Source organism: Nonlabens agnitus (assembly GCF_002994045.1).
In the GTDB taxonomy this organism is placed as follows: Bacteria; Bacteroidota; Bacteroidia; order Flavobacteriales; family Flavobacteriaceae; genus Nonlabens; species Nonlabens agnitus.
The window spans coordinates 3,125,390-3,183,060 of sequence record NZ_MQUC01000003.1 but is presented as its reverse complement, the minus strand read 5'-3'; the positions used below and the strand labels follow the sequence as shown (position 1 = coordinate 3,183,060).

The window sequence follows — 57,671 nt, the reverse complement described above, 5'->3', positions numbered from 1 at the left end:
TAAGAAGGTCCGTATCCGTTGGATCATTCTCCAGGTTGCTGTTGTCATCCGATAGGTCGCTGACATCATCTCCGTCAGGTGTCGTTCCCGTAGCCGTAGCCTGGTTCGATACGCTCTGAGCATCGATGTCCGACTGCTGGATCGTGTAGCTTCCACTAAAGGTCGCCGTGTCTACCGCTCCTGGTGCAAGGCTTCGCGATAGGACCGCCGGTAAGGCTGCCGCTTGGCGCCACCAATAGTGGATCCGTTACCGTCACATTCGTTAGGGTCGTAGCTCCACTGTTCGTTACCTCAAAGCTGTAGCTGATCGTCTCGCCCAACTGAGCAAAGCCGTCACCGTTCTCATCGTTGAACACAGAGTCTTGATGATCGATATCTCGCTGTCCTCAGGAAGATTCGTATCCGTTGGATCATCCTCCAGGTTGCTGTTGTCATCCGATAGGTCGCTCACATCATCTCCGTCAGGTGTCGTTCCCGTAGCCGTAGCCTGATTCGATACGCTCTGAGCATCGATGTCCGACTGCTGGATCGTGTAGCTTCCGCTAAAGGTCGTCGTGTCTATCGCTCCTGGTGCCAGTGTAGCGATCGGGCCGCCGGTAAGGCTGCCGCTTGGCGCCACCAATAGTGGATCCGTTACCGTTACATTCGTTAGGGTCGTAGCTCCACTGTTCGTTACCTCGAAGCTGTAGCTGATCGTCTCGCCCAACTGAGCAAAGCCGTCACCATTCTCATCGTTGAACACAGAGGTCTTGATGATCGATATCTCGCTGTCCTCAGGAAGATTCGTATCCGTTGGATCATCCTCCAGGTTGCTGTTGTCATCCGATAGGTCGCTCACATCATCTCCGTCAGGTGTCGTTCCCGGTAGCCGTAGCCTGGTTCGATACGCTCTGCGCATCGATGTCGGACTGCTGGATCGTGTAGCTTCCGCTAAAGGTCGTGTCCGTTGCTCCTGGTGCCAGTGTAGCGATGGGACCGCCAGTCAACGTACCGTTGGCACCATCAAGTAGTGGATCCGTTACCGTTACATTCGTTAGGGTCGTAGCTCCACTGTTCGTCACCTCAAAGCTGTAGCTGATCGTCTCGCCCAACTGAGCAAAGCCATCGCCGTTCTCATCGTTGAACACAGAGGTCTTGATGATCGATATCTCGCTGTCCTCAGGAAGATTCGTATCCGTTGGATCATTCTCTAGGTTGCTGTTGTCATCCGAAAGGTCGCTGACATCATCTCCATCAGGTGTCGTTCCCGTAGCCGTAGCCTGGTTCGATACGCTCTGAGCATCTATGTCCGACTGCTGGATCGTGTAGCTTCCGCTAAAGGTCGCCGTGTCTACCGCTCCTGGTGCCAGTGTAGCGATGGGACCGCCAGTCAACGTACCGTTGGCACCATCAAGTAGTGGATCCGTTACCGTCACATTCGTAAGGGTCGTAGCTCCACTGTTCGTCACCTCAAAGCTGTAGCTGATCGTCTCGCCCAACTGAGCAAAGCCATCGCCGTTCTCATCGTTGAACACCGACGTCTTGATGATCGATATCTCGCTGTCCTCGGGAAGGTCCGTACCCGTTGGATCATTCTCCAGGTTGCTGTTGTCATCCGATAGGTCGCTGACATCATCTCCGTCAGGTGTCGTTCCCGTAGCCGTAGCCTGGTTCGATACGCTCTGAGCATCGATGTCGGACTGCTGGATCGTGTAGCTTCCGCTAAAGGTCGCCGTGTCTACCGCTCCTGGTGCAAGGCTCGCGATCGGTCCGCCGGTAAGGCTGCCGCTTGGCGCCACCAATAATGGATCCGTTACCGTCACATTCGTTAGGGTCGTAGCTCCACTGTTCGTTACCTCGAAGCTGTAGCTGATCGTCTCGCCCAACTGAGCAAAACCATCGCCATTCTCATCGTTGAACACAGAGGTCTTGATGATCGATATCTCGCTGTCCTCAGGAAGATTCGTATCCGTTGGATCATTCTCCAGGTTGCTGTTGTCATCCGAAAGGTCGCTCACATCATCTCCGTCAGGTGTCGTTCCCGTAGCCGTAGCCTGGTTCGATACGCTCTGCGCATCGATGTCGGACTGCTGGATCGTGTAGCTTCCGCTAAAGGTCGTCGTGTCCGTTGCTCCTGGTGCCAGTGTAGCGATGGGACCGCCAGTCAACGTACCGTTGGCACCATCAAGTAGTGGATCCGTTACCGTTACATTCGTTAGGGTCGTAGCACCACTGTTCGTCACCTCAAAGCTGTAGCTGATCGTCTCGCCCAACTGAGCAAAGCCATCGCCGTTCTCATCGTTGAACACAGAGGTCTTGATGATCGATATCTCGCTATCCTCAGGAAGATTCGTATCCGTTGGATCATTCTCCAGATTGCTGTTGTCATCCGATAGGTCGCTCACATCATCTCCGTCAGGTGTCGTTCCCGTAGCCGTAGCCTGGTTCGATACGCTCTGCGCATCGATGTCCGACTGCTGGATCGTGTAGCTTCCACTAAAGGTCGCCGTGTCCACCGATCCAGGTGCCAGTGTAGCGATCGGGCCGCCGGTAAGGCTGCCGCTTGGCGCCACCAATAGTGGATCCGTTACGTCACATTCGTAAGGGTCGTAGCTCCACTGTTCGTTACCTCAAAGCTGTAGCTGATCGTCTCGCCAATTGAGCAAAGCCATCACCATTCTCATCGTTGAACACAGAGGTCTTGATGATAGATATCTCGCTGTCCTCAGGAAGATTCGTATCCGTTGGATCATTCTCTAGGTTGCTGTTGTCATCCGATAGGTCGCTGACATCATCTCCGTCAGGTGTCGTTCCCGTAGCCGTAGCCTGGTTCGATACGCTCTGAGCATCGATGTCCGACTGCTGGATCGTGTAGCTTCCGCTAAAGGTCGTCGTGTCCGTTGCTCCTGGTGCCAGTGTAGCGATGGGGCCGCCGGTAAGGCTGCCGCTTGGCGCCACCAATAGTGGATCCGTTACCGTCACATTCGTTAGGGTCGTAGCTCCACTGTTCGTTACCTCAAAGCTGTAGCTGATCGTCTCGCCCAACTGAGCAAAGCCGTCACCGTTCTCATCGTTGAACACAGAGGTCTTGATGATCGATATCTCGCTGTCCTCAGGAAGATTCGTATCCGTTGGATCATCCTCCAGGTTGCTGTTGTCATCCGAAAGGTCGCTGACATCATCTCCGTCAGGTGTCGTTCCCGTAGCCGTAGCCTGGTTCGATACACTCTGCGCATCGATGTCCGACTGCTGGATCGTGTAGCTTCCACTAAAGGTCGCCGTGTCCACCGCTCCAGGTGCAAGTGTAGCGATCGGGCCGCCGGTAAGGCTGCCGCTTGGCGCCACCAATAGTGGATCCGTTACCGTCACATTCGTTAGGGTCGTAGCTCCACTGTTCGTTACCTCAAAGCTGTAGCTGATCGTCTCGCCCAACTGAGCAAAGCCGTCACCGTTCTCATCGTTGAACACAGAGGTCTTGATGATCGATATCTCGCTGTCCTCAGGAAGATTCGTATCCGTTGGATCATCCTCCAGGTTGCTGTTGTCATCCGAAAGGTCGCTGACATCATCTCCGTCAGGTGTCGTTCCCGTAGCCGTAGCCTGGTTCGATACACTCTGCGCATCGATGTCCGACTGCTGGATCGTGTAGCTTCCACTAAAGGTCGTCGTGTCTATCGCTCCTGGTGCAAGGCTCGCAATAGGACCGCCTGTCAATGTACCGTTGGCACCATCAAGTAGTGGGTCCGTTACCGTTACATTGGTAAGGGTCTGGTTACCCGTATTAGTTACAGTGAAGCTGTAGGTGATCACCTCGCCTACCTGCGCTCTACCGTCATTGTTATTCGCTGCCGTTCCGCTGCCACTATCAGTGAAAGTTCCCGTCTTGATGATCGCAATGGAAGGAGCAGAAGGAACCGTAGTTATCGTTGGATCGTTCTGTAGGTTGCTGTTGTCATCTGAAAGGTCCGTGACTTGTGTGTTCTGTGGGGTCGTCCCTGTAGCCGTAGCCTGATTGCTGAATCGACCAGAGTTAATGTCTGCCTGGGTAACTCTATAGCTTCCCGTAAAAGTCGTAGCGTTGGTTGCTCCTGGCGCAAGGCTCGCAATAGGACCACCCGTAATCGAACCGTTTGGCGCCACCAATAATGGATCCGTAACCCTAACATTGGTAAGGGTCTGGTTACCCGTATTCGTTACAGTGAAGCTGTAAGTGATCACCTCGCCTACCTGTGCTCTACCGTCATTGTTATTCGCTGCCGTTCCGCTGCCACTATCAGTGAAAGTTCCCGCCTTGATGATCGCAATGGAAGGAGCAGAAGGAACCGTAGTTACCGTTGGATCGTTCTGTAGATTGCTGTTGTCATCCGATAGATCCGTGACCTGTGTGTTCTGTGGCGTCGTCCCTGTAGCCGTAGCCTGATTGCTGAATCGACCAGAGTTAATGTCTGCCTGGGTAACTCTATAGCTTCCCGTAAAAGTCGTAGCGTTGGTTGCTCCTGGCGCAAGGCTCGCAATAGGACCACCCGTAATCGAACCGTTTGGCGCCACCAATAATGGATCCGTAACCCTAACATTGGTAAGGGTCTGGTTACCCGTATTCGTTACAGTGAAGCTGTAAGTGATCACCTCGCCTACCTGTGCTCTACCGTCATTGTTATTCGCTGCCGTTCCGCTGCCACTGTCGGTGAAAGTTCCCGTCTTGATGATCGCAATGGAAGGAGCAGAAGGAACCGTAGTTATCGTTGGATCGTTCTGTAGGTTACTGTTGTCATCCGATAGATCCGTGACCTGTGTGTTCTGTGGCGTCGTCCCTGTAGCCGTAGCCTGATTGCTGAATCGACCAGAGTTAATGTCTGCCTGGGTAACTCTATAGCTTCCCGTAAAAGTCGTAGCGTTGGTTGCTCCTGGCGCAAGGCTCGCAATAGGACCACCCGTAATCGAACCGTTTGGCGCCACCAATAATGGATCCGTAACCCTAACATTGGTAAGGGTCTGGTTACCCGTATTCGTTACAGTGAAGCTGTAAGTGATCACCTCGCCTACCTGCGCTCTACCGTCATTGTTATTCGCTGCCGTTCCGCTGCCACTATCAGTGAAAGTTCCCGTCTTGATGATCGCAATAGCACCGTTTGTTGTCAAAGGAGTGATCGTAATGTCATCGGGATTACCATTACCATTGGTATCAACGTTTGTGTTGTTTCCAGGGTCATCAGACAAATCGGTGATTGTATCACCAGTTGGATTTGTTGAAGTTCCTGAAATTTGATTCAAAACTCTTCCCGCGTCAAGTTCTGGCTGAGTAATAGAGTGTGTACTAGTTAAATTTACAGATGCTCCAGCAGCAAGAGACGCTATCTGAGTCTGACTAAGAGTACCATTGTTATCTGTAAGAGAAATATTGGATAAGGTGGAGTTACCTGTGTTAGTAACAACTACATCGTAAGTGATCGTTTGATCTACTGAATTATAAGTACCAGGCCTATCTGCTTTTGTAATCGCGAGAGAAGACCCTACGATAAGTAAAGCTGAATTACTATTAACATTTGAACATTTATATGACGAGCTAGTTACTACAACTCTGTAAAGATTTCCATTAAATGAAGCAGGTGCATTTGTTACTGTAAGCGTATTCGTATTTACACCACTGTAATTAGCATTATTAGAAATATTAGTAAACGCTCCTCCTGTACTTACCTGCCATCTATAAACAGGGTTACTTCCGGTTACCGCAACACTAAATTGGTTGGTATTATTACCTGCTATAATAGCCGTATCGTTTTGAGGCTGCGAAGTAATTGCAATTGGGGTACCAGCTTCTCTCGCATCTGAAGTCCCATTGTTATTTCCGTCTGCTGGTCGTACGTTATAATTAGTTCCAGCTGCATTCACTGTTTGACCGCCGCCACTTGTCACCAAACCATTAGCGTTAACCGTAACTGGCTGTCCACCTACTTGACCATCACCGTCAGGATCTTGAAAGCCACCTTCAATAACGTCAGTACATCCATCGTTGTCTGCATCTCTATCTATTCTATTTGGGAAGGCGTCATTATCATTATTAGCAGTGTTACCACCTTCGTCAACATCAGTTATCCCATCATTATCATCATCTAGATCCACAGAATCTGCAACACCATCACGGTCAAAGTCAGGACCATCAACGAAATCACGGTTAACAATAGAAGCTTCAAAAAGCCTCACATTAATTCTATTATCGTTCGCACCATCCACGTCAGATACTGAAGCCAATGCAAAGCCAGTTGGAACATCAGTAGCAGGATCTACCTCTCTTACTACAAAATCTTCAAAACCTAAAGAAGCATTACGAGTTACTTGAAACTGATAACTTCCATTCGCACCTGTGGTGGTGGTGGCAATTAAAGTCCCGTCGGGTCGCTCCAACCTCACGGTAACTCCTGAAATAGGCGTACCGTCATCCCTACGAACAGCACCACATATCAAAGGCTGGGTCACAAAAACCGTAACTGGCTGTTGAAATTGAGCTCGCTCTAATACTAATGCAAAAAATCTATTTGATTGCGTACCTGAACCTACCTTTCCAATTCGGTATGTAAATGAGTTCCTATTCTCATAATAATTACTAAAAGTATAACGAGGGTCTTCATCAATAGGCTCAATAGGAGCTGATTGATTATCTACGTTTCGTCCGCGAATAATATTAGCATTACGTGTAATATCTATTTGAGTAACTGCAGATCTTGTAAAGGCATCGGTTAGAGATAATTCAGCAAACTCCTGAATTCCGGGACTTCCATCAATATCGAACGGTGTTGCAAAAAAGCAGACATCATTCGCAGCCCTATTGGTACCAGACTCAACAAGCCTAATTCTAAACAAAGCGCTAATTTCTCCAGAACTTGTCGCTGAAATTCTTGGCTGAAATGCTCTAGGCAATCCATCTGAAGATACATCGATATCCAAAAGTGAAGTATTATTCAGTTCAAGTATCTCCACTAAAACATCTATTGCAGGATTTTGGTTGATTGATCCCGCAGCATTGGCAAATCGATAACGAGTACCGACTGCAAGTGGAGCCCCACCATTATCAATTGTAGGTGTAGATGAAAAGGAAACGACATCAAAACAGTTCTCCCTTAAACAGGAACGTGATTGACCTATCGCAGTAAGCGAAGACAATCCAATAATAAATAATAGTAAAAAATGTAGTGAAGATTTTTTTACAAAAGTAGAGTTGCTCATTGACTATTTGATTAAATGATTCAATAGCACTAAATAAGGGAACTCACCCAATTGCAAAAACAAAATATGTGCAGCTGATACTAATCCCCTAACTTTAGTAACATTGCTTCAAGGCATATCGCCTCTAAGACCAACAAAATTACTCTAATTACTGACGCTCACAAATACTTTCGCTTTGCTTGGGAATTAAACGATAAAAGTATAGAATACCTAAAAAAATATAACTTAAGTTAAAGAATATCAATGATAGGTGTTGCATTCGACTGAAAAAGATCAAAACATCCAAAATATTCAACCGTTAAACACCAGATTTTAAAGAATCACGCTTTCGCGAAAGCGTACTCAGTTTTACTTGCAACTAGCTAATAATCAATAGATTCATTAGGTTTTTTCCTACAATTTAACAAGATGAAGGAATCCAAGGAAAGTCTAATAAAGTTTGATGCTGTGCTAAATTCTAGAAAAATAGCACAATAAAAAACCCTTCAGTTTCCTGAAGGGTTTGTAGTAGCGGGAACTGGACTCGAACCAGTGACCTTCGGGTTATGAGCCCGACGAGCTACCTACTGCTCTATCCCGCGATGTAAATGTTATTTTTCAACTTGGCGAGAAGCCTGTAAGTAATAAGCTTACCTGAAAAACGTCCCTTTCTTTCGATTGGGATGGCAAATATACAACCATTCCGTTATTCCTGCAAGCTAATTTTGTGTTTGATGGATCGGCATAGTTAAACTATTCTCAAATGACAATAGCTTAGGATATTAGCAATTGAAGAATGAATAACTTCAAAATAAAAACCATGGATACCCAAGTAAATACTGAAAAATACCTGCAAAGCATTCTAGAGAAAACATATGATGCGCAACGAGGTTATGCCAACGCCGCCGAGGTTACTGAAAATGTACAACTCAAACGTTGGTTTGCCCAACAAGGTGCCAGACGCACTCAATATGCCGCGAGCATCGCTGGCGAAATGAAAGGAATGAACGAGCATCCAGAATTTGACGGTTCCTTTCAAGGTGATGTACACCGTAGCTGGATGAATATCAAGGCCGCATTAAGCAGTAATAAGGATGAAACCATTCTTGAAGAATGTTTAAGGGGTGAAAATGCTGCCGTAGCAGAGTATTCTCAAATTCTAGAACATAAAAACGAGCTGCCACAAACTATTGTAAGTGTTCTTGAAGCCCAAAAGGATGAGATAAACGCCACCATTAACCAAATCAAAAGACTTGAAGATATTGCAGACCATCTAGATGATTAAGAAATAAAAGACTCTATCAAAAGCCGCTCCTCGAGCGGCTTTTTTATTGGCCTATTTCTTTAGCTTCAAAATGGAGCAGTTCTCCATCTTCAAATTGCACTGTGATTTCTATGGGGTTGCAGCACACCTCACAATCCTCGACATAGGTTTGTGAGTAGGCAGGATCCAGCAGCATACTTATTTCCTGCCAGCAGTGTGGACATGAAAAGAAGTATTCTATCATAAAGGCTGTGATAAAAGTTCGCCAGCCAATTGCAGGAGCTGTATTTCTGCAAGCTTAGCAACATACTTTGCTTGATTGCGAGTGGTTCGGGCGTTGACCAAATTAATTTGGGCTTGACGTAGTTCTATGCTTGTAATTTGCCCCAAACGATAACGTTCTTGAGATCTGTCAAAATTGTTTTGATTGGTCTCTACGTTCTGGGTTTGCAAATTGTAAATAGCAATGGCATTTTGATAATTCCCTCGAGCATTTGCGATGTCGCGCATCACTTGCTTTTCAGTTTGCTGTAAACGCAGACGTTCATTTTCAGCAGTGATTTTTGCATTTCTAATGCCTGTGATGGAACGACCGCCATCAAAAATGTCCCAAGTAAGCGTGGCGCCTAAATTGATGGCATCACTGGTACTCGTCCTGGATGGGAAAAACGCACTTTCTGGATCTTCTGACCTATTCCAACCGTAGCTACCGCTCAGACCTATTCGAGGTAGGAGCAATGCTTTGGCGGTATTCACATCCCATTCGCTTATCTGGACATTGCTACGCGCGAGCATGAGCCGTACGTTATCGTCCACTTCTTCCAAATAACTAATCACCTCTAATTCTGGCTTAAGAGTTACCAGCGTGTCAACCGTAAATGCAGCGGCATCAATCTCTCGATTCATGACGAGATTCAGATCCCTTTTGGCATTTTCCAGGTTCTGTTTGGCATTCAGGATATTGATGCTGTCTGTCGTGATATCAACTTGTGCATTGAGCACCTCAAGTTTATTGACCTGACCGTATTCAAATTGATATTTGGCACGCGTCTCTCTTTCGCGAGTATTGTTGAGTGTCTCTCGAAATATGCTAAGATTTTCAGTAAGTCGGGCAACTTCATAATACACCGTCATGAGCTGCACGGTGGTGCTTTCAATAACTTGTCTTACCTGCAGATCAGTAAGATTATATTGTTCCTGTAAGATCTTGTAGTTATAAAACCTACCCAAACCATCAAACAGCAAATAATCTGCACCTATACTAGCATTATAACGCCGTGAAATTTGATCATTTAGAATTACCGGAGCTCTAGGCGGAACGAGCACACCGTTGTCATCCCTTGTTGAACCAAATTCCGTTCGATTGTCCGTATTACTATAGTTCGCACCAGCGGTACCGGAAACAGTAGGCAGATAACCACTATTGAGTATATCCTTATTATTATCTGCAACCTCAAGTTGGTTTTCAGAGATCTGGATATCAAAATTGTTTTGCAACATGAGCTCAACGGCTTGTTGCCTGGATAATAAAGGTTCTGGTGCTTGTTGGGAATTCGCTTTCGCGAAAGCGAACAAAACCACCATCAACCCAACTATTTGAAGCTTCTTATTCATCTTTCGTATCGTCAAATTCATCTAGTGCTTCCTCTTCTTTGGCGATGCTCGTAACAGATCGCTTACTTACTTTTTCTCCAGTACGCAACCAATGGATCCATACTTTACTATTGTTCCCAAAACTGAGGAACAACGGCAGCAGCAACAAGGTCAAAACCGTAGCGATCCCTATACCGTAAGAGATGGAAATTGCCATGGGTTTGAGGAATTGTGCCTGACGACTCTTTTCAAGCAATAGCGGTGCGAGTCCAGCAACAGTGGTCAACGAGGTCAAAAATATAGCGCGGAAACGACTCTTACCAGCCTCAAAAAGAGCATCGTCAAAGTCCAGTCCTTCTTCAATCAACGAATTGAACTTACCAATAAGAACAAGTCCATCATTTACCATAATACCGATCAAGGCTATGATTCCCAGCATGCTCAGGATATTCACCGGGAAGCCATGAATCCAGTGTCCCCAAGCGACCGCCACAAAACTGAAAGGGATCAATAAAATCAACATAATAGGTTGCGTCCCACTACGGAAGGTGAAAGCAATCACAAAGTAAATGATGAGTAAAACTAGCGGGAAAATAAAGCTGGCACTACTAGAAATCTTTTCCGCTTCTCGAGCCTGTCCACTCAGGTAGTTAGGTGAGATCGTTGGATACTTTTTCTGTAACTCTGGAATGATATTATCCTGAATATCAGTGAGCACGTCCGTCGCGCTTTGATTAGGATCCTTGAGGTCTGCGCTCACCAGTATTTCCCTACGACCTTCCAAGTGGTTGATGACCACATCACCACGCTCAATGGTATAGTCTGCGATGTCCCGCAACGGCACTCGATCACCAGCTGGTGTCTGAATGCGCAGTTCATCCATATCCTTGATACTGTTACGGTTGTCCCGTTCATAACGTACCCAAACCCGTATCTCATCCTGGCCGCGCTGGAAACGTTGTGCCTCTTGACCAAAAAATGCCGAACGCACCTGGCTCATCACAGCTCTGGAATTAAGTCCCAATGCATATGCATTGTCATTTAATTCTAACTTTATTTCCTTAATTCCTGCGGGATCGTTATCCTCAATATCCTTGAGCAACGGGTTTTGACTCAAGATTTCCTTGAAATCTTCGGTAGCTGCTTTAAGCTCCTCAATATTGTTACTTAACAACGAGACTGATACTGGACTACCACCAAAATTTCCTCCAGAACCAAAGTTCAAGGTCTCGGCGCCTGGAACGACACCTACCAGTTCCCGTAGCCTATTGGCAACGATGGGAGATTTCAATGCTTCTGGTCTGGTTTCTCCAGGCAATAAGTTAATGGATAAGTTAGCCGAAGATGATGACGTTTGTGATTTGATGATATTCTCAAAAAGCATGACACTGTCACCATACACCTCATCGGTCAAATATTCTTCAGTTAATTCTTTATTGACAATTTGTGCCTTTTCCTGAATGGAACTTATAATGCTGTCTGTAATGGATTCTGCAGTTCCATTAGGCATTTCCAATGTGACCGAAACCTGGTCACTTGAAATTTGAGGGAATAGAGTCACTCCTATCACGCCACCACCAACAGAACCAATAGTCAACAGTAAGGCAGCAACAAAGAAAGCAAAGGTTAAAAACTGATTCTTTAATGCAAATCGCAATGTTGGCGCATAAGCTTTATCGCGCATCCAGTTCATGGCCTTATCGCCATATTCATTGACCAGTCGCATTTTTTGGAATGCTTTGGCAATACCTTTTTTAGGTTCTTCAGACTTGGGCTGCAAGGCTTTGGAATGTGCCAAGTGAGCTGGCAAAATGATCAATGCCTCGACCAGCGAGACCAATAATGTCAAAATCACAATGACAGACACCTCACTGAAAAACTCTCCTATCCTACCATCCAAAAACAAGAAGGTAGAAAATGCCAGAATAGTGGTAATAATAGCACTCATGATAGGTGGAATAACTTCCATCGTTCCATCGATAGCTGCCGTCACAGGGTCTTTTCCATCCTCATAATGCTGATAAATATTTTCAGCAATCACAATACCGTCATCCACCAAAATACCGATAACGATAATCATCCCAAAAAGGGATAATACATTGATGGTAACATCAAACTGTCCGGCAAACATGAACATACCTAAAAACGCAATAGGTAAACCAAAAGCCACCCAAAACGCCAATCTAGTATTCAAGAAAACCGACAGAAATAGTAATACCAGCAGCATTCCAATGATCGCGTTCTCAGTTAGCAAGGCTGTTCTTTGATTTAGAGTAATAGATCGATCGCTAACCACATTGATTTGAACATTATTAAATCGCTGATTGTACTCTTCAATATATTCCTTGACCTTATCAGCGCTGCCTATCAGATCTTCTGCATTGGTACTTGTAACGGTCATGTTGACCGCACGCTCATTATCAAAGTAGGATGCATTTGGAGATTCAGCAAATCGGTCTCGAACTACTGCGACGTCTTTAAGGAATACCGTGGTTCCATCGGCGCTGGTACGTACGGGAATATAGTTGAGCTCATCACCGTAGTACGACCTATTGTTAGCGCGTATTAAGTATTCTTCTACATCTGTTTTGATGTTCCCACCAGTAGTTAAAATGTTGGAGCTTGCCACGGCGTTTGCCACCTCTTGAAATGTTAGGTCATAACCCAACAAGGTATTTTCATTAACTGCGATCTCAATCTCTTCGGCAGGATAACCGGTGATTTCAATTTGAGAAATACCATCAATACCTCTTAAGTCATTCTCCACATCTCTTGCCAGTTGCTTCAAGGTGCGCAATGGCACGTTTTTACCGCTTAAAGCAAAGGTGATGGTAGGTCTGGACTCTTCTCTTTTTGCGACTACTAGTGGCTCCATTCCCACAGGATAGGATGGTACGCGGTCCACCGCATTCTTGACTTCCAATAGCATGAAGTCAATATTGTAACCTTTAATGATCTCGACCGTTATCGTTCCTGAATTTTCTCGAGAAGCTGAAGTAACCCTATCAATTCCCTCGATTCCTTTGAGATTATCCTCGATCTTGAGTACCACACCTTCTTCTATCTCTTGAGGCGATGCTCCAGGATAGGTGACGTTGATAGTTATGATTTTTGAATCTACTAACGGGAAAAAGGAAGATTTAAGGGACAACATTCCCAGAATACCAAAAATCGTAAATGCTGCAATTACAACATTAACGGCCACATGGTGTTTTATGAAATATGCAATGACGGATCTCATGCGTCTGTGTTCCCTTCAGATGCGGTTGCATCAGTTTTACTCGCGTTATCATTTTTTGCTTGCTCTTCTGTCTTTACGATCATGCCTTCATAGGCTCCAGAGACTGCTTGGGAAATAATAACGGTTCCGTTTTCAAGTCCTTTTAGGACCACGGTTTTATCAGAAAAGAATACTGGATTTACTTCTACCAGTTCCAGTTTTCCTTCACGCACGACAAACAATTGATTGGCACCTTGAAGAAGGCTGCGGTCCAATTCTACCGCATTTTCAATATTCTGTGCATCTAGGTTTGCCGTGAGATACATGCCGTCTTTAAGGTCTTCATCATTTACTTCTATCACTACCGATATGGTTTGTGAAGCCTGATCCACTTTCCCGTTGACTCTGGTGACTTCACCTTGATAACTCTTGCTACCTGAAATGTTATTTAAAAGCACCTTTTCTCCTATCTCCAGCAAATCAGCAAACTCTGCACTGATGGAAACCTGCATTTCATAAATACCGGTTTGAATAAATTCTCCTAATTGCTGACCGTTGCGCACAAGGGTTCCTTCCGTAACCATGGCATCAGTAAGCACACCAGAAAATGGTGCCGTGATGCGGTATTTTACAAGCCGGTTTTCTAGGTTTTTAATATTGTAAAAAGTGGTGTAGATATTTCTTCCCGTAATGAAATACTTTTCTCTGTCATTGACCGGATCTGGCAATGCTGGTGTGGTGCCGTTCATATTCCAATTATCCAGATAAGCCTGCCATTGACTGTAGGATTCAGGATAGTCTAGACGCAGATCAGGCATGATGGCAGTGATCTGATTATTCAGCGTGGCTCTAGAACTTCTTACCTGTGATAAGAACTCTGTATTATCAATAAGGATCAAGGTCTCTCCAGCGCGATACTTTTGTCCTGTTCTAAAAAGTTTGCCAGAGTTTCTAAAAACACCGCTAACTTCTGCATACAACTCAATACGACGTTTTGCCTGTAGGTTACCATTTGCAGGTATCACGATGGGAATGGTAGAATTGCGGACGGTATCTGTCGTGACAATCTTAACTTCCTTTTTGATCTGTGGCTTGGGAGCCGTTTTACTGTCGATAATAAGCTTTGCACCTATGGCGGCACCAGCAATTATCACAACAGCGAGAATTATAAGAATGATCCTACGCATGAATTTGAAAAGCTAAAATTGATAACTAATAACCGCAAAACTAGGTTACCACTGCAAGCGTGGCGTTAATAAAACCTTAAAGCTGTTGATACAACTATTCTTTTAACCTAGTCCAAGGCATCTATTTCTTCAGATACTTCTTCCCACTTTTTCATCCATTCATCCAGCGATTTTTTCTTTGCCTTATACTTGTCAAAGAATGTCGCATCTGCTGCGGTCTCTTCATAGTTGGCTGCGAGATCTGCATCCATTTTCTTGATATCACGCTCTAGCTTGTTGATTTCAGATTCAGCATTGGACAAACGGTTGTTGAGTGATTTGATCTTTTTTTGCTGCTCATAGGATGGTTTGCTGTCTGTGGTATCTCGCTTTCGCGAAAGCGAACTCGTATCCACCTTTGTGTTCTTCTCAATCTCACGCATATCGCGAGCCTTGCGTTGCTCCAGGTAGTAGTTGATATCTCCCAAATAGGAATGCAATTTATGATCGCGAAATTCATACACCAAGTCTGTCAATCCCTGCAAAAACTCACGGTCGTGAGACACCACAATCAAAGTGCCTTCAAACTTGACAAGGGCCTGTTTCAAGACGTTTTTAGATTGTATATCCAGGTGGTTAGTAGGCTCATCCATAATCAACACGTTGAAGGGCTGCAGCAGTAGTTTACATAATGCCAACCTATTGCGCTCACCACCACTCAGGACTTTCACCTTTTTCTCCACCTCATCACCACGGAATAGGAAAGATCCCAACATGTCTCGCACCTTGACCCTATTGCTATCGTCTGCAGCGTCGATCATGGTATCCAGTATGGTTTTCTCTCCATCCAGATATTCGGCTTGATTTTGTGCAAAATAGCCCAGCTGAACATTGTGTCCCAGGTTGACTTTACCCTTGTAATCTTTGATGTCGCCTACAATGATTTTGGCCAGTGTAGATTTTCCCATACCGTTTTGACCTACAAAGGCCAGTCTTGATCCACGTTCTACCATCAGGTCGATGTTGCGCAGTACGTTTTTATCGGCATAGGACTTTTGGATCTGTTCCAGTTCCAAAACAATTTTTCCAGGCTGTATGGACTGGGAAAAATTGATGTTCATGGCAGCATTATCCACTTGATCCACCTCGACCACATCCATTCTATTGAGCTTCTTGACCAGTGATTGCGCCATGGTGGCTTTACTGGCTTTGGCCCTAAATTTCTCGATCAGTTTTTCTGTACGCTCAATTTCTTTTTGCTGATTCTTGGCCGTTGCCGCTTGCTGCTCTCTAAGCTCTGCTCTCAACTCCAGAAATTTTGAATACGGTTTTGGGTAATCATAGATACGACCTAGGCTTATCTCAATAGTGCGATTGGTCACGTTGTCAAGAAACATCTTATCGTGGCTCACGATCACCACGGCACCAGGATAGGTTTGCAGAAACTGCTCCAGCCAAAGAATGGAATCTATATCCAGGTGGTTGGTAGGCTCATCCAGCAGCAGGATGTCGTGCTTTTCCAAAAGTAATTTTGCCAACTCAATCCTCATGCGCCATCCACCAGAGAGCTCATCTGTAAGTTTGTCAAACTGTTCTGGTTTAAAAGCGAGACCTTTCAGGATTTTTTCGGTTTCACCTTTGTACTGGTAACCGCCTATGATCTCGTACTCGTGCGTGAGGTCGCCTATGGACTGTATCAATTCCATATAGGAATCAGATTCATAGTCAGTTCTTGTAGCTAGTTGTTGGTTGATTTTGTCCATATCGGCTTCTATGGATCTCGCTTTCGCGAAAGCGGTATACGCCTCTTCCAGGACCGTTCTACCCATTTCAAAGTCTATGTCCTGTCTAAGGAAACCTATACTTACATCTTTCTCAATCGCGAGCGAACCTTGATCTGCAGGAATATCGCCGGCTATAACCTTAAGCATCGTGGATTTTCCAGCGCCATTTTTTCCTATCAAGCCCACGCGATTGCCTGCGTTGAGCCTGAAAGTTATTTCTTCAAAAAGCGGTTCACCGCCAAAGCTGACGTGCAAATCATGGATGTTAAGCATAGTAAAATTGTATCTTTGCAAAGATGCATCTATCAAAATGAACGCTAAAGTTTTCCCATGCTAAAAGGCACTAAAATCTACAGTATTTTTACCGGCACATGTCCTGTATGCCAGGAAGAATCCATGTATACCAGCGGCAATCTTTATAAACCGAGTAAAACCCAAGAGATGAACGAGCGCTGCTCTCATTGCGGGACTAAATACAAGATTGAGCCTAGCTTTTTCTATGGCTCTATGTATGTAAGTTATGGTGTAGGCGTGGCGATTGCGATTGCGACTTTTGTGATTACCTACTTTGTATTTAACATGACGCCGCTGAGCATCTTTTTTGTGATTATGGCGGTGATGATTCTGGGACTACCCATTGTAATAAGGCTTTCGCGTAATATATGGATCAATATATTTATGGATTACGACCCTGAAAAGGCCAGCAAATAGCTCTAAAATCAGCGATTAAATTTCTTTATTTACTGGTCTTCAAATCTGGAAATATCCATCTCAGCAGGTAGGCTTATGTCTTGATAGATAAAGTCAAAGAGGCACTTTGAAGCCCAAGGCGCGATCAATGATGCTCGACTTCCCATACCATTGAAAACATACAGATTTTTGAACTCTTTGTGCAGTCCCAGAAATGGTCTTCTATCGATCGTGGTAGGTCGTATACCGCTTTTGTGGTCTACGATTTCATAAGGCAGTTCTAAAAAGGTTTCCAGTTTTGAAATCAAAAAATCCTTTGCCTTTTGGGATGGCTGTATAGATTCATATTCACGATCGTATGTAGCACCAACCCAAAACAAGTCATCACGATAGGGCATCAAGAAAACTGAGGATTTGACAATCTGTTGCAATTGTAGACCTGGACAACGTATAATGAGAATTTCTCCCTTATTTCCCTGTAGCGGCATTTGATGAAACCACGGATTGTGCGGCAGTTGGTTTCCTTCGGCAAAAACCACTGCTTGGGCAGTAATATCCTTATAGGTGATGAGATCGTCTGACATGGAAAGCTTTTCATAATCAAAACCTTCCTCAAAGAATTCGTTTCTCAAATTGAAGAAGTCCATAGAGCTCTTCATGTAACTTAATGTGTCTAGCCATCCAGTATGCTTGACAATACCATAACCATTAGCGGCTTTAATTCCGTCAATTGGATCGTCTGTAGGCTCCGTTAGCATCAAATTGTCCAGATCTTCCCTAACAGACTTTCTCGTCCACGTGGCGCGCTCTTTTGAGTCGTGGAAACGACGCCATACGGGTAGAAGTTCTATGACTGGAGCTTCCAGATATTTCTCGACCTCTTTATAAAAAGGAAACATGAAGTCCAGCTGTTCTTGAGCCTTCCAGATAGGACTGGATCTTTTGAGAACCACTGGATTAAAAACACCAGCAGCGACATGGCTAGAAGACTTAATGCCGTCTGCATACCACTGCACCGATTTACCTTGCAAGAACCACTGCCATGCCAGCGTAGTTCCAGAAATACCACCACCAACTATAATCACATCTTTCATAGGCTCAAAAGTACTCACATTAGCGCATAAAAAAAGCCTTGCAATGCAAGGCTATGTTTTAAAAGATAGTGTTTTAGTAGTTCCACATATCCAGCTCAAAGTTCCTGATCGTTTCTTTAAGTCGATCTGACTCTAGCAACTGCATCATGGAATTGTTGGTGATGTAGCTTTCTATCTCGCGATCACCTTGAACGTTATCAATCTTATAAATCGTTGCATTGAAATGTCTTGAATTCAACAAATGGTCAAACGTCAATGGCCTCGCGGAATTCTTTTCGTTAAATACTTTGGCCTCATGTAGAATATCTCTCATGTCTGGATAGAATACCCAAAACAACTCAATACCTTGAGGGTCGTCCAGAAAGTTAACGTCTGGAGTTACTGGTGCTAACGCAATCATTCTATATTTCATTTCTGCCTGGCGGCTGTCAAAATACCATACACCACGTATATGATACTGGGAAACCATGTTAGCATTGATAGTCGTTGTAGTGATGAATTCTGCAGGAACGCTTCCAGTTTCATTGTAACGCTGGATACCAACATCTGAAGTATCTACACGCTTTAAACTGCTTCCTAAATCCTCAAACTTGCGTTCTGTATTACCATAGGAGTCCGCATAAAGTTTCACTTTACCTTCTGCTGCAGCTTTAGTAATCACATGAAATAATGATCGACGTTCACTACCTACAAAGTTGGTATCTACTGGATAATACAATGGAAAGTTTACCTTTTCATCAAGATCTATCTTTTCCCAAACATTACGTTCCCAAAGGATATCACGGTCTCCAACGAAACCGTAAGGCAAAGGCTTATCGTTATCATTGATTACTTGCTCGAGTGTTTTCTCACCTATCTCGTCAAATGATTTTGCATTCAGAATATTATTCTGAGCCTGAACCATTCCAACTGCGAGGAAGATCGTAAAAAGGGCTACTAATTTATTCATCATAGAATTATTGTTAATCTGTCAATTCAACAGATACCGGTGTCGTTGCTTTAGTACGTACGCCAGGAACGGTCGTTTTGATCTGTGCGATCTGTACGATGGATCCTTGAGGTGCACGTTGTAAGGCTGCCTTTGCGGCGTCGTTCAATTTATTTCCAGATACTTTGATACCTGGCTGTCCTTGAACTTTAAATATAAATTCTGTCACTTGTGGCGTTAAATCAAAATCAAAGTCTAAGAACGCTGCAGACACCGTTGATATTGCAAGATTGGCTCTGTTTTTACGTACACCATCAAATTCTCCACTGATCAATCCCGTAGGATTAGGAAGATCTTTGATACGGAATGACTTACTGTCTGTCGCTGTTGATCCATCAGGAAGCTTTGCGCTCACATTGATGTTGACACTAGCTCCACCAGCTGGTTTCATCAAGTAACTAGATCCACCGCGACTGCTCAAACCTGGAGCGCTTGCAGATACCTTGCTAGGATCTACTCCTGCAAAAGAAATCGTCATTGGGTTATCTACACCACGATAAACAACGTTCATTTTATCTGCACTGATCGTAGCAGAGTTAGGTTTACCAATAACAGAGTATTTCTGATTGATAGGAATGGTTACGGTTTCACCATTTTCGACAAATTGCATCTCACCAGTGATTTCTTTATCACCTACAGCACCTGCACCGAAGTTAAGCATCACGCGTCCATTTTGGATTTGACTTGCTGGAACCTCAGATCCATTGATGATCACTTTTGTTGGCTTCATATTATCATCGTAACGACCCAATACTACCTCACCAGTAACCGTCTCACCGTTAAAGAATGCTCCTTTTTCCAAACTCACTATAGATCTATAGTTATTCATGGAAGCAATCTCGATCAATTCACCTTGTAACAATTGACCTAACACATCTGCCTCAGCATTCTTGATGTCGTTTTGCATTTGTGTGATCTTTGCCTTCGAGGCAATTAATGGATAACCTTCAAAGTGATAATTCAAATAATTGATTTTCTCACTGTCTGGATTACTGCGCTCGGACAGTACATCGCTGGTATCAAACTTATTGTTGATTTCTTCTTTCAAAGCGTCATATCCAGCATCTGGGAGTGCTGCTATCATACCGGTACGGTAATCGTTCATTTGTTGAATGAAAACCTTTCCATCTTCAGACAGTCCATCACCTTGGAAAAACTTTGTATCTAAAAAGTCTGTTTTATCCTGTGATTGATAATCTCCTTGATTTTCTGGATCAATGGAAGCCATCATCTCTGCCTTAAGCTCTGACAGATAATTGTCAAAATCTTCACTTATCTGCGTCACCTTAGCTGCAGATTCTGCTGCCTCTTGATATTGTTTGGGTTGTTCTTTTGCTTTTGCTGCTAACGCCTCAAAAGATGCTTCATTGCGCACCTCTAGAGTCTCGTTATTATCAGCAACGCTTTCTTCCATAAGACCAAAAGCCGTCAAGACTTCCTTACTCATGTTCAATGCCAGCATCGCGATAAAAACCAGATACATTAGGTTAATCATCTTCTGCCTTGGGCCTTGTCCTCCTGCCATAATTATTTAATTAGTAATGGTTTTTGATTAGTTTGTTGTTACTAATTATCCCTTCATGGCTCCTAGCATGTTACCATAAACGCCGTTAAGGCTGCTCAGGTTATTTGCTAATCCTTCCATTTGATCTTTAAGACGTCCAGCGTTTTGAGCTACTTGCTCATTCACCTCGGCCTGGCGTGCGGTACTTTCTACCTGTACTTTGTAAAGGCTGTTCAATGATTCCATTTGAGCTGCGGCAAGAGCCATCTCTTCAGAATATTTCTTAGTTGAAGACATTGCTTCAGCAGTTGGTGCGATTCCTTTGGCCGCTCCTTCAAAACTTCTAATGCTGGTTCCTAGACTTTCCATCAATGCGGCATCTACTTTGGCATCCTTAAGCATGGCATCCAATTTCTTGGATAACATTCCTGACGCTTCTTCTTCCTCGATGACGGTTGTCTTTTTCGCTTTCGCGGAAGCGGGACCACCAGCAAGCTCTGGATAAACGATGGACCAATCAACATCATCCTCAACAGGCTCAAACGCGGATATCGCAAAAATGGCGGCCTCAGTTAAAAGTCCAATAGCCAAAAGGTCACCACCTGTTAAGGTATAAAACCCTAGAGGCAATTCCCAGTGAAGGATTTTGAAAAGTGCTCCAACGATTACGACTGCGGCTCCAAGACCGTAAGCCATGTTAAATAATTTCTTTGTTGTTTTAGATTGTGCCATTGATAGGGACCTTTAGTTATTGATAGTTATTGTTTGGGTAAGTTTAATTTGTTGCTGCGTTCAAGGTGACATCAGTACCTACATAAGATTGAACGGTTCTAAAGCCGATGTAACTTCTTGCAGAGTCTTGGTATTCATAATCTCTTGTACCGACTTCCAGGAAGTAGGAAACATCTTTCCAAGAGCCACCACGCACACCTTTACGGCGGTTGTTTTCATCATTTACGATTGGACTCATGGAACTCATGTACTCATACGCTCCTGGCTCGTAGGATGAATTCACCCATTCTGAAACGTTACCAGACATGTTGTATAAATTGTAATCGTTAGGCTCGTACGCATCTGCCTCTACTGTATAAAGAGCTTGATCTGCCGCGTAATCTCCACGTAAAGGTTTGAAGTTTGCCAAGAAACAACCGCGGTCGTTTTTAGCATAAGGTCCACCCCAAGGAAACGTTGCACCTTCTAGACCGCCACGAGCCGCATATTCCCATTCTGCCTCAGTAGGTAGTCTGTAAGGGAAAACGTCGTCGCGTCCTTTTTGCTTTCTACGGTAACCATTGTGATATAAAGTTCTCCATTGTGCGAAAGCTTTTGCCTGCATCCAGTTCACACCTACTACAGGATAGTCGCTATATGCTTCATGATAGAAATAATCATTGTGCATTGGCTCGTTATAACTGTAGTTAAAATCACGAATCCATACAGTAGTGTCCGGATAGATCTTGGTAATGTAAGTCTTAATGAACTCCTTTCTACTCAAACCAGGATTTTTCACTGCTTTTTGAATATCCTTTACAGAGTATCTAAAAATGAGTTTTTCCACATCGACGGATCGCTTACCGTTATAAGCTTCTTCAAAAGGAATGTACATGGAATCGTAAGCCTCTGCATAATATTCGTCAGGAATATCTTCTGTATCCCAGATAAGATCTTCATCCCAGTTTAATTGACGGCCTTCATAACCTGTTTCGCCTAAACCTATGTAGTTATCTTCTACATATTGCTCCCAAACTGATGGGTCTTCATTACTAGCATCCTTGAACGCAAAATCGCCTGTACCACCATCACCTGGCGTCAAACCTTCATCGTCTGCAAGTATGGCAAGTCTCATCCTTAGGGTTGAGTCACGCACCCATTCTGTAAACTGTCTGTATTCTGAGTTAGTAATCTCAGTCTCATCCATATAGAAGGATGGCACTGTAACTGTTTTGGCTGGAGCATTGAGTGTTGCAGCGATATCATCATCTGCTTTACCCATGATAAAAGATCCACCAGGAACCAGAGTCATACCATACGGTTTTTCTGGATGCCATTTCTTACCCTTTACACCTACCAGTTGACCGCGATCGCCTTTACCACAACTGGCAAGAAATGCGACAACCGCCACGAGCATTAGTAATTTTTTCATAAGTATGTTACCTCTTTGGTTTAAGATTTAAGCTGGTAAACCTATCTAAAAGATTTGAATTCGCCAACTAATTCCTTTTGATTATTGATTAAAAAAACTCTTGAACAATCGATTATATCTCGTTTTTTTGACGTGCTTTTAACCACCGTTCTGGCAAAATTTGATCGGTAGCTTGAAGATAATCCTTCTTGTCACACGGTAATAACGTGTATTGTTTTAGTTTATTATTGATGGCCGAATTAAAGGGCAATTCAATCCACCAGCGCTCTGTTTTAACAGATTTGTAAAAGTTAAGTATCTGATCTTCAATAGGAACCTGATATTTCAAAAATCCCGATGAAACGTTAATCGGGTACTCACCATGCCTAAAATTATAGCCCTCAAGGAAGTACCAGATGATCTGTGAAACAGCACTTTCCAAAACTGGAAAATCACCACTAGGAATCTCAAAAATTCCGAATGCTTTTAATCGATCGCTAATTCCAGAATATCTCGACAAACTGCACATTTGAGCCGATTGAAATCCATTTGGGTGCCCTTTATCATATAAAAGATCATTTGCTTGAACGCTTAAAAGATCAATTCCCAGCAAATCACAGTCTCTTATTACGGGTTCTGCGATGGTCATATCTCCTTGAAGTTCTCCTAATCTTATGGCATCAAAAAATAGACGGTCCAGTAGATCAATTTCTTCTTGAGAATTGAAATAGGTTTGATAACCCAGATTGCTGTAATTGAAAAGATTATAAGGTTCTGTCGCCACCATTTTACCTATATAGCTATGACTATCGATAGGCATCTCAATATTCCCAAGATCGAAACGATGGTCAACATTGACCACATTGATCATAGCTTTAATATCATCAAACGCCCTATACATGGGATACATCAAATCCTGACTACCACCTAGAATGATGGGTAATATTTCCTCTTTGAGAAAATAGGCGGTTAATTCCCTTACCACATAATAGGTATCCTCAACACTCTCGCCGGCCTGGATATCGCCTAGGTCTGCGATGGTGCTGTGCCAGTTTCCCGGGAACAGTTCGTACAGTTTGCGACGTACACCATCCAGATTTCCCATGGGTAGCAACGCATTTTGATCTCTGCGGTTTTCCAAAATAGAAATCAGGACAATGTCCAACTTACCCAAATCAGGAAGACCATCCTGCTTTGTATGTAGCAGGATGGTCTTACCTAGTGTACGTTCTTCTTGAATCCTAGCGTGTGCCACCGTGGCATCATCAATAGGCTGGAGATATTCTAGACTCATGAAGCTTATTTCTTTTTCGCTTTCGCGGAAGCGGTCTTCTTCTTAGCTGGTGCTTTTTTCTTAGTGGCAGCCTTCTTCTTGGCTGGCGCCTTTTTCTTGGGAGCTTTTTTAGCGATCATCTCTTTAGCTTCCTCTAAAGTGATCTTCAAAGGATCGATGGTTTTAGCAAGTTCGACCTTCGTTTTACCCTTGATGATATTGTGTCGACCCCAACGTGCTTTTTCAATCCTGATGCCTTCTTCTTCCCAGTCAACGATAAGCTTGTCTTTCTCTTTCTGGATTTTATCCTTGATCAAGGTCTCGATATCATCGTTTGTCAGGTTATCAAAATCGTATTTCTTGTTGACAGAGATGAACATTCCTGCCCATTTGATGTACGGACCAAAACGACCTACACCTTTAGTAACCGGTTGCTCGTCGTACATATATATAGGAGCATCTGCCTTTTCTTTTGCTGCAATAAGTTCTGCAGCACGCTCAAAAGTCAGTGACATAGGATCATCGCCATCTTCCAAAGACACAAAGGTCTTCTCGTTGAATTTCACGTATGGGCCAAATCGACCTTGGTTCACCTCAACTGGATGACCGTTGTATTCGCCTAGAGTTCTAGGCAACTTGAACAAGTCCATAACTTCTTCCAAAGTAATTGTGTTCAAAGATTGTGACGGTAACAAACTGGCAAATTGAGGTTTTTCCTCATCCTCTACAGAACCAATTTGAGCCATCGCACCAAATCTTCCTAAACGAACCGATATAGGTTTACCTGTTTTAGGATCTGTTCCCAGCACTCGCTCGCCTACTTCACGTTCTGCATTTTCTGCAACATCTGTAACCGTTGGGTGAAAATTTTTATAGAAATGGTCCATCATATCAGTCCATTCTTCCTTTCCTTCGGCGATGTTGTCAAAAGACTCTTCTACTTTGGCTGTAAAGTTATAATCGAGAATATTCTCAAAATGCTCTACTAGGAAATCATTTACCACTCGACCTACATCTGTTGGTATTAGTTTTCCCTTATTACTACCAGTAGTTTCAGAAAGTTCTTTTTCTACCACTTTGGAATCTTTCAAAACTAGCTGAACGTAAGCACGTTCTTCTCCCGTACTTTGTCCTTTTTCTACATACTTACGGTTTTGAATCGTAGTGATGGTAGGTGCATAAGTGGATGGACGACCTATACCCAGTTCTTCCAATTTCTTCACTAAAGATGCTTCACTATAACGATAAGGTGGTCGTGAAAAACGCTCTGTAGCAGTAATCTTTTTATTAGTAAGTTGTTGTCCTTTTTTCAATGGTGGCAACAATCCTTCTTGTTCCAGATCTTCATCATCTGTACTTTCCAGATACACCTTCAAGAAACCTTCAAATTTGACGATTTCACCACTGGCCGTAAAGTTTTTATCGTGCTTGTCTGCAGCGATAGTAACATTAGTGCGCTCTAACTGGGCGTCGCTCATTTGTGATGCGATAGCGCGTTTCCAGATCAATTCATACAATCTGGTCTGATCACGATCTGCTCCAGAAGAATGCAAAGCAAAGTCAGTAGGTCTTATGGCCTCGTGAGCTTCTTGGGCTCCTTTTGACTTTCCTTTATAATTGCGCTCTTTATGAAAATCCTTGCCATAGGCTTTTAAGATCTCATCTTTAGCACCACTTTTTGCCTCACTGCTCAAGTTGACACTATCTGTTCTCATATAAGTAATGAGACCGGCTTCATATAACCTTTGCGCCAGCTGCATGGTGCGGCTCACGTTAAAAGACAGCTTTCTGGAAGCTTCTTGTTGTAAAGTCGAAGTTGTAAATGGTGGAGCAGGAGATTTTTTGGCTGGTTTTTTAACCAGATCTGATACGTGAAATTTGGCTCCTTTATTTAAATCCAGGAAATCTTCTGCTTCCTTGCGGCTGGATAGGTTTGATGGTAGTTTGGCCTTAAGGGTTTTCTTATCGTCTGTAGCAAAATCTGCATCCACACGATAAAAATTGTCGCCTTGAAAATCTAATATTTCCTGCTCACGCTCTACAATCAGTCGCACTGCTACAGATTGAACACGGCCAGCACTGGCGCCACCTTTTACCTTTCTCCATAATATAGGTGAGATCTCGTAGCCAACAATTCTGTCCAGCACTCGTCTCGCCTGCTGCGCATTGACCAGGTCATAGTCGATGCTGCGTGGATTATCAATGGCCTTTTGAACGGCACTTTTTGTAATTGCATTAAAAACAATACGCTTAGTCTTGTCTTTTTTCAAATCCAGCTGCTCTGCAAGGTGCCATGCGATGGCTTCTCCTTCACGGTCCTCATCACTCGCGAGCCAGACCATATCAGATTCGGCTGCCATTTTCTTGAGCTTCTTGACCAGATCCTTCTTGTCACTGCTCACGATATATTTAGGCTCAAAGCCTTTGTCCACCGCAACGCCCAGTTCTTTTGCCGGCAAGTCTGCGATATGTCCAAAACTAGAGGCTACCTTATAGTCTTTCCCTAGAAATTTCTCGATCGTTTTTGCCTTTGCGGGCGACTCTACAATTACCAGATTCTTTGCCATTCAGCTGTGTGATTTAGGCTGCAAAGGTATATCATATTTTTATTTAAAATATAAATCGTTGTTAAACAGCAGTTTACAAATCCGTTTTTGATGATAAAGGTTTCATTTGCTGCTGTTTATATATTAAGGATACAAAAATTACAGTCTTTGAAGCTGCATGATCTTGTGCTAATCCCATGAGAAATTGGACTAGCCTTAAAGATGGATGGAATTTCGCTTTCGCGAAAGCGAACTCATCATCATCCTCAAGTTTGATACTGTCAACTTGTCACAATTCATTCAAAAAACTATCTTTGCAAACTCGATTAGAGAAGCATGCAGATGGAAAAAATTATAGAAGAAGAAAAACAAGGAACGGCGCTGGAAGTTGCACCGTTGCAACAAAATAAGCGTAAATTATTCATTGAAAGCTACGGCTGCCAGATGAATTTTGCCGATAGCGAAGTTGTTGCGTCCATCCTTGCCACGCAAGGATTCAACACCACTCAAAAACTGGAAGAAGCAGACCTGGTTCTAGTCAACACTTGCTCGATTAGAGACAAGGCAGAACAGACCGTGCGCAAGCGTCTGGAAAAATACAATGCGGTAAAGGAGAAGTTCAATCCGCAGATGAAAGTTGGTGTTTTGGGCTGTATGGCCGAGCGATTGAAGGAGAAATTCCTCGAAGAAGAAAAAATTGTTGACATGGTCGTAGGACCTGATGCCTACAAAGACCTACCCAACCTGATAGCTGAAATTGACGAAGGCCGCGATGCCGTAAATGTCCTCTTGTCTCGTGATGAAACTTATGGTGATGTGGCGCCAGTGCGTTTACATTCTAATGGAGTGACGGCTTTTGTCTCCATCACACGTGGTTGCGATAATATGTGTACTTTTTGTGTGGTACCTTTTACTCGCGGTCGCGAGCGCAGCCGTGATCCTTATAGTATCTTAGAAGAGGTCAATGATCTAGCAGCTAAAGGTTTTAAGGAAATCACTTTACTGGGTCAAAACGTAGACTCTTATCTATGGTATGGTGGCGGCCTCAAAAAGGACTTTAAAAAAGCCAGTAAAATGGCCAAGGCTACCGCGGTAGATTTTGCTCAATTACTACATAAAGTGGCTAATGCGCAACCGCATATGAGAATACGATTCTCTACCAGCAATCCTCAAGACATTAGTGATGATGTATTACACGCGATGGCTGCCCACAGAAATATTTGTGACTACATCCATTTACCGGTGCAATCTGGTAGTGATCGCATTCTTAAGGCGATGAATCGTCTGCACACCAGGCAGGAATACATGGATTTAATTGATCGTGTCAAAGCGATTATTCCAGGAGTATCCATATCTCAAGATATGATCGCAGGTTTCCCAACAGAAACTGAAGAAGATCATCAAGACACCTTGAGCTTGATGCGATATGTGAAGTATGATTTTGGATTCATGTTTGCCTATTCTGAAAGACCTGGCACGCTGGCGGCACGCAAGATGGAAGATGATGTTCCAGATGAAGTAAAACATCGCAGACTTGTTGAAATCATAGACCTGCAACAGGAACATAGTGCCATGCGCACCGCACAAAACCTCAACACGATAGTCGAGGTTCTTATTGAAAAAGAGTCCAAAAAATCTGCCGATCAATGGGCTGGAAAAACCTCGCACAATGTAGTGGCAGTTTTCCCAAAAGAGAATTATAAAGTAGGTGACATGGTTATGGTACGTGTAGATGATTGCACTGGCGCAACGCTTATAGGACAAGCTATAGGCTACAGTGATATGGAAGGACCTGTTAGAATTCAAGCTTAACTTATGGAAACAGTAACATCTGTCAAACAGCGTTTTGAACTTATAGGGAACGATCCAACCTTTAATCGTGCGATTGAAAAAGCATTACAAGTAGCACCAACTGATATTTCTGTATTAGTCACTGGAGAAAGTGGAGTTGGAAAAGAAAGTATACCACGCATCATCCACTCGCAATCCTTTAGAAAGCACGCCAAATATATTGCTGTAAACTGTGGTGCGATACCAGAAGGAACTATCGATTCAGAACTATTTGGTCATGAAAAAGGTGCTTTTACAGGTGCTACGCAAACCCGAAGCGGTTATTTTGAAGTAGCCGATGGCGGTACCATATTCCTTGATGAAGTTGGTGAATTGCCGCTACCTACACAGGTACGTTTATTACGTGTACTTGAAAATGGTGAATTCCTAAAAGTAGGATCTTCCCAAACTCAAAAAACAGATGTGCGCATCGTTGCGGCAACTAATGTCAACATGTTTACGGCTATTGAGAAAGGGAAGTTTAGAGAAGATCTTTATTATCGATTGAGTACCGTAGAGATTGAGTTACCACCATTGCGCCAGAGAAAAGATGACATTCATTTGTTGTTCCGCAAGTTTGCATCTGACTTTGCAGGGAAATATAAGATGCCAACCCTGCGACTGGATGATAACGCGATATCGCTACTCAAAAACTATAGATGGAGCGGTAACATTAGACAGCTGCGCAATATTGCAGAACAAATAAGTGTCTTGGAAAAGGACCGCAACATCACGGGCGCTACCCTAAAAAATTACCTTCCGGATGCTGGCAGCAATTTACCGGCAGTCATTGGCGAGAAGAAAAAAAGCGATAGCGAATTTGCCAATGAGCGTGAGATACTTTACAAGGTGCTGTTCGACATGAAGAACGATTTGAATGACCTCAAAAAATTGACTAATGAGTTGATGAACAGCGGCAGCAGCGTTGACGTTAAGGAAAAACAACAAGGATTGATCAATCGTATCTATGGCAGCAGTGAGAGCAACAGCAATACTGACGACTATGAAGACGTTATCGATCAGGCTTATGAAGTAAGTCAGGAAGATGCTTATGATAGGAATGTCGTACAACCTTCCACAAACGAGGCAGATCCTGTGGTAGATCGATATGACTTTGCTACGGAAGTTGAAGAAGAAGAATCACTCTCCTTAGTAGAGAAAGAAATTGAATTAATTAAAAAATCGCTGGAGCGCCATGAAGGCAAAAGAAAGGCTGCTGCTGATGATTTAGGTATTTCAGAACGAACTTTGTATCGCAAAATAAAGCAATATGACCTTTAAGATAATAAGAATAAGTATTGCTTTACTGCTAGCTATAAGTCTTCAATCATGTGGGTTTTATCGGCTCAACGCGGTCTCAATTCCTGATAATATCAAGACGTTTCAAGTGGATTATTTTGGATATACAGCCGTACAAACTGAGGTTGGTATCGAGCGTACCTTTACTCTAGCCTTACAAGATCTCATTCAAGATCAGAGTAGTTTGACCTTGGTAACTTCTAATGGCGACTATATCTATCAAGGTGAGATCACTCGATACTACATTTCTCCTATCACTGCAACAGCAAATAATCGTGCTTCACAAAACAGATTGACGATTGACATCAATGTTCGATTTATCAATACCAAGAATGACGAGGAAAGTTTTGAAAAGCCCTACAGTTTCTACTATGACTATGATGCCAATACGATTTTGCAAAACGCTGCTCTAGACACCGCACTTGAGGTCATCTTCACACAAATTACCCAAGACATTTTCAACGATACGCTTGCCAAATGGTAAATACAGATAGATTACATCACGTTCTATCAAACCCTAGCGAGGTACATGCAGACGATCTACCTATTCTGGAAACCGTAATTAAAGAGTATCCTTATTTTCAAGCACCACGTAGTGTTTATCTCAAAGGTTTACACAACGCACAAAGCCCTAGCTACAACAAAGAATTACAAGTTACTGCGGCGCACACGGCAGATAGAGCGGTACTTTTTGATTTTATTACCTCTGATGTTTTCCTGCAAAATAGAATAAGCGAGCAAATAAAAGCCCAACAGGAACAGCTAGAAAATATTGAAGTAGTTGCAGAGGAAATTCAAATAAGAACCAACGACCTCAACGCAGATACCGATTTCCAAAAGGTTACTGATGTAGATCTTTTTGAGAAAAAACAGCCGGAAACTACCGTTGATAAAAAAGTGCTTGAATTCAAGAAAGATGAAAAGTACAGCTTCAATCAATGGCTTCAACTCACCAGCTTAAAACCTATTGATAGGTCCAACGATCTAGAGCCTACTACTACATCACCACCTATTGAAATCGACGAGGAGAAACTGGAAAAAATGCGACGTATTGATGAGTTTCTCAAAGCAAAACCTCGTATCACACCTCGCAAATCGGGAATAGCCGAATTACCACAAGCCTACAGCACTGATGGTGAGAAACAACTTATGACAGAAACGCTGGCCAAGGTCTATCTAGCCCAAAAAAACTATGAGAAGGCTATAAAATCTTACGAGATTTTGATATTGCAGCATCCAGAAAAAAGTGGTTTCTTTGCAGACCGAATTCGGGAAATCAAGAACTTACAAAGTAATACTTAAATGACTTCATTTTATATTTTCTTAGGCCTCATCATATTTGTCGCCTTTCTATTGGTCGTAGTAATCATGGTACAGAATCCTAAAGGTGGCGGCTTGTCCTCTAGCTTTGGTGGTGGCGGTACCCAGCAATTGGGTGGTGTTAAGAAAACAGGTGACTTCTTGGATAAGAGTACTTGGGTTCTTTCAACCTTACTATTGGTATTTATACTTGCGGCAAGTACATTCTTGATCAGAGAAAACGCGGCTGGCAACAGACAGATCGCAGAGCCTGTTCAAGTAGAGACTCCAGATTTGAATACAACAACTCCTGAAACTCCTGCAAGCACACCTGCAGACGACGCGACAGATACGGATCAATAAGTTCCAACAACATATCATACTGACAAAATATCCAGCCATCGCGCTGGATATTTCTTTTATATGATGTTTTGTCAGCAATAGTCTTGTGGCATATTTATGGAACACTACTCAATCACTAAATAACTTTAAACATTTTTAAAAAATGGCACTAAATATTCAACCATTATCAGATAGAGTTCTTATTGAACCTACCGCAGCAGAACAAAAAACCGCATCTGGCCTCTACATCCCAGACACGGCAAAAGAAAAACCTCAACAGGGAACCGTCGTGGCCGTAGGTAAGGGAAAGAAAGATCACGAGATGACCGTAAAGGTCGGTGATACTGTCTTGTATGGAAAGTACAGCGGTACAGAATTGAAGCTGGAAGGCACCGATTATCTCATCATGAAAGAGGACGATATTCTTGCAATCGTGTAGGACATTTAGTTCGCTTTCGCGAAAGCGAAACAACAACAATCATAATCTATAACAACAAAATGAAGGATTGTCTCTAGACAGTCATTCCGTAAAACAATAAGAAATGGCAAAAGATATAAAATTTGACATCGAGGCAAGAGACGGCATCAAACGTGGCGTCGATGCACTTGCAAATGCAGTAAAAGTAACTTTGGGACCTAAAGGTCGTAATGTGATTATTGGTAAATCATTTGGCGCACCAGTGGTGACAAAGGATGGTGTGAGCGTAGCCAAAGAAATCGAGCTAGAGAACGAGCTGGAGAATATGGGCGCACAAATGGTAAAAGAAGTAGCCAGCAAAACTAATGATCTAGCCGGCGACGGTACCACTACCGCAACCGTTCTTGCTCAAGCCATCGTGAAAGAAGGTTTGAAAAACGTAGCCGCCGGTGCAAATCCAATGGATCTTAAAAGAGGAATCGACCAAGCGGTTGAGGCCATCGTAAAAGATCTAGAAAAGCAGGCTAAAAAAGTGGGTGACTCTAGCGAGATGATCAAGCAAGTAGCAAGCATTTCTGCCAACAATGACGAGATGATAGGTGACTTGATCGCCAAGGCATTTGGTAAAGTGGGTAAAGAAGGTGTCATCACCGTTGAGGAAGCAAAAGGAACTGAAACTTATGTGGACGTTGTAGAAGGTATGCAATTTGACCGCGGTTACCTTTCTCCTTACTTTGTGACCAACAGTGAGAAAATGACTACCGAGTTAGAGAATCCATACATCTTGTTATTTGACAAGAAGATCTCTACCATGAAAGATTTGATGCCGGTTTTAGAACCAGTAGCACAATCAGGAAAACCACTTCTTATAATTGCTGAAGATGTAGATGGTGAGGCACTTGCTACACTAGTAGTGAATAAATTACGTGGGGCATTGAAGATTGCAGCTGTAAAAGCTCCAGGATTTGGTGACCGTAGAAAAGCTATGTTGGAAGACATTGCGATTCTAACTGGTGGTACCGTAATCTCTGAAGAAAGAGGATTTACCCTCGAGAATGCAACCATCGATATGTTAGGTACTGCTGAGAAAGTAGATATCAACAAAGACAACACTACTATCGTAAACGGTGCAGGTTCCAATAAGGACATCAAGGACCGTGTAGGTCAGATCAAATCTCAAATCGAGAACACCACATCTGATTATGACAAGGAAAAGCTTCAAGAGCGTCTAGCTAAACTTGCTGGTGGTGTTGCCGTACTTTATGTAGGTGCTGCTAGTGAAGTAGAGATGAAAGAAAAGAAAGACCGTGTAGATGATGCTCTTCACGCTACTCGCGCAGCGGTAGAAGAAGGTATTGTTGCTGGTGGTGGAGTTGCACTAGTAAGAGCAAAATCAGTACTTGAAAAACTAAAAGCGGTGAATTTTGATCAAGAGACTGGAATTTCCATTGTTGCAAGAGCGATTGAAAGCCCACTACGTACCATCGTAGAAAATGCTGGTGGTGAAGGAAGTGTGGTCATTTCAAAGATCTTGGAATCTAAAGGAAACTATGGCTATGATGCTAAAAACGATAAGTATGTAGATATGCTTAAAGAAGGTATCATCGATCCTAAAAAAGTAACTCGCGTTGCATTAGAGAATGCAGCATCAGTTTCTGGTATGATCCTAACTACAGAATGTGCCTTGATCGAGATCAAGGAAGACAGTGCTGGCGGCGGCATGCCAGGTGGTATGCCAGGCGGCATGGGAGGTATGATGTAAGATCGTAACGCATTCCTATTAAGAAAGCCATCTCGTTTGAGATGGCTTTTTTGTTTTCAAATAGTAGAGCAATTAGTCAATAAAACTAGAAATCATTAACCCATTGGAAGTCACGCTCAATTATTGAATCCTTCTTGTCCTTTATAAATTCAAGATAAGCCAGCGCCACAGGCGATAACTTTTTTGCCGATAACCATACCAGGTTCCAATTGGTGTGCAGTGGCAATCCTTTTACTGGAATAATCTGCAACTCTTCATTTTTCAGTTCGTTTTTAATCCCTATGAGAGGTACAATAGACAGACCCATATTAGCAAGGACTGCTTGTTTAACGGCTTCATTAGATTTCAATTCTATTTTTTTATTGACTTTATATCCCTTTTTTAGGATGAACTGTTCCATAGCATTGCGGGTAGCCGATCCGTTCTCTCTGTAAATAAGAGGTGTTTTTTCAAAAAGATCCTTGATGGATCTTCTCTTTTCTATATTGAATGCTTTACTACCTACTAGATAGAGGCTATTAGACATGAGCGAGACAGATTCCAATTTTAACTTATCTGGAAGTACAGACACGAGAGCAAAATCCACTTCATTATTTTCTAGGCTGTTGACCACTTTAGCTTTATTAGTCACATCAATAAAAAGTTCAATTTCTGGATTGCTAGAAAAGAAATCAGAAATAAAATAGGGCATTACATACTTACCTGTAGACGCACTGGCAATCTTCAACCTTCCTGATAATTTCCCTTGATAAGCCGTTGTCTTGTAATTGATGGTTTGGGATTCTTCTAAAATCCTTTGGGCGGCGACCGCGATTTCTTTACCAAAATCAGTCACAAACAACTGCCTACCTACTACTTCTGTCAACGCTATAGGAAACTGATTCTGAAAATTTTTGAGCTGAATAGATACTGCGGGCTGCGTTAGGTTCAAGTGCTCTGATGCCTTTGTTATACTACGCAGTTCCACAATCTTACAGAAGATTTGAAGCTGATGAAAAGTGTAATGCATAATTTTTATTAATGTTTATCATATTAAATATAAATAAAAATATATAACCAACTCTCCACATCTTTGTCCTAAACTTTAAAACCTATATCATGAATACAGAAGTGAAGACACCAACTACAACCTTACAACTGGTAAAAGGAAAGTTCAACAAGACCGAAGCATCACACGTCGTCACCACCTTGCTACAGCACAAAATCAACTTCCATAAAGTTCAAAAGTGGCAATTATGGGAAGCTAATAACAAATTAGACTGCCGCGACATCGATAACCGAGTAAATGAACTAGAGCTTGACCTGGAGAATTTTGAAGAGTTCATGAAACAAATAGAGGTCACTGGATGCTCTATAAAGATTGAAGGAAAGCTAAAGATCACCATTGAGGAATAAGTCATCTTTTCCAGAAAAACATATTCATCCAAAACTTCAATAATGGAAATCACCATAAATTCAAGGCTATCTCAACATAAGACGGCAACCATTCCTGCATTGTCAAGAATCGCTCCTATCGCATACTGGTCAGTATTTATCACATTGCTGGGTTACGTAGCTTTCACCTATCCTGACTTACCAGCATATGAAACGAGTATATTCCAGTTTAATGGTTTTACCGCATTGATCTGGCTAACGGTACTTTTTTTCAGCGCGATCGTAGCTAATTATTCAAAAAACTATCTCAAAGGCACGTTTTTTCAAAGAGCGTTCAGTTTGAATGCTTTTTGTTTCTCTGCGTCGGTTTTACTGTTGGTGGCATCTAACTCGATTTTCCTGGTGATAGCTTCTTGGATATCGATGGGGTATTTTATGTCACAACTTATAGGAATCAACACAAAATGGAATGAAGCTCGAGAGGCTCGCCGCTTCACGTTCCAGCAATTTGCCATGGGTTCCGGTTTTCTGGCAGCAGGGCTTCTATCTATGAGCTTTTATCTTGACGACTTTACCTTAAACGGAATGCTACTCAAAATCACCGAGCTACCAGAACGGATGCTCTATATATCTGCAGGACTCGTCATCCTTGCAGCGCTGGTGCAATCTGCTGTGTTTCCATTTCATAAGTGGTTGCTATCTGCCATGACAGCGCCCACGCCAGCATCTGCAATGATGCATGCTGGTTTTGTAAATGGCTCTGGTATACTTTTAGTTCTTTTTGCTCCACTGGTTTTCTATTCAAACACCTACGATATGTTGTTTGTCATAGGTGGGATCACAGCCATCGTAGCACAGTTTACTAAATTGTTACAAGTCCAAGTAAAACACAAACTTGCTTGCTCTACTATTGCCCAGATGGGATTCATGATCATGCAATGTGGTCTAGGATTTTTCAACGCTGCCATCGCCCATTTGATTCTTCACGGATTTTATAAAGCTTATTTGTTTCTTTCTTCTGGTGAAGAAATTAAGAACTCCTATCCAACGATCTCACAAAAGATTCGTATAAAGCCATTTCAAGCAATTATTGTATTAATCACTAGTGTTTTAGGAGCTTATATTTTTATGTTGCTTACTGGAAAAGGCTGGAACCTGGATAGTGGTATCTTCCTTACATTGATTGTAGCCATAACCGTAGGACAGGCCACCTATAATATTGTAAAGCAAAAATCGTACGGCTATATCAAAGGGACCATAGCTTCCATCGCAGTATTTGTAGTTGGTATCTCACTATACGCCTTGATGTACAATTGGGTAAGCGTTATGATGAAGGATCTGCCCATGGTAAACACACCTTTATCACTCTCATTTATAGAAATACTATTTGGCGGGCTATTCCTGGTGGGATTCTTTTTCATGAAGTTGGGATGGTATAAAAGACAGCCGTGGCTCTATGTGAAGCTACTCAACGCATCCCAACCAGCTCCACAAACACTCCTCAACCATAATTCATAAAGCATATGAAAGTTTCAACCTTTAAAGAACAAATTGAGCAAGCTTCAAAAGTGATAGGTCATACCTGGCCGCTGTATTCGTTTGTAACTTCAAATCCGCTTAGTGGTTATGAAGATATCGCTTTCGCGAAAGCGATACAAAAAGCACAGAAAGCATTGCAGGCAAACCTGTATCCCGATTACCAAATGCTCTCTAAAGCCTATGATCAAGGGCTCATCGAAACTGCCGAACTGGAAGCGCAGTTACGGGAACACCACATCACCCTATCACCAACAGAATGCCTTGACCTATTGAGCAAACCGCATACTCGCAAAAAATCAAAGAAGATCGCTCAACTGGACCAGCAAATGAGCAAGTGGCTCGCTGCTTTCATGGATGAAGGCCTTGCAGAATGGAGTATGCCGTTTAGGGAAAAAGGGTTTTATCAAGCATGGAAAAAGCTATTACCTTATGAAAAGGGATCGATCCAGTATCCTAAAGAACTACCACAAACTAGTGAAGAGGCGCTAGAATCAGTCCTTGCGTTTTATAATGTTGAAGATTATGAACAAATCTTCTCGCAGCATCTAGCTGCTTTACCTGGATGGACCGGCTACATCAACCATAGAAATCATTATCAAACCGAATGGCAGCAAGCGTACCCCATCACCAATCAAGATTATCTAGCGGTGCGACTCCTCACAGCACAGGCGATGCAGATGCCATTACTCAACACAAATGTAGGTGAGGTTTACACTGACCAGTGGCATGCCGTTAATTTGGCCTTTTTGAAGGCCTGGGAACATAGTTATCAGAATAAACTTGTGGCGACTCTCCAAGAATCTGATTCTGATTCTAAACCTGAGGCTAAAACACCAGATGCTCAATTTGTTTTTTGCATAGATACCAGATCAGAACAAATACGTAGACACATTGAAGCCGCTGGTGATTACGAGACCTTTGGATACGCTGGATTTTTCGGTATCGCCATGGACTACCAGGACGAAGAGCAAGGAATCAACCGTAAGAGTTGTCCGCCTATTGTTCCATCGGCATACACCGTAAGAGAAACTGCTCGGCCACAACAGAGTGAAAAATTTGAAAAACGCAAAAAATCTTTAGAACGTACTGGTTTCCATAAGTATTTCCTGACTCGTATGAAAAACATGTTGCCTTCGGCCTTTGGGTTTGTTGAAGGTGCTGGCGCTTTGTATGGTGGAGCTTTATTAGGTAGAACAGCCTTGCCACGGACTTTATATAAAAAGAAACAACAACAGGAAACGCATGAACACTTTTGTGATACCGCAATGGTAACCAACGATAAAGATCATCAACATCCAGTAGATACATTAGAAAAGGCCAAAATTCTCAAAGGAGCATTTGAACTTATGGGATGGGCTGATCTGGCGCCTGTGATAATCCTAGCAGGTCATGGAAGCCATACGGCAAACAATCCATTTGGTTCCAGTCTAGATTGTGGTGCTTGCGCGGCAAGTCCAGGAAGAAATAATGCAAGACTGCTCGCGCAGATAGGTAACGATCCTGCAGTACGTAATGTCATGGACCTAGAGTTTGATATTCAGATCACAGACAAAACCATTTTTATAGCAGCAGAGCATAATACTACTACTGATGAGATCATTCTTTTTGATAGTCATGTTCCAGAAACTCACAAGAATGACGTTTCCCAGATAAAGGCAGATCTTAAAATCGTGCAGGAAAACGCCACAAAAAGCAGACTTAAGGTAAACGCAAACGCCACCACTCTTGCTGAGACAAAAGCAAATGACTGGAGCGAGACCAGACCGGAATGGGGACTTGCAAAAAATGCAGGGTTTATAATAGGCCATAGAAGTTTAACTAAGTCACATAATCTAGATGGTAGGTGTTTCTTACACTCGTACAACTGGGAACAGGATGAGACAGGAGCAGCCCTTGAAACCATCATGCAAGGACCTATGACTGTGACCCAATGGATCAACAACCATTACTATTTCTCAACCGTAAGCAACAAAAAACTGGGTGGTGGCACAAAGGTGTTTCATAATGTTACAGGCCATTACGGAGTCGTAGAAGGTAATGGCGGTGATCTTAAAATGGGCTTGCCGTTAGAATCAGTTAATGCGACAGATCAAGACAATTATCACGAGCCGTTGAGACTTTCAGTAATAATACAGTCACCTTTAGAACGCGTTGAAAAGATATTGGCAAACAATGAACGGCTTAAAGGCCTTATAGAAAACCAATGGATTCACCTTTTGGTCATGGATCCTAGTAAAAACGATTCGCTGTTTAAGTATGACGCCATTACTAATTGGTTCAAGATGACGAATCAGTACGCTAATCAAAAAATGGAAGTATCAGTTCCTATTTAAAGTTTATTGCCCAACACTTCCCTCTACGGGATATGTCTTGAAAAAGATTATCATAAAGAACCACCTCGAGCAGGTGGTTTTTTTGTTTTGGGAAATCAAGTTGGAGTTCGCTTTCGCGAAAGCGAAAAGGGATCACTTTTAACACACATACTTAACACCTGATTAAGATAATTTTAGCACTTGCTTAATATCTTTAGGGCTTAATCTTAAAATAGAGTAAATGAAATCATTAAAATTAGTGATGATTCTCTTGATGACGACAACTTTAATGGTAAGTTGTGGATCAAAGAAAGGATCATCAAAATCGGGAGCTGAAGCAGCTGCCAGCAAAAAATCTGACAAAAAAGGTGGCATGCAACCTTATGCAAAGGTGATTACCAAGGATGCCAAAAGTGATCCTGGACTATTTACCGTCCACATGGTTGACGACAAATATTACTACGAGATTCCTGACAGCCTTTTGGACCGTGAAATGCTGATGGTCACTCGTATTGCTAAAACTGCTGCAGGTATTGGTTTTGGTGGTGGAAAAGCAAATACACAAACGCTTAGATGGCAACGCAAGAATGACAACATTCTTTTGAGAGTAGTCTCTCATTCCATTGTTGCAGCAGATTCTTTACCAGTAAGTATCGCTGTAGAGAATTCTAATTTTGAACCTATACTTTACTCATTCCCTATCGCGGCAGTAAAGAAAGACAGCGTTAACAATAATGCGGTAATTGATGTGACTAAATTCTTTAGTGAAGACGTGAAATCGATAGGTTTCCCACAATCGCAACGCGGTCGTTATAAAGTCTCTAGACTTGATGATGATCGTTCCTACATCGATACCTTAAAATCATTTCCTGAAAACATAGAGAGCCGTCACGTTAAGACCTATCTCGCTAGTGATGCACCATCTAATGATGATGTACAGTCCATTACCCTTGAGATGAGCAACTCGATGATCCTACTTCCTAAAGAGCCTATGAAGCGTCGTTACTACGACCAGCGTGTGGGTTGGTTTGCTAGAGGTCAACAAGATTATGGTCTTGACGCCCAAGAAACTAAAACGGTACGTTATTTAGATCGTTGGAGGCTTGAGGTAAAAGATGAAGACATGGAAGCTTTTAAAAGAGGTGAACTTGTAGAGCCTAAAAAACAGATTGTCTATTACATCGACCCAGCGACTCCACAACAATGGAGAAAATATATCAAACAAGGTATCAACGACTGGCAGGTAGCATTTGAAGCTGCTGGTTTTAAAGAAGCTATCGTTGCTGCAGATGCACCAACTAAAGAAGAAGATCCAGACTGGAGTCCAGAAGATGTACGTTATTCTACCGTTAGATATCTAGCATCTCCTATTCCTAATGCAAATGGACCACACGTATCTGACCCTAGAAGTGGTGAGATCTTGGAATCTGACATCAACTGGTATCACAACGTGATGACGTTGCTGCGCAACTGGTTCTTTGTTCAAACTGCTGCGATCAACGAGAAGGCACAAGCCACACAATTTGATGAAGAAGTTATGGGTCGTTTGATACGATTTGTGAGTTCTCACGAGGTAGGACACACGTTAGGCCTACCGCACAACATGGGAAGTTCTGTAGCATATGCAGTTGAAGATTTGAGAGATCCAGAATTCACGGCAAAATACAGCACGGCACCAAGTATCATGGACTATGCTCGATTTAATTATGTAGCGCAACCAGAAGATGGTGATGTAGCATTGATGCCTAACATAGGACCTTATGACAAGTATGCTATTATGTGGGGTTACAAACCTATTCCTGGTAAAACAGCAGAAGAGGAAAAAGAAATCCTCGATGAATGGATTATGGAGAAAGCAGGTGACCCAATGTACCGTTTCGGTCGTCAGCAGTTTGGAGTCATTGACTACACTAGCCAGACAGAAGATCTAGGTGATGACAGCATGAAAGCGAGTTTGTACGGTATCAAAAACTTGCAGCGTATCGTCCCTAACTTGATCGAATGGACAGGTAAGGAAGGTGAAAATTATGATGACCTTGAGACCATGTATGGACAAGTTTTAGGTCAGTACAATAGATATCTAGGACACGTAGCTGCAAATATTGGTGGTGTTAAGGAGACTTACAAAGCCTATGGCCAAGAAGGCGCTGTTTATGAGCATGCACCACGCGACAAACAAGAGCGTGCCATGGAATTTTTACAAGAGCAAGTTTTTGAAACTCCAGAATGGTTGATTGATCAGGAAATTTTCAACAAAGTTGAAAGTGATGGTGGTATTGAAAGACTGCGTGGCGTTCAAGTAAGAGCTCTTAACGATGTTCTTGATTTTGGACGTATGGCTCGCTTGATGGAAAACGAAGAAGTAAATGGTCGTGAGGCTTATGGTTTATTGGAAATGATGACAGATCTACGTCAAGGGATTTTCAGTGAGCTACCTCGTGGTAGAGCGATTGACCGTTACAGAAGAAACTTGCAACGTGCCTATGTAGAGCGCATGCAGTATATCATGGAGAATGAGCAGGATGCTCGTGGTCGTTTTGGCGGTTCTAGCATTGACGTTGCTCAAAGTGATATAAGACCTATCGTACGTGCAGAACTGGAAACTCTTTTGAGAGATTCCCGTAGAGCTGCAAACTCAACTGGAGATCGCCTTTCTAGAATTCACTTACGTGATCTAGCAGAGCGTATCGATCTTATACTTAATCCAGTGTAAGTAACGATTGTTTTAATATTCAGAACTGCCTCTTTTTCAAGAGGCAGTTTTTTTATGCCTGATTGATGGAGAATTCTTAACTATGCAAATCATGGAGTTTTTATCATTTTTAGATCGAGATACCCTTTATTACATTAAATCTGCCCTAGTAATTTCTGGCGGCTTATTTTGGGTTATTGCTTATCTTCAGGCTATACGAATAGGTTTTTCATCAAAGACCTATTGCATACCGTTTGTCGCCTTATTTCTTAACGTAGGCTGGGAATTGTACAACACCATACGTGGATTCATGATCGTAGGCTCTTATTTTCTTAATTATGTCAATGCGATCTGGTTTATACTGGATCTGTTGATTGTGTACACTTTCTATACCTATGGTCGCAAATCTTCCCAGAGAAAACCCTACTTCATATGGATTGTAGTAGGATTATTTCTAGCTGGACTCATCATCAATCACATAGGCGCTGTGGTTTACACGCCAAAAATTGGAGCCAACTACGTAGGTCTAGGTATAAACATCATTATGTCCATTCTGTTCATTACGAACTTCTTGAAAAAGAAAAAGAAATTCACTCACGATCTCATCATTGCCTACAGCAAACTTTTGGGAACCTTTAGCCTTACTCTTTTACTAGGCGTTTTTGGAGTGACCCGACTTGGAGGCGTGGATCACGCGATGCTTGTTTTAGGAATAATCGTCTTCACTTTAGACGTTTATTACGTCTTTCTGCTTAGAAAATCAGGATATCGCTTTCGCGAAAGCGTAAACCTCAAGACCATCAACGCATAATATAGTATTTTTGAATGCGTTCGTGTGTAAATACAAAACGTTCCAAAACCATTTGTTAATTCAGTCAGATTAATGATTATATGAATTTCCTTCTCTATTTTGATCCAGGACTAGGTGCCATGATAGCGCAAGCAGCTATTGCAGCATTTGCTGGGTTTGTACTTTTCTATAAAACCTGCATCAATTTTATCAAAGGATGGTTGGGACTACGTAAAAAAGAAAAGGAAGATTCCTTTGACAAAGCTTACAAAAAGGATCAAACCAAATAACAATGAAGCAACTACCAGCTTCATACAGGGATCCGTCGGGCTTTGTATTCATGGATAGTGGTGTTCTCAAACGCCAGATCAATCCAGTATTTTTTGAAGAATACGATGCCGCGGTTAACTCTGGTATCTATGAAAAGTTGTTTGAAAAAGGATGGTTGATCCAGCATCAAGAAGAATCAAGAGATGAGGAAAAGATAATTCTCGTACCAGACCAGATTCCCTTTATCAATTATCCCTATGAGTGGTGTTTCACTCAATACAAACACGCAGCACAGCTCACCTTGCGTTTACAGATGTTTTTATTGGAACATGGCTTTTCTCTCAAAGATGCCAGTGCCTTCAACATCACCTTCCATAAAGGTAAGCCGGTTTTTATAGACACCTTGAGTATTGAGAGATACAAGGAAATGGAACCATGGCGCGCACTACAGCAGTTTGAACAACACTTTTTCGGAGTCTTGTTATTGGCAGAAACACGAGGTGCCCGATACCTCAAGACGGTATCGCATCAGATTAATGGGGTTGATTTGAAAGAAACCGCAAAGCTGCTGAGTTGGAAGACCCGATTTCACCCAGTAATCTATCCCAACATCCATTTGATGGCCAAAAACGACTCGGGTCACTCAAGTTCATCGCCAGCCAAATCGCCTGAAATCTCAAAAGAATCACAGCTCAAAATATTGAAAGTGCTGGAAATGCACATTGCAGGAATGTCACTGGCAGAGTCAACAGAATGGACAGCTTATTACAACCAGACCAACTACGACCAGGCGTCCTTTCAGAGAAAAAAAGAATTGATCCAGCAATGGAGTAACGATTTAAATGTAAAAACCGCCATCGATCTAGGTGGCAATGATGGGACGTTTGCACGAGAGCTTTCTGCATCTATAGAACAAATCATCGTTAGCGATATCGATCAGGCAGCCATCGATCACTGCTATCAAACCGAATTGGAATCTAGCCACAACAGAATATTGCCGCTTGTCATTGACTTGATGCAACCTTCACCAGCCATTGGTTTTGGCAACGAAGAAAGAGAGAGTTTTACAGATCGCATCATCAAGTTGCAGCCAGAATTGAGCCTGGCACTGGCGCTTATCCACCACATCACGCTTACCGGCAATGTTCCATTTGAGATGAGTGCCACATATTTTGCTCAGATTAGCGAGTATCTCATCATTGAGTTTCCAGATCGTGAGGACAGCTGGGTCCAGTTTATTCTCGATAGCAAACGTGATGCTCGTCACTTGTTTGAGGATTATGGATTGTCCGCTTTCGCGAAAGCGTACTCCAAACACTACCATTTTGATAAGCAACAAATAATCGAGGGAACACACAGGACTTTATTTTTAATGCGCCGCAAATGAAACAGCGCCTGCTGGAATATCTAAAAAACGACCGTCACATATGGTGGAGTGTGACCGTCATTCCTGGGGTTTATTGCATTCTCTACTTGTATACGAACAATTTCACGCTGGTGAATTCATGGTATCAGCTTATGTGGTGCGTGTTGGTATTTATCGCCTTGCCGGTCGCTGAAATTTTAGTGCTTGATTTCATTTTTAAAAAATGGCTGCCTCGATGGCGTCCACATTTATACTGGTGCTACCTTTTGATCAATTTTGCGCTCATCCTATCGTTTATCGTTTTTGGATACTGGCGTTACAAGGGTTTAGCACTGGTGATCATAGCCAGTATCATAAGTTCGTTTTTTATTGCCAAACATTATAAAAAACTAGTACTCTTATTTGCCTTGATGTGCGTTGTGGCGGCCTACCAGTTTGTTCATTTTTATGTAGAGCGCGTGGTCTATCGTGAGGATTGGGTCGATACTACTGTTTTTGAAAATATAAAATTCAAGAAGCATCCAAATATTTACTTGATTCAACCAGATGGTTTTGTAAATAAACAGGCGGCTCAATCTAGTTTCTACGATCTGGATCTAAGTGCCTTTTATAGCCGTATGGAAGCTTTGGGATTTGAATTTAATCATGAATATCGTAGTAATTATCCATCAACACTCACATCCAACTCGGCACTATTTACCGGCCAGCAACATCTTTTTGAGAATGGCAATATGGAGAGTGAGTTGTATGGAGCTAGAGATTTGATCGTAGGCAATAATCCAGTCATCTCAACTTTAAAACGTAATGGATACCGCACAAACCTGATCTTACAGCATTCCTATTTGATGCTCAACTTTCCTGAGGTTGCTTATGACTACGTCAACGTTTCAGAGAGTGATCTTTCTGTACCGTTACCAGATTATTGGCTGGATGCAGATTACATGCAAGATTTTAAAAACCGCATGAACGCAGTCGATGATAGACCGCAGTTTTTTTTTCTGGAGATTTTGGAACCTGGCCACATACCCAACAACGGTATCGCTGCAGATTCTGAAATATATACCGCAGATTATAAATCGCAACTGCTAGGTGTTACAGAAAAACTGATCAACCTTGTAAATTTCATTGAAGAAAAAGATCCAAATGGTATCATCATTATTGCGGCAGATCATGGTGGATACGTCGGTTTTGAGAATTCTTTAGAACCTTATCACACGGTAGTAGAAGATCCCGATTTGAAAAGGAGTATTTATGGCAGTCTTTTTGCGATTAAAGCCAAAAATGATTTTCATCGATATGGACCACACATCAGGACCTCCGTAACCGTATTTCCAGTCCTATTCCAGTATCTTGCGCAGCAACCACCAACAGATCCTGAATTAGACAATAGCAGCTTCATGTTTATTAAAAATGGCTCTGAACGTGGCGTTTATCAATATTTTGACCCTAATGGCTTACCGATTACAGAACGTCTTGACCCTTAAGATTTTCGCTTTACTATTTTTATTCTCACAAATTGCTGTCGCGCAATCTTGCGTGTGCTATCAAAAAGATTTGCTTAATGACTTTAAGGATACTGATTTCATAGGTGTCGTAAATGTCCTGGGCAAAAAATCATATCCTTCCGATGCTGATATTGATGTCATTTCCATCTCGACTCAAGAAATCATTAAAGGATCTGAACTATCAGAATTCTACATTTTCCAAAAGAAAGGAAACGGTAAAAACAATGATCAATGTAAACTTTATCTCAAAGAAGGAGATCAGTTGTTGCTTTATGCCAATCAAAAAGGAGAATATCACTACACCATGCCTTGCTATCGCAATAAAAAATTGGGCAATAGTGAAGTCAATTATCAAGTTTACTTACAAAACCACTTAAAGATCCTGCGTCAATTAAAACGCTATCAAAACGAACTTGCCGAAGTGACCACAAGATGTTCTGACGCCATTACTGATATACAGATAGGTAACACCGTAGGTAACATACCTCTCAAAACAAAACATTCTCGTGTTGGCCTTTACAGTGTGAAGTTTACTGAAGATGATAAAATCGATAGAATCGAGGTCGTTTCAACATTTAATGAAGAGGTTGACAACAAGGTGCGCATCGCGCTAATCAAGAAAAAATGGAAACCTTGCAAATTGAACGATGATAGAAAACTGATCTTGGGTTACTTCTATACACCAGCTACAAAGTATCGTCAGGCTCACTTAAGCCCGTTGTAGAATGAGTTTTCGTGGTTTTTAGAAAATAGCCACCAGCGATTAGGACGAACAAAAGCAATGGATGGATCAAGAATCTTCTCGTGTAAAAGAGCGACATTTTTGATAACGATGCTTCAAATTGCAACTCGACTACAAATAAAAGGTTGAGTAAAACAAAGGCAAATAAATAAACCCACAAGCTGGCTTTGATATAACTGGAAGATCTAAACAAGATCCATAAAATCGCCAGCGAGATCAATCCATTGAACAGGTAGCGCAACGCATTGGACAGCAATAGCCAGCTCAAATTCATCTCTGGAAACGACATGGATTGAAATGCTCCATGGAAATAATCATCTAAGGGATCATAAAACACCGCTTCCTGAAAATACCGTACGCTTATCAACAAAAGGATAAGGCCTACCAGAGCTAGAACGCGCAATATCGACTTCATGCCTTTTTAGGTTTCCTGATCCAATAGATCCAGAGTAAAATCACGGTCCCATAAATAATTGCTGGGAACGCTATATCGTGGGCAATGGTCTGGTATTCTGGCAACCTCGTGTACACCAGCGCCAAGGAGATCAATCTTGCAAGGTTGACCAGATAGATCAAGACAAACCCTATAAATAAGAAGAAGATTGTTTTTTTATACGCTTTCGCGAAAGCGATAACAAAAGCAGCAAACAATAACATCACACTTACCGCATTGCAGCCTTCAATCACCCTAAAAACGATCTTGTCATCAATAAACAGCATCACCGAAGGATTGCCTGGTGCATTATAGATCTGGGCATCGTAACCCATCCATTGCAAAATGGTTTGTGTTTGCCTGCTCACGGCAGCCGTGATAGGATCTGGATAATTGTAGTCCGTATATTCCAGCTGCAGGTATCCATAATAGGCAAGCGATAGCAATATGTACAGCACGCCAAAGACGATTACAAATTTAAAAACCGGGTAATAAGGTTTGAGACGTTCCAATCAACAATATTTATAACAAAGTTAGTTATTTAAGGCTGTTTCAATCTTAATTTTGCCAGCCTTACAAATGCCCCATGGAAAAGAACGAATTAAAACCTCAAATCACCTCAATCATCGACAGTTCCCATGAACCTGTAGAAAAGATGCAACAAATCTGTGATCTATTGCAGAAAAATTTGCCCACTTACAATTGGGTAGGTTTCTATATGGCGCATGAAACAGAACCTACATTGCACCTGTGGTGCCAGGCCGGCGAACCAACGGATCATACTGTAATTCCTTTTGGAAAAGGAATTTGCGGTCAGGTTGCAGTTTCTAACGAGAATTTTGTGGTAGACGATGTCAATGCACAGGATAATTACATCGCTTGTAGCATTCACGTCAAAAGCGAGGTTGTGATTCCTTTATTCAAGAATGGGAAAAATATTGGTCAAATTGATATTGACAGCAATACCGTCGCGGCTTTTGATGAGAGCGACGAGCGTTTTCTCGAATGGGTAAATGAGCAGGTTGCGACGATTCTCTGAATCTGAATCTCACTATAGACTAGTCTTGATTTGCGCCGTGAATTGCGGTTATTACATCCGTTTTAGCTATGAAGAAGCTTCAAAGTTGTATTAATTGAGCTGGAATTGACTAGCTAAAACTTACCACTTCTAACGTATTGTTCCCATTTCCACGCAGATGCTAACGCTTCTTTTAATGTGGATTGCGCTTTCCAGCCTAGGACATTATTGGCCCTATCTGTTTGTGCATAGGCAGCGGTGATATCACCTGCTCGCCTATCAACTATTTTGTAATTGAGTGGTTTACCGGTCACTTGCTCAAAGGTTTTGACGACTTCCATCACACTGGAACCAGTTCCTGTTCCTATATTAAAAGTTTCCATGTTAGATTGATTCTTGCCATCATTGAGTCGTTCCAACGCAACAACGTGAGCTTTGGCAAGATCTACCACATGAATATAATCGCGTATAGCCGTTCCATCTGTCGTTGGGTAATCATCGCCAAAGACAGACAATTGATCCCTCAATCCTATAGCAGTTTGAGTGATAAAAGGGACTAGGTTTTGTGGTGTTCCCAATGGCAGCTCACCAATCTTAGCCGATTCATGAGCACCGATAGGATTAAAATATCTCAAAGCAATCGCATTAAAATCAGGCGTCACCTTACACAGATCCCGAATGATCTCTTCTCCTATTTGTTTGGTATTGCCATAGGGCGATTCGGCTGGTTGCACTGGTGCGTTTTCAGAAACCGGTAATTCTTCTGCCTGTCCATAAACCGTACAAGAGGAGCTGAAGATGAATTTGGCATTCCTACTTTGTAGATTCTGAAGCACATAAACCAGCGCATTGATGTTATTTTCATAATACTTCAATGGATCATCGACACTTTCTCCTACGGCTTTAGAAGCTGCAAAGTGAATCACGTTTTCAATATCGTCATGCTTTTTAAAAAACTCATTCACATCTTCTTTAACGCGAAGGTCCAACTTTTCAAATGTGGTTTGAATTCCCGTGATGGATTTGATTTGACCCAACACTTTTATGGAACTGTTTGACAAGTCATCAACAATCACCACTTCATGTCCACGATCTTGTAATTCTACCACAACGTGAGAACCTATAAAACCTAAGCCGCCGGTCACCAATACTTTCATAGTCGAAACTTTAAATCCAATGCTAAATTAGGTATTAAAACAAAAACGACTACCTTGTGGCAGTCGTTATCGTATCTAAGGTCTATGTTGTTAATCGGCTAAAAGGCCTCTCGAAATCACTATCTTCTGGATCTCACTGGTTCCTTCATAGATCTGTGTGATTTTTGCGTCGCGCATCAAACGCTCTACATGATATTCCTTTACAAAGCCATTTCCACCATGTACCTGCACTGCTTCCACAGTAACATCCATAGCCACTTGGGAAGCGTAAAGCTTGGCCATGGCGCTACTCATATCATAACTATTGCCTTGGTCTTTATCCCAGGCACTTTTCATAACTAGGTGTCTCGCAGCGGCGATGCTGGTGTGCATATCTGCCAACTTGAAAGCAATTGCTTGGTGATTACAAATCTCTGTACCAAAGGCTTTACGCACTTTACTGTAATCACGAGCCAACTCATAAGCACCACTGGCGATACCTAAAGCTTGTGCTGCAATACCTATGCGTCCACCAGAAAGTGTCTTCATGGCAAATTTGAATCCGAAACCGTCTTCTCCTATTCTATTCTCCTTTGGAACCTTAACATCATTGAAAATCAATGAATGTGTGTCGCTACCGCGTATTCCCAACTTGTCTTCCTTCACACCTACTTCAAAACCATCCCATCCTTTTTCAACGATAAAGGCATTGATTCCTTTGTGCTTTTTCTCCTTGTCAGTTTGTGCAATGACTAGATAATAGTCGGCGCTGTTACCGTTAGTGATCCAGTTTTTAGTACCATTCAGTACATAATGGTCACCTTTATCGATTGCAGTGGTTTTTTGAGAAGTAGCATCACTACCAGCTTCTGGCTCAGATAGACAGAAGGCACCTATAGATTCTCCAGAGGTAAGTTTAGTAAGGTATTTTTCCTTTTGGGCTTCATTCCCATAGGTATCCAGACCCCAACATACAAGTGAATTGTTTACTGATACAATTACCGAGGCACTTGCATCAACTTTAGAAAGCTCTTCCATTACAAGAACGTACGAGATAGTGTCCATTCCACCACCACCGTACTTAGGATCTGCCATCATTCCTAGAAATCCTAGCTCGCCCATTTTCTTGACTTGTTCAGTCGGGAACTTTTGTAGGTTGTCACGCTCGATCACACCAGGCAACAATTCCATTTTTGCAAAATCTCTGGCGGCATCCCTAATCATTAAATGCTCTTCTGTAAGGCTAAAATCCATCTGTATATTTGTTTTATTTATCTGTCGGCAAATTTACGGTTTCTTGACAGTAACATCCAACCCAAAAAATGCATGAAAGCACAGAACTATAACGTTGTAGGAGTCATGTCTGGCACCTCGCTGGATGGTATTGATTTAGTTCATGTTAACCTGCAGTATTCTGGCAAATGGAGCTTTAAGATCATCCATCAAGATTGTAAAAACTATAGCCCAAAGTGGAAACAAAGACTCCAGAAAGGCATCGAATTGAATGCCATCGATTTAAAACAGCTCAATCTTGATTATACCAATCATCTCGCTCTTGTAATAAAGGGGTTTATAGAAGATCATGCGATCGATAACCTTCTTGCCATTTGCTCTCACGGCCATACGATATCCCACGATCCCGCGAACGGTCACACATTACAAATAGGTAATCTACCCCAACTTGCCATACTAACCGGTCATAGAGTAGTTTGTGACTTCAGGGTTCAAGATGTTCAGTTAGGCGGTCAAGGTGCACCGTTAGTTCCTATTGGCGATCGATTGCTTTTTTCAGATTATGAATATTGCCTCAATTTGGGTGGCTTTGCAAACGTTAGCTACGAGCAAAATGGCAACCGTCAGGCGTACGATCTATGTGCCGTGAATGTCGTTTTGAACCACTATGCTCAAAAATTAGGGAAAGAGTATGATGATAATGGCGCTTTCGCGAAAGCGGGAACTCCACAACCCACGATCCTCAAACAACTGGCAGCGTTGCCCTATTACGACCTACCTGCACCTAAGTCCTTGGGAATCGAATGGGTCAATGCCTATATTTTTCCAATTCTAGATCAACTCGAAGATCCTAGGGATGTGATTGCAACCTACACAAAGCACATCGCTCAGATCATTTCTCAAAGCCTTCCAGATCACAGCCGTGTGGTGGTCACTGGTGGTGGCGCATATAATAAATATCTCATCCAGTTAATTGACCATAACAGAGCGCAAAAACTACACTTGCCAGCTCCAGAAATAATCGATATGAAAGAGGCGATAATATTTGCATTGCTGGGCGTGCTGCGATTGCGCAATGAGAACAACTGCCTTGCCAGCGTGACCGGTGCATTGCACGACCATTGCAGCGGTAAAATATATACTCCATAACAAATTGCGAAAATTCCCCAAAACGATATATGCTTTTTTATATTTGTGGGATAAGCTAATGCTGAATGAAAGAACTCCTAAAACGCTATGAAAACGCAGATCCTGAAATCGTCTTTCACTGGAATGACCCAGAAACAGACGCCGAAGGCTGGACAGTAATCAATAGCCTACGAGGTGGCGCAGCCGGCGGCGGAACCCGCATGAGAATAGGACTGGATCAAAATGAAGTCCTGTCTCTAGCAAAGACTATGGAGATTAAGTTTACAGTTTCTGGACCGGCCATAGGTGGTGCTAAATCTGGAATCAACTTTGACCCTCAAGATCCACGCAAGAAAGGCGTACTAGAAAGATGGTATAAAGCCGTTTCGCCTCTACTTAAAAGCTACTATGGAACTGGTGGCGATCTTAATGTGGACGAAATCCATGAGGTAATTCCCATAACTGAAGAAAGTGGTGTGTGGCATCCACAAGAAGGTGTGTTCACAGGTCATTTTGCCCCAACGATTGCAGATAAGATCAACCGTATAGGTCAGCTTAGACAAGGCGTGATCAAGGTGATAGAAAACCCAGATTACTCTCCTGACGTTTCCAGGAAGTACACCGTAGCAGACATGATTACCGGCTATGGAGTGGCAGAGGCTGCCCGACACTATTACGATATCTATGGTGGTGACATCAAAGGTAAGCGTGCGGTAGTTCAAGGATTTGGTAATGTAGGAAGCGCTGCAGCCTTTTACCTTGCACAATCTGGAGCCAAAATCGTCGGGATTATTGATAGCGCTGGTGGTTTGATCAATGAAGACGGTTATAGCTTTGAAGAGATCAAGCAGCTTTTTCTCAATAAAAATGGGAACCAATTAAAGGCAGATAACTTGATTCCCTTTAAAGAAGCAAATGAAGCCATCTACTCCTTACAAACTGAAATTTTTGCACCTTGCGCAGCATCACGATTGATCAGCAAAGAGCAGATTGATCAAATGATCGACTCTGGACTGGAAGTGATTTCATGCGGCGCCAATGTGCCATTTGCTGATAAAGAAATTTTCTTTGGATCCATCATGGAATATACTGATGAGAAAGTCAGTTTGATTCCAGACTTTATTTCAAATTGCGGTATGGCAAGAGTTTTTGCCTACTTCATGGAACGTAAAGTCCAAATGACTGATGAGGCGATTTTTAACGATACCAGCATGACGATAAGAAATGCTATCCAAAACACTTTTAATAACAATAGCTCAAAAACGCAAATAAGCAGTACTGCTTTTGAAATTGCACTTAAACAACTGATATAAATGTTCAAATATTTTCTAGGTAATAGCCCAGTATGGTTCAAGACAACCATGCTTTCTTTTTTAGTGTTAAACACCGTTTTATTTTTTGTGGTTAGTGGTACCACCATGGGATGGATCTTCATAGCAGAATTTATTTTCTGCCTCGCCATGGCTCTCAAATGTTATCCACTACAATCTGGTGGATTACTTGCCTTACAGGTCTTGTTTTTAGGTCTAACACATCCTATGTATAAGATAGACCACGATACTCATGAAGCGGTACTCGATGAAGCTGGTAACCATGTTTTAGGTGGTGTGTATGCAGAAGTCGCTCAAAATCTGGAAGTGATTCTCCTATTGGTTTTCATGGTGGCTGGTATCTATTTCATGAAACCTTTACTCATGTACATCTTTGTAAAGGTGTTCACTAAGATCAAGAGCAAAATCGTGCTTTCGCTTTTCTTCGTTGGATTGAGTGCCGTTCTATCTGCATTTCTTGATGCACTTACGGTAACTGCTGTTTTGATAAGCGTTGGACTAGGTTTTTATAATGTATATCACAAGATTCACTCCAGTGATCTGGATTTGGATAATGATAACACCCTAGATAGGGAACAATTGAGCGGTGAGACTCTGGAGAAATTCCGTTCGTTTTTGCGTAGTCTCGTTATGCATGGAGTTGTAGGTACGGCACTAGGTGGAGTTTGTACAATCGTAGGAGAGCCACAAAACTTATTAATAGGTACTAAAATGAACTGGGATTTCGTAGAGTTCTTTACGGTAATGGCTCCTATTACAATTCCTGTGTTGATCGCAGGGTTGCTAACGACGGTTTTGTTGGAAACCACTAAGACCTTCGGTTTTGGTCAAAAAATGCCTCCTGTCGTTCGTCAAATTATTGAAGGATGGATGGAGAAACGTGATAAGGAACGTACCAAAAAAGAAAAGTACGCTCTTGTCGTTCAAGGAGTATCGGCTGTTTTATTGATCACTGCCCTCGCGCTTCACATCGCACCGGTTGGATTCATAGGACTTGCCTTGATCGTCGTTCAAACAGCATTCATGGGTATCACAGATGAGCACAGTCTAGGTAAAGCCTTTGAAGAAGCGCTACCATTTACAGGTCTTCTTGTGGTGTTCTTTGTGATCGTGGCAATGATTCACGATCAGCACCTTTTTGCACCAATTATTGAATGGGCCCTAAATCAGGATCCAGGAAATCAACCCGCTATATTCTATCTCGCAAATGGTGTGCTAAGTATGATCTCTGACAACGTTTTTGTTGCCACGGTTTACATTAATGAGGTCACGGCAGCCTATGAAGCTGGTAAAATCACCAGAGAAAGCTATGAGCACCTTGCGATTGCCATCAATACGGGTACTAACTTGCCTAGTGTCGCCACGCCTAATGGCCAGGCCGCATTTTTGTTCCTACTGACATCGGCGCTAGCTCCAGTGATCAACCTTTCTTACGGTAGAATGGCCAAAATGGCTCTTCCCTACACCATTGTATTGACCCTTGTGGGCCTTGCGATGGTGGTGTATTATTTGTAGGATTGATGATGGGTTCGCTTTCGCGAAAGCGAACTATTCCAAAACCACGCACTATAATAACATCTTGTGCGTTATCTAAAAAATTGACTTAACCAACATTTGTATGATCCAAGATTTGACTACCGATTTAGAAACGCAACAACCTATCGTTGAAGAGAAAACGCTATCGCTCTACGACCTTGTTGCCAGCGGTGGCGTGGCAGGAACTATCATTATCGTGATATTGCTTATTCTGCTATTTGTAGCTCTGTATATATACTTTGAACGCCTTTTTAAAATCAAGGCAAGCTCAAAAATTGACAGCAACTTCATGCTGCAAATCAAAGATCATGTGACTAATGGCCGCATCGACAGTGCAAAAATGCTGTGTGCCAAAGAAGGTTCACCAGTCGCTCGCCTTACCGAAAAAGGAATAAGCCGTATAGGATCACCACTGGAAGATATCAATAGCGCGATAGAAAATGCCGGGAAGCTTGAAGTGTACAAACTTGAGAAAAATGTTAGTGTTCTTGCTACTATTGCTGGAGCCGCACCAATGATAGGATTTTTAGGAACGGTAATAGGTATGGTTTTGGCATTTCATACCTTGGCTACTAGCGGTGGTCAGGCAGAAATGGGCACACTTGCCGAAGGTATCTATACCGCTATGACAACGACAGTAGCTGGTTTGATCGTGGGAATTATCGCTTATATAGGTTACAATCACCTGGTAGTAAAGACAGATAAAGTGGTTCATCAAATGGAGGCCAACGCTGTTGACTTTCTAGATCTACTTAACGAACCCGCTTAATATGAACTTAAGAGGAAGAAATAAAGTAAGTCCTGAGTTCTCGATGTCTTCCATGACTGACATCGTTTTTCTGCTGTTGGTATTCTTTTTACTTACATCACCATCCATCACACCAGAGGCATTGGATTTGATATTACCCAAAGCAAGTGGTAAAAGCTCCAATGTACAGAATGCATCGGTCAGCATTTCTAGAGAAGGTGCTTTCTATGTAAATGCGACTGAGGTAGCGCCAGAAAACATGGAAGCGGAATTGATCAAGGTGATGGAAGGACAAGAAGATCCAACGATCATTTTGAGAGCAGATGGAGAAACAGCCATTAACAGCGCCGTAAAAGTAATGGACATCGCTAATAGAAATAAATTCAAAATCATACTGGCTGTCAAACCAGAATAAAATGAGTTTTTTAGATACAAAAGAGAAACGGAAGTCATTTGCCATATCTGCTGGGATAATGGCAGCGCTACTTTTATTTTTTGTTTTTGTGACTGTTTTTACTGTTTTGGACCCGCCAGAGGAAAGTGGAATCGCTGTCAATTTTGGAAATACTGAAGTAGGATCTGGCCCGATCGAGCCAGCAAGACCTACTAAGGTAACCCCAGAAAAATCACCATCTGAATCTACCCAAGAAGCTTCTAGTGCAGAAAATATCATCACATCAGAAGATGTTGATGACAAACCAGTAATCGAATCACAACCTACACCACAAGAAAACAAGCCAACTAAGAAGCCTGTCGACAAACCGGTCAAAAAACCAGAGCCAAAACCAGATACTTCTGTACTAGACGCTTTGAATAATGTGACTGGTAGTAAACCGGCAAGTGGTGAAAACAATAGCGGTGAAGGTCCAGGCGATGGGCCTGGAAATAAGGGAGACATCAACGGTGATCCTTACGCTAACACGTATTATGGCAATCCCGGTAACGGCCAAGGTGGAAAGGGTTACGGTTTAAGCGGTCGTGGTAAAGTAGGCGGTCGCGGGATCGAGCCAGATTGTACCGAAACAGGAACTGTTATTGTACAAATAGAAGTAAATCGTAGTGGTAGTGTTGTTAAGGCAACGCCAGGTGTCAAAGGAACTACAAACCGTGCGGCTTGCTTGTTAGATGCTGCTCGTAAATCTGCCATGACCTATAAATTTAGCGCGGCTGCAGAGGCTCGAGACATTCAAATAGGTTTCATAGAAATTATCTTTAAGGTAGGTGAGTAAAATGATGACCTATGAACAGACCACGGAATGGATGTTCAAACAGCTACCCATGTATCAGCAGGTTGGGAAGTCTGCTTACAAAAAGGATCTTTCAAACTCCATAGCTCTAGATGAGTATTTGGATCATCCCCATCAATACTACAAAACAATTCACGTAGCAGGCACTAATGGCAAAGGGACCACCTGCCACATGATTTCTGCTGTTCTACAAGCCGCAGGTTATAAGGTTGGACTCTATACATCGCCACATTTAAAAGATTTTAGAGAACGTATTAAAATCAACGGCGAGATGATATCTCAGCAAGAGGTAATTCAATTTATTGGCGATCATAAGACATATCTGGAATCAAACAGTCTTTCGTTCTTTGAAATGACGGTAGGAATGGCATTTGAAGCATTTAGAAAGCATCAGGTGGATTATGCAGTTATTGAGACTGGTCTAGGTGGCAGATTAGATTCTACTAACATCATTACTCCTATCCTTTCAATCATTACCTCTATTGATCTGGATCATACAGATCTATTGGGTGATACTTTAGAAAAGATTGCTTTTGAAAAGTCTGGTATCATAAAGAAGAATGTAGCCGTAGTGATCAATGAAAAAAGATCACATTTGAGACAATTCTTTCAAGAAAGAGCTAATGAGGTAGGTGCTGATCTTTATTTCGCTTATAGCGAAAGCAAATATTCAAGCGACATATTTAATCACACAACAACTGAAGAGCAAAACCGAGACTTGGTGAAAAAGGCCTTAGATGTATTGATAGACAAATACGAAATTGATTTAGGCCCAAATCAAGTTTCCGAAGGCCTTAAAAACTATAGAGGACTGACGAACTTTATGGGTCGTTATCAAATTATATCAACGAATCCAAAAGTGATAGCAGATGTAGCCCATAACCCTAGCGGATTGAAAATGCTCATTGAAAAGGTAGAAAAGGAATCCTATAGAAAATTACATATTGTGTTTGGCGCAGTGGAAGGTAAAAGACTAGATGAAAGCTTAATAGTTTTACCACGAGATGCGGATTACTATTTGTGTTCACCATCTATTTCCAGAGCCGTCCCAGTGACGATACTAGAAAAAGAGTTCACCAAACATGAACTTAAAAACAATGCTTACGATAGTGTAGAATTAGCTTTAGAAGGCGCTTTGAGTCACACAGACGAAGACGACTTAGTATTAGTCACTGGAAGTACGTTTGTTGTAAGCGAAATAATTTAATAAATAGCTTGCCAGTTTCATTACTCCTCTTATATTTGCAATCCGAAATTGGGGCGCGTAGCTCAGTTGGTTCAGAGCACTTGGTTTACACCCAAGGGGTCAGGGGTTCGAATCCCTTCGCGCCCACCAGTAAAGATCCCTCAACATGATGTTGGGGGATTTTTTTATTCCACCAATCTTCCATCCCACCAACCGACCTTGGGATATTTTATCCTTTGATCCTTATTATTTGAACCATCGATATCGGTAACTTTATTTATGCATCACTGCAACCATCCATTCCAGACATTCTCTTTCTAAGAAATAAAACTTAAAGCTAACTTATGGTTGATACGCTGCCACACAGAGTGGGAATAGTACTGCATTGGTTTTACCTAGTGTTGATTCCCATCACAGACTGGGAAAACGATGGAGATATTCCGATAGATTCAAAACAATGCTTAAATGCCACTCGTGCCCTATAACGGGTAAAATCGAAGCTTTACAGTAGGCTTAGGCTACGCGAGAGGCCATATAAGGAGAAGCCATCCAATTGGTTATTGTCTAGCTGTAGGATTCCTCTTTTAGGGGATGGAAATGTTATCCAATAAAGCCTAAACAAAAAAATCCCCCAATCCATATGGATTGGGGGATTTCAGGTAAAGAAGGCGGCGACATACTCTCCCACAAATAGCAGTACCATCTGCGCAAA

At 42.4% G+C, this 57,671-nt stretch carries 50 protein-coding genes, 2 tRNA genes and 1 rRNA gene (2 of these 53 running past the window's edge); 28 read left to right on the top strand and 25 right to left on the bottom strand.

The window, feature by feature from the left end; all coding sequences use genetic code 11:
* The 7 genes from BST86_RS15210 to BST86_RS14615 all read right to left on the bottom strand — a co-directional run.
* On the bottom strand, nucleotides 1-244 hold the 5' portion of the coding sequence (locus BST86_RS15210; RefSeq protein WP_456237720.1) for a DUF7507 domain-containing protein. 83 nt of this gene lie to the left of the window's left edge; 244 of the gene's 327 nt are visible here — the first part of the coding sequence; its start codon is at nucleotides 242-244; its stop codon lies beyond the left edge, outside the window.
* On the bottom strand, nucleotides 156-356 hold the full coding sequence (locus BST86_RS14640) for a DUF7507 domain-containing protein (RefSeq protein ID WP_172443362.1): 201 nt from the start codon (nucleotides 354-356) through the stop codon (nucleotides 156-158). Before BST86_RS14640 ends, BST86_RS15210 begins: the two co-directional genes overlap by 89 nt.
* Nucleotides 287-898 carry a DUF7507 domain-containing protein gene (locus BST86_RS14635; RefSeq protein ID WP_105983889.1) on the bottom strand — a complete coding sequence of 204 codons (612 nt, stop codon included), beginning with the start codon at nucleotides 896-898 and terminating at the stop codon, nucleotides 287-289. Before BST86_RS14635 ends, BST86_RS14640 begins: the two co-directional genes overlap by 70 nt.
* Nucleotides 849-2,552: a DUF7507 domain-containing protein gene (locus BST86_RS14630; RefSeq protein WP_172443361.1), complete on the bottom strand. Its 1,704-nt coding sequence runs from the start codon at nucleotides 2,550-2,552 to the stop codon at nucleotides 849-851. The genes BST86_RS14635 and BST86_RS14630 overlap by 50 nt, the downstream gene beginning before the upstream one ends.
* A gap of 14 nt (nucleotides 2,553-2,566) precedes the next feature.
* Nucleotides 2,567-2,626: a hypothetical protein gene (locus tag BST86_RS15175; protein WP_394340898.1), complete on the bottom strand. Its 60-nt coding sequence runs from the start codon at nucleotides 2,624-2,626 to the stop codon at nucleotides 2,567-2,569.
* Entirely contained in the window at nucleotides 2,605-7,200 is a 4,596-nt protein-coding gene (locus tag BST86_RS14620; protein WP_105983887.1) for a beta strand repeat-containing protein, read from the bottom strand. The genes BST86_RS15175 and BST86_RS14620 overlap by 22 nt, the downstream gene beginning before the upstream one ends.
* Nucleotides 7,201-7,708: 508 nt before the next feature.
* A tRNA-Met gene (locus tag BST86_RS14615) sits at nucleotides 7,709-7,781 on the bottom strand.
* A 194-nt stretch (nucleotides 7,782-7,975) separates the two neighbouring features.
* Here BST86_RS14615 and BST86_RS14610 point away from each other — a divergent pair.
* Nucleotides 7,976-8,464, top strand: coding sequence for a ferritin-like domain-containing protein (locus BST86_RS14610; RefSeq protein ID WP_242446415.1), 489 nt, complete (start codon nucleotides 7,976-7,978; stop codon nucleotides 8,462-8,464).
* A gap of 43 nt (nucleotides 8,465-8,507) precedes the next feature.
* Here BST86_RS14610 and BST86_RS14605 read toward each other — a convergent pair whose 3' ends face one another.
* The 5 genes from BST86_RS14605 to BST86_RS14585 form a co-directional block, all read right to left on the bottom strand.
* The gene (locus BST86_RS14605; RefSeq protein ID WP_105981479.1) at nucleotides 8,508-8,687 is read right to left on the bottom strand and encodes a CPXCG motif-containing cysteine-rich protein; all 180 of its coding nucleotides are present in this window, start codon (nucleotides 8,685-8,687) and stop codon (nucleotides 8,508-8,510) included.
* On the bottom strand, nucleotides 8,684-10,057 hold the full coding sequence (locus BST86_RS14600; protein WP_105981478.1) for a TolC family protein: 1,374 nt from the start codon (nucleotides 10,055-10,057) through the stop codon (nucleotides 8,684-8,686). Before BST86_RS14600 ends, BST86_RS14605 begins: the two co-directional genes overlap by 4 nt.
* On the bottom strand, nucleotides 10,050-13,277 hold the full coding sequence (locus BST86_RS14595; RefSeq protein ID WP_105983886.1) for an efflux RND transporter permease subunit: 3,228 nt from the start codon (nucleotides 13,275-13,277) through the stop codon (nucleotides 10,050-10,052). The genes BST86_RS14600 and BST86_RS14595 overlap by 8 nt, the downstream gene beginning before the upstream one ends.
* Nucleotides 13,274-14,443, bottom strand: coding sequence for an efflux RND transporter periplasmic adaptor subunit (locus BST86_RS14590; protein ID WP_105983885.1), 1,170 nt, complete (start codon nucleotides 14,441-14,443; stop codon nucleotides 13,274-13,276). Before BST86_RS14590 ends, BST86_RS14595 begins: the two co-directional genes overlap by 4 nt.
* A 107-nt stretch (nucleotides 14,444-14,550) precedes the next feature.
* Nucleotides 14,551-16,479 (bottom strand): ABC-F family ATP-binding cassette domain-containing protein, encoded by a 1,929-nt coding sequence (locus tag BST86_RS14585; protein WP_105983884.1) that lies wholly within the window; start codon nucleotides 16,477-16,479, stop codon nucleotides 14,551-14,553.
* A 57-nt stretch (nucleotides 16,480-16,536) separates the two neighbouring features.
* Between BST86_RS14585 and BST86_RS14580 the strand changes: the two genes are divergently transcribed.
* Nucleotides 16,537-16,917 carry a DUF983 domain-containing protein gene (locus tag BST86_RS14580; protein ID WP_105983883.1) on the top strand — a complete coding sequence of 127 codons (381 nt, stop codon included), beginning with the start codon at nucleotides 16,537-16,539 and terminating at the stop codon, nucleotides 16,915-16,917.
* 29 nt (nucleotides 16,918-16,946) lie between these two features.
* Here BST86_RS14580 and BST86_RS14575 read toward each other — a convergent pair whose 3' ends face one another.
* The 7 genes from BST86_RS14575 to topA form a co-directional block, all read right to left on the bottom strand.
* Nucleotides 16,947-17,990 (bottom strand): NAD(P)/FAD-dependent oxidoreductase, encoded by a 1,044-nt coding sequence (locus tag BST86_RS14575; protein ID WP_105983882.1) that lies wholly within the window; start codon nucleotides 17,988-17,990, stop codon nucleotides 16,947-16,949.
* Nucleotides 17,991-18,063: 73 nt separating this feature from the next.
* On the bottom strand, nucleotides 18,064-18,942 hold the full coding sequence (gene porN, locus BST86_RS14570; RefSeq protein ID WP_105983881.1) for a type IX secretion system ring subunit PorN/GldN: 879 nt from the start codon (nucleotides 18,940-18,942) through the stop codon (nucleotides 18,064-18,066).
* 10 nt (nucleotides 18,943-18,952) lie between these two features.
* Nucleotides 18,953-20,503, bottom strand: coding sequence for a type IX secretion system motor protein PorM/GldM (gene porM / locus BST86_RS14565; RefSeq protein WP_105983880.1), 1,551 nt, complete (start codon nucleotides 20,501-20,503; stop codon nucleotides 18,953-18,955).
* 45 nt (nucleotides 20,504-20,548) lie between these two features.
* The gene (gene porL / locus BST86_RS14560; RefSeq protein WP_105983879.1) at nucleotides 20,549-21,214 is read right to left on the bottom strand and encodes a type IX secretion system motor protein PorL/GldL; all 666 of its coding nucleotides are present in this window, start codon (nucleotides 21,212-21,214) and stop codon (nucleotides 20,549-20,551) included.
* Between the two features lie 43 nt (nucleotides 21,215-21,257).
* Entirely contained in the window at nucleotides 21,258-22,625 is a 1,368-nt protein-coding gene (porK, locus tag BST86_RS14555; RefSeq protein WP_105983878.1) for a T9SS ring complex lipoprotein PorK/GldK, read from the bottom strand.
* A 112-nt stretch (nucleotides 22,626-22,737) separates the two neighbouring features.
* Nucleotides 22,738-23,898: a formimidoylglutamase gene (locus tag BST86_RS14550; RefSeq protein ID WP_105983877.1), complete on the bottom strand. Its 1,161-nt coding sequence runs from the start codon at nucleotides 23,896-23,898 to the stop codon at nucleotides 22,738-22,740.
* 5 nt (nucleotides 23,899-23,903) lie between these two features.
* Nucleotides 23,904-26,444: a type I DNA topoisomerase gene (gene topA / locus BST86_RS14545; protein WP_105983876.1), complete on the bottom strand. Its 2,541-nt coding sequence runs from the start codon at nucleotides 26,442-26,444 to the stop codon at nucleotides 23,904-23,906.
* 321 nt (nucleotides 26,445-26,765) lie between these two features.
* Here topA and miaB point away from each other — a divergent pair, with 321 nt between their 5' ends.
* The 7 genes from miaB to groL all read left to right on the top strand — a co-directional run bounded on the left by miaB (nucleotide 26,766) and on the right by groL (nucleotide 33,373).
* A complete protein-coding gene (miaB, locus tag BST86_RS14540) occupies nucleotides 26,766-28,235 on the top strand; it encodes a tRNA (N6-isopentenyl adenosine(37)-C2)-methylthiotransferase MiaB (RefSeq protein ID WP_105983875.1) in 1,470 nt (489 codons plus the stop codon).
* Between the two features lie 3 nt (nucleotides 28,236-28,238).
* A complete protein-coding gene (locus tag BST86_RS14535) occupies nucleotides 28,239-29,534 on the top strand; it encodes a sigma-54 interaction domain-containing protein (protein WP_105983874.1) in 1,296 nt (431 codons plus the stop codon).
* Nucleotides 29,524-30,036, top strand: a complete 513-nt coding sequence (lptE, locus tag BST86_RS14530) for an LPS assembly lipoprotein LptE (protein ID WP_055411914.1) — start codon at nucleotides 29,524-29,526, stop codon at nucleotides 30,034-30,036. The genes BST86_RS14535 and lptE overlap by 11 nt, the downstream gene beginning before the upstream one ends.
* Nucleotides 30,030-30,854 carry a hypothetical protein gene (locus BST86_RS14525; RefSeq protein ID WP_105983873.1) on the top strand — a complete coding sequence of 275 codons (825 nt, stop codon included), beginning with the start codon at nucleotides 30,030-30,032 and terminating at the stop codon, nucleotides 30,852-30,854. Before lptE ends, BST86_RS14525 begins: the two co-directional genes overlap by 7 nt.
* The gene (gene secG / locus BST86_RS14520; RefSeq protein WP_105983872.1) at nucleotides 30,855-31,214 is read left to right on the top strand and encodes a preprotein translocase subunit SecG; all 360 of its coding nucleotides are present in this window, start codon (nucleotides 30,855-30,857) and stop codon (nucleotides 31,212-31,214) included.
* A gap of 142 nt (nucleotides 31,215-31,356) precedes the next feature.
* Nucleotides 31,357-31,632 (top strand): co-chaperone GroES, encoded by a 276-nt coding sequence (locus tag BST86_RS14515; RefSeq protein WP_105983871.1) that lies wholly within the window; start codon nucleotides 31,357-31,359, stop codon nucleotides 31,630-31,632.
* A 103-nt stretch (nucleotides 31,633-31,735) separates the two neighbouring features.
* Nucleotides 31,736-33,373 (top strand): chaperonin GroEL, encoded by a 1,638-nt coding sequence (gene groL, locus BST86_RS14510; RefSeq protein ID WP_055411910.1) that lies wholly within the window; start codon nucleotides 31,736-31,738, stop codon nucleotides 33,371-33,373.
* An 85-nt stretch (nucleotides 33,374-33,458) separates the two neighbouring features.
* Here groL and BST86_RS14505 read toward each other — a convergent pair whose 3' ends face one another.
* A complete protein-coding gene (locus BST86_RS14505; RefSeq protein ID WP_105983870.1) occupies nucleotides 33,459-34,382 on the bottom strand; it encodes a LysR family transcriptional regulator in 924 nt (307 codons plus the stop codon).
* An 89-nt stretch (nucleotides 34,383-34,471) separates the two neighbouring features.
* Between BST86_RS14505 and BST86_RS14500 the strand changes: the two genes are divergently transcribed.
* The 9 genes from BST86_RS14500 to BST86_RS14460 all read left to right on the top strand — a co-directional run bounded on the left by BST86_RS14500 (nucleotide 34,472) and on the right by BST86_RS14460 (nucleotide 45,945).
* Nucleotides 34,472-34,768 carry a hypothetical protein gene (locus tag BST86_RS14500; RefSeq protein ID WP_105983869.1) on the top strand — a complete coding sequence of 99 codons (297 nt, stop codon included), beginning with the start codon at nucleotides 34,472-34,474 and terminating at the stop codon, nucleotides 34,766-34,768.
* A 42-nt stretch (nucleotides 34,769-34,810) separates the two neighbouring features.
* Nucleotides 34,811-36,265, top strand: a complete 1,455-nt coding sequence (locus BST86_RS14495) for a proton-conducting transporter transmembrane domain-containing protein (RefSeq protein ID WP_105983868.1) — start codon at nucleotides 34,811-34,813, stop codon at nucleotides 36,263-36,265.
* Between the two features lie 5 nt (nucleotides 36,266-36,270).
* The gene (locus BST86_RS14490) at nucleotides 36,271-38,619 is read left to right on the top strand and encodes a DUF2309 domain-containing protein (protein WP_105983867.1); all 2,349 of its coding nucleotides are present in this window, start codon (nucleotides 36,271-36,273) and stop codon (nucleotides 38,617-38,619) included.
* Nucleotides 38,620-38,839: 220 nt separating this feature from the next.
* The gene (locus BST86_RS14485) at nucleotides 38,840-41,311 is read left to right on the top strand and encodes a zinc-dependent metalloprotease (protein WP_394340893.1); all 2,472 of its coding nucleotides are present in this window, start codon (nucleotides 38,840-38,842) and stop codon (nucleotides 41,309-41,311) included.
* A gap of 91 nt (nucleotides 41,312-41,402) precedes the next feature.
* A complete protein-coding gene (locus BST86_RS14480) occupies nucleotides 41,403-42,101 on the top strand; it encodes a transmembrane-type terpene cyclase (RefSeq protein WP_146126784.1) in 699 nt (232 codons plus the stop codon).
* Nucleotides 42,102-42,181: 80 nt separating this feature from the next.
* Nucleotides 42,182-42,370, top strand: coding sequence for a hypothetical protein (locus BST86_RS14475; protein ID WP_055411907.1), 189 nt, complete (start codon nucleotides 42,182-42,184; stop codon nucleotides 42,368-42,370).
* A 2-nt stretch (nucleotides 42,371-42,372) separates the two neighbouring features.
* Nucleotides 42,373-43,737, top strand: a complete 1,365-nt coding sequence (locus BST86_RS14470) for a nodulation protein NoeA (RefSeq protein WP_105983865.1) — start codon at nucleotides 42,373-42,375, stop codon at nucleotides 43,735-43,737.
* Nucleotides 43,734-45,200: a sulfatase-like hydrolase/transferase gene (locus BST86_RS14465; RefSeq protein ID WP_105983864.1), complete on the top strand. Its 1,467-nt coding sequence runs from the start codon at nucleotides 43,734-43,736 to the stop codon at nucleotides 45,198-45,200. The genes BST86_RS14470 and BST86_RS14465 overlap by 4 nt, the downstream gene beginning before the upstream one ends.
* The gene (locus BST86_RS14460) at nucleotides 45,166-45,945 is read left to right on the top strand and encodes a hypothetical protein (protein ID WP_146126783.1); all 780 of its coding nucleotides are present in this window, start codon (nucleotides 45,166-45,168) and stop codon (nucleotides 45,943-45,945) included. The genes BST86_RS14465 and BST86_RS14460 overlap by 35 nt, the downstream gene beginning before the upstream one ends.
* Here BST86_RS14460 and BST86_RS14455 read toward each other — a convergent pair.
* Nucleotides 45,908-46,378, bottom strand: a complete 471-nt coding sequence (locus tag BST86_RS14455) for an exosortase F system-associated membrane protein (protein ID WP_105983862.1) — start codon at nucleotides 46,376-46,378, stop codon at nucleotides 45,908-45,910. The genes BST86_RS14460 and BST86_RS14455 overlap by 38 nt on opposite strands.
* Complete coding sequence (xrtF, locus tag BST86_RS14450; RefSeq protein ID WP_105983861.1) at nucleotides 46,375-46,908, bottom strand: exosortase family protein XrtF; 534 nt, start codon at nucleotides 46,906-46,908, stop codon at nucleotides 46,375-46,377. The genes BST86_RS14455 and xrtF overlap by 4 nt, the downstream gene beginning before the upstream one ends.
* A gap of 74 nt (nucleotides 46,909-46,982) precedes the next feature.
* Between xrtF and BST86_RS14445 the strand changes: the two genes are divergently transcribed.
* Nucleotides 46,983-47,435 (top strand): GAF domain-containing protein, encoded by a 453-nt coding sequence (locus BST86_RS14445; RefSeq protein WP_105983860.1) that lies wholly within the window; start codon nucleotides 46,983-46,985, stop codon nucleotides 47,433-47,435.
* A 113-nt stretch (nucleotides 47,436-47,548) separates the two neighbouring features.
* On the opposite strand, the gene galE is transcribed toward BST86_RS14445, so the two are convergent.
* Complete coding sequence (gene galE / locus BST86_RS14440) at nucleotides 47,549-48,571, bottom strand: UDP-glucose 4-epimerase GalE (protein ID WP_105983859.1); 1,023 nt, start codon at nucleotides 48,569-48,571, stop codon at nucleotides 47,549-47,551.
* A gap of 90 nt (nucleotides 48,572-48,661) precedes the next feature.
* Nucleotides 48,662-49,804 (bottom strand): acyl-CoA dehydrogenase, encoded by a 1,143-nt coding sequence (locus tag BST86_RS14435; RefSeq protein ID WP_105983858.1) that lies wholly within the window; start codon nucleotides 49,802-49,804, stop codon nucleotides 48,662-48,664.
* A 72-nt stretch (nucleotides 49,805-49,876) separates the two neighbouring features.
* Between BST86_RS14435 and BST86_RS14430 the strand changes: the two genes are divergently transcribed.
* The 9 genes from BST86_RS14430 (at nucleotide 49,877) to BST86_RS14945 (ending at nucleotide 57,444) form a co-directional block, all read left to right on the top strand.
* The gene (locus tag BST86_RS14430; RefSeq protein ID WP_105984060.1) at nucleotides 49,877-50,932 is read left to right on the top strand and encodes an anhydro-N-acetylmuramic acid kinase; all 1,056 of its coding nucleotides are present in this window, start codon (nucleotides 49,877-49,879) and stop codon (nucleotides 50,930-50,932) included.
* 65 nt (nucleotides 50,933-50,997) lie between these two features.
* The gene (locus BST86_RS14425) at nucleotides 50,998-52,224 is read left to right on the top strand and encodes a Glu/Leu/Phe/Val dehydrogenase dimerization domain-containing protein (RefSeq protein ID WP_105983857.1); all 1,227 of its coding nucleotides are present in this window, start codon (nucleotides 50,998-51,000) and stop codon (nucleotides 52,222-52,224) included.
* On the top strand, nucleotides 52,225-53,757 hold the full coding sequence (nhaB, locus tag BST86_RS14420; RefSeq protein ID WP_105983856.1) for a sodium/proton antiporter NhaB: 1,533 nt from the start codon (nucleotides 52,225-52,227) through the stop codon (nucleotides 53,755-53,757).
* Between the two features lie 103 nt (nucleotides 53,758-53,860).
* Nucleotides 53,861-54,547 (top strand): MotA/TolQ/ExbB proton channel family protein, encoded by a 687-nt coding sequence (locus tag BST86_RS14415; protein ID WP_105983855.1) that lies wholly within the window; start codon nucleotides 53,861-53,863, stop codon nucleotides 54,545-54,547.
* Between the two features lies 1 nt (nucleotide 54,548).
* Nucleotides 54,549-54,941, top strand: a complete 393-nt coding sequence (locus BST86_RS14410) for an ExbD/TolR family protein (protein WP_055411894.1) — start codon at nucleotides 54,549-54,551, stop codon at nucleotides 54,939-54,941.
* A 1-nt stretch (nucleotide 54,942) separates the two neighbouring features.
* Nucleotides 54,943-55,755, top strand: coding sequence for a hypothetical protein (locus BST86_RS14405; protein ID WP_105983854.1), 813 nt, complete (start codon nucleotides 54,943-54,945; stop codon nucleotides 55,753-55,755).
* A 1-nt stretch (nucleotide 55,756) separates the two neighbouring features.
* A complete protein-coding gene (locus BST86_RS14400) occupies nucleotides 55,757-56,980 on the top strand; it encodes a bifunctional folylpolyglutamate synthase/dihydrofolate synthase (RefSeq protein ID WP_242446565.1) in 1,224 nt (407 codons plus the stop codon).
* Between the two features lie 51 nt (nucleotides 56,981-57,031).
* Nucleotides 57,032-57,109, top strand: a tRNA-Val gene (locus tag BST86_RS14395).
* Between the two features lie 194 nt (nucleotides 57,110-57,303).
* Nucleotides 57,304-57,444, top strand: a complete 141-nt coding sequence (locus BST86_RS14945) for a hypothetical protein (protein WP_172443360.1) — start codon at nucleotides 57,304-57,306, stop codon at nucleotides 57,442-57,444.
* Nucleotides 57,445-57,622: 178 nt separating this feature from the next.
* On the opposite strand, the gene rrf is transcribed toward BST86_RS14945, so the two are convergent.
* Nucleotides 57,623-57,671, bottom strand: a 5S ribosomal RNA gene (rrf, locus tag BST86_RS14390); it runs 60 nt beyond the window's last position.

Bases quoted from the DNA above. Each gene is read 5' to 3' on its own strand.
- BST86_RS14595 (WP_105983886.1), bottom strand. From the start codon at position 13,277: ATGAGATCCGTCATTGCATATTTCATAAAACACCATGTGGCCGTTAAT.
- BST86_RS14485 (WP_394340893.1), top strand. From the start codon at position 38,840: ATGAAATCATTAAAATTAGTGATGATTCTCTTGATGACGACAACTTTA.
- BST86_RS14425 (WP_105983857.1), top strand. From the start codon at position 50,998: ATGAAAGAACTCCTAAAACGCTATGAAAACGCAGATCCTGAAATCGTC.
- BST86_RS14460 (WP_146126783.1), top strand. From the start codon at position 45,166: ATGGCTTACCGATTACAGAACGTCTTGACCCTTAAGATTTTCGCTTTA.
- BST86_RS14600 (WP_105981478.1), bottom strand. From the start codon at position 10,057: ATGAATAAGAAGCTTCAAATAGTTGGGTTGATGGTGGTTTTGTTCGCT.
- BST86_RS14525 (WP_105983873.1), top strand. From the start codon at position 30,030: ATGGTAAATACAGATAGATTACATCACGTTCTATCAAACCCTAGCGAG.
- BST86_RS14535 (WP_105983874.1), top strand. From the start codon at position 28,239: ATGGAAACAGTAACATCTGTCAAACAGCGTTTTGAACTTATAGGGAAC.
- secG (WP_105983872.1), top strand. From the start codon at position 30,855: ATGACTTCATTTTATATTTTCTTAGGCCTCATCATATTTGTCGCCTTT.
- BST86_RS14585 (WP_105983884.1), bottom strand. From the start codon at position 16,479: ATGCTTAACATCCATGATTTGCACGTCAGCTTTGGCGGTGAACCGCTT.
- BST86_RS14515 (WP_105983871.1), top strand. From the start codon at position 31,357: ATGGCACTAAATATTCAACCATTATCAGATAGAGTTCTTATTGAACCT.
- nhaB (WP_105983856.1), top strand. From the start codon at position 52,225: ATGTTCAAATATTTTCTAGGTAATAGCCCAGTATGGTTCAAGACAACC.
- BST86_RS14505 (WP_105983870.1), bottom strand. From the start codon at position 34,382: ATGCATTACACTTTTCATCAGCTTCAAATCTTCTGTAAGATTGTGGAA.
- BST86_RS14475 (WP_055411907.1), top strand. From the start codon at position 42,182: ATGAATTTCCTTCTCTATTTTGATCCAGGACTAGGTGCCATGATAGCG.
- BST86_RS14635 (WP_105983889.1), bottom strand. From the start codon at position 898: ATGCGCAGAGCGTATCGAACCAGGCTACGGCTACCGGGAACGACACCT.
- galE (WP_105983859.1), bottom strand. From the start codon at position 48,571: ATGAAAGTATTGGTGACCGGCGGCTTAGGTTTTATAGGTTCTCACGTT.
- porL (WP_105983879.1), bottom strand. From the start codon at position 21,214: ATGGCACAATCTAAAACAACAAAGAAATTATTTAACATGGCTTACGGT.
- BST86_RS14465 (WP_105983864.1), top strand. From the start codon at position 43,734: ATGAAACAGCGCCTGCTGGAATATCTAAAAAACGACCGTCACATATGG.
- BST86_RS14410 (WP_055411894.1), top strand. From the start codon at position 54,549: ATGAACTTAAGAGGAAGAAATAAAGTAAGTCCTGAGTTCTCGATGTCT.
- porM (WP_105983880.1), bottom strand. From the start codon at position 20,503: ATGGCAGGAGGACAAGGCCCAAGGCAGAAGATGATTAACCTAATGTAT.
- BST86_RS14400 (WP_242446565.1), top strand. From the start codon at position 55,757: ATGATGACCTATGAACAGACCACGGAATGGATGTTCAAACAGCTACCC.
- BST86_RS14480 (WP_146126784.1), top strand. From the start codon at position 41,403: ATGGAGTTTTTATCATTTTTAGATCGAGATACCCTTTATTACATTAAA.
- BST86_RS14590 (WP_105983885.1), bottom strand. From the start codon at position 14,443: ATGCGTAGGATCATTCTTATAATTCTCGCTGTTGTGATAATTGCTGGT.
- BST86_RS14605 (WP_105981479.1), bottom strand. From the start codon at position 8,687: ATGATAGAATACTTCTTTTCATGTCCACACTGCTGGCAGGAAATAAGT.
- porK (WP_105983878.1), bottom strand. From the start codon at position 22,625: ATGAAAAAATTACTAATGCTCGTGGCGGTTGTCGCATTTCTTGCCAGT.
- BST86_RS14610 (WP_242446415.1), top strand. From the start codon at position 7,976: ATGAATAACTTCAAAATAAAAACCATGGATACCCAAGTAAATACTGAA.
- BST86_RS14445 (WP_105983860.1), top strand. From the start codon at position 46,983: ATGGAAAAGAACGAATTAAAACCTCAAATCACCTCAATCATCGACAGT.
- BST86_RS14500 (WP_105983869.1), top strand. From the start codon at position 34,472: ATGAATACAGAAGTGAAGACACCAACTACAACCTTACAACTGGTAAAA.
- BST86_RS14945 (WP_172443360.1), top strand. From the start codon at position 57,304: ATGGTTGATACGCTGCCACACAGAGTGGGAATAGTACTGCATTGGTTT.
- lptE (WP_055411914.1), top strand. From the start codon at position 29,524: ATGACCTTTAAGATAATAAGAATAAGTATTGCTTTACTGCTAGCTATA.
- BST86_RS14415 (WP_105983855.1), top strand. From the start codon at position 53,861: ATGATCCAAGATTTGACTACCGATTTAGAAACGCAACAACCTATCGTT.
- BST86_RS14490 (WP_105983867.1), top strand. From the start codon at position 36,271: ATGAAAGTTTCAACCTTTAAAGAACAAATTGAGCAAGCTTCAAAAGTG.
- topA (WP_105983876.1), bottom strand. From the start codon at position 26,444: ATGGCAAAGAATCTGGTAATTGTAGAGTCGCCCGCAAAGGCAAAAACG.
- BST86_RS14405 (WP_105983854.1), top strand. From the start codon at position 54,943: ATGAGTTTTTTAGATACAAAAGAGAAACGGAAGTCATTTGCCATATCT.
- miaB (WP_105983875.1), top strand. From the start codon at position 26,766: ATGGAAAAAATTATAGAAGAAGAAAAACAAGGAACGGCGCTGGAAGTT.
- BST86_RS14495 (WP_105983868.1), top strand. From the start codon at position 34,811: ATGGAAATCACCATAAATTCAAGGCTATCTCAACATAAGACGGCAACC.
- groL (WP_055411910.1), top strand. From the start codon at position 31,736: ATGGCAAAAGATATAAAATTTGACATCGAGGCAAGAGACGGCATCAAA.
- BST86_RS14580 (WP_105983883.1), top strand. From the start codon at position 16,537: ATGCTAAAAGGCACTAAAATCTACAGTATTTTTACCGGCACATGTCCT.
- BST86_RS14470 (WP_105983865.1), top strand. From the start codon at position 42,373: ATGAAGCAACTACCAGCTTCATACAGGGATCCGTCGGGCTTTGTATTC.
- BST86_RS14575 (WP_105983882.1), bottom strand. From the start codon at position 17,990: ATGAAAGATGTGATTATAGTTGGTGGTGGTATTTCTGGAACTACGCTG.
- BST86_RS14620 (WP_105983887.1), bottom strand. From the start codon at position 7,200: ATGAGCAACTCTACTTTTGTAAAAAAATCTTCACTACATTTTTTACTA.
- BST86_RS14455 (WP_105983862.1), bottom strand. From the start codon at position 46,378: ATGAAGTCGATATTGCGCGTTCTAGCTCTGGTAGGCCTTATCCTTTTG.
- BST86_RS14550 (WP_105983877.1), bottom strand. From the start codon at position 23,898: ATGAGTCTAGAATATCTCCAGCCTATTGATGATGCCACGGTGGCACAC.
- BST86_RS14430 (WP_105984060.1), top strand. From the start codon at position 49,877: ATGAAAGCACAGAACTATAACGTTGTAGGAGTCATGTCTGGCACCTCG.
- porN (WP_105983881.1), bottom strand. From the start codon at position 18,942: ATGATGAATAAATTAGTAGCCCTTTTTACGATCTTCCTCGCAGTTGGA.
- BST86_RS14435 (WP_105983858.1), bottom strand. From the start codon at position 49,804: ATGGATTTTAGCCTTACAGAAGAGCATTTAATGATTAGGGATGCCGCC.